Consider the following 57,671-nt stretch of genomic DNA (forward strand, 5'->3'; position numbering starts at 1 on the left):
TGTCATTAAAGCGGCGAAGCGCTATAAGCTGCTGCGAATGCTGCTTAAGCCGATTATTTGGTCGCAGCGCAACAAGATCGTCAAGCTTTTTAGCAAGATTAGAAAGCAGGAGAAGGACATTAAGTTCAGCGTAGTCGGACTTGGCCGCTCCTTCGCTTTCCCCGATTGGATTGATGATTGCCGTGTAAGCAAATTCAATCTGGAAGCGGAGCTGATGGCTTGCGAGATTTACGCCTCCAGCGCGGTCATTGTCGGGGTGCATGGCTCCAATATGCTGCTGCCCTCGGCGCTTGGCGGCATGGTTGTTAATTTAATGCCCGCGGACAAATGGGGGAATTTCGCTCAGGATATTTTGTTCACGGAAGAGAATAACCGCATTTCGGCTTATATGTATCGTTTTCTGCCATTGGAGACGAAAATTAAGGTGCTGGGCAAAATCATTTCCAGCCAAATTTCCGGCTTCACGCATTATCACGATCAAATGAAGGAAGACATTATGATGAGTAGGAATGGGTAGGCTTATGGGCAAAATAAAGCAAATCTTGCAAGCGAAGGACCACCCGTTCTGGGTCATTGTCCAGCAGTTCGTGACGAAGGTGCTGACGGGCGTCAAGTTTCTCATTATCGCTCGCATGCTCGGACCAGCCGAGATGGGGCTGGTCAGCATTGCGCTCGTGAGCCTGTCCATTATTGAGCTGCTCACGCAGCTTGGCGTCATGGAGGGCATCATTCAGAGAAAAGAAGACTTGAACAATGAGCAGAAAAATGCGCTTTGGACGATGATGCTGGCGAGAGGCGTAGGCATCAGCCTTATACTGCTCGTAACCGCGCCTTATATTGCGCAGCTGTTCGGCGAGGGACGGGCGACGTCCTTGCTGTTGCTGGCAGCGGGCGTTCCACTCGCAACCAATGCGGTCAGCATTAAGTGGTATGAGCGAATGCGCCATAAGGATTTTCGCTCGACGGGCATTTTGCAGCTGCTTACGATTATGCTCGATTTAAGCTTATCCGTCATGCTCGTCGTAGTGCTGAATTCGCCAATCGGCGTCATTGCCGGTCAGCTTATCGCTCAGTTATTCCGCTGCACGGCTTCCTTCGTCTGGTTCAAGGATAAGCCGAAGCTGAGCCGCGATATGGGCAGCATTGCCGATATTCGCCAATATGGGAAATGGATTTGGGCGAACAGCATTTCGACACTTGTGCTTTATCAATTGGATAAGGTCATTGCCTCCCGCTTTCTGGGAACGACGGTGCTCGGACTATATCAGACGTCGCAGAAGCTCAGCCAAATGAGCATCAGCGATGCGTCTTATGCGCTCGGGCAATATTTTTTCCCAGTGCTTTCCAAGCTTAATCGGGAGGATCATAGCCAGCTGAAGGTGCAGTTTATGCAAATGCTGCTTATTATCTTCTCGTTTTCAATTGTTACTTCGGGCTATGTGTTATTCAACGCAGAAACAATTATTGTTTTATTATTGGGTAATGAATGGATTGAGTTAAGTCCGTTGCTCGGTCTAATGCTGCTTAACGCAAGTATTGCTGGTATTATGAATGTTTTTGTTGTTGCCTTGCGTGCCATAGGTAAGCCACGGGTAGTAACCATTACTTCTTATGTTCAGTTGGGTATTTATTTGCCACTCGCTATAGCTGGCGTTTTCTATTATCAAGTTTATGGGCTGATTTACGCCAGTATTATAGGAGCAACCACCACCACGGTCTTATTGTTTATTTCCTGTTTTAAAAGAATGAATCTATGGGGTGAGCTCATTTATTTAAGAGGGGTTTTTGCTAACCTCTTATTTGTCATTATTATGTTTATGATTTCAATTACAGCTGGTAATCAACTGACCTTTATGATGTCAACACTCTTATATCTACTATTTGCATACAGGCTGGCAGCGAAGCTAAAAGAAAAAAAAGGGCAGGCGATTGATGAAATAAGCGTACCTGCAAAAATTTAATTGCGCAAAAGGAACGTGCTTATGGAGCCTAAATTAGCTGTGCATAAAAATATTTCAATTGATTATATGGTAGGGTTTTATTTCATTTTCTTTTGCTACACAGCTATTCTAATTCCTTTACTGGAGCTTTATAAAACGGTATTGCTAGCTGCGTCATTTAATTCTCTTAACCTCGGCTTGAGCTGGTTTATTATGTTTTATGCAATTGGAAGGCTTTCTTTGCTTATGATGAGCGATACAAGAAGATTAATTGAGCTTTTTTTCTGGATTTTTGTATACATTTGGATGGGGTATGTGCCTCTCCAACAAGTCCTTACGGAGCGTTTTGCTTTGTCGGGAGCTTACTCCAGTGATGATATTCGCTTTGCGTTGTTTCTTGTAATAGCGGGTATTCTTTCCTTCGACCTTGGTGGTTTTCTTCATAATAGCTTGAACAAGAGACGGGATAGAGCAGCCGATGATGATGCAGGATCCAATAAAAATTTGTTTGCAATCGACAAAATACAAGTAAACGAGAAAAAATTTATTATTTTTACGCTGATAGCGCTGTTTATATGTGCCATTATTATTTTGAAAATTGGTGGCGTAAGTGCATTATTTCTCAATAGGCAAATCTTTAATGCTCAGTTTGGTGGGAAAATTGAGTTTCTTGTGTTATCTAGTTTTTTAAAGGTATCCATATTCGTATGTCTTGTGCTTGGCATTATTTATTTTAAGCATTCAATAAAAAAGCTTTCCTTAGGAACAAAGCTATGGATCCTCTTTATTGGTATCGTTAATTTTATGATCAATAATCCTATTTCGGGAGCTAGATACTGGATAGGCTCCATGTTATTAACCCTATGCTTTTTATTATTGCCATGGGGGAAACGGTCCTTTTATAAATGGGTCATTACGCTTTTATGTTTATTGCTATTTATATTTCCTAAGTCAGATATGTTTAGGCATACAACAGATACGGAGAAAATTGTTCAAAGCCTTACTACCCAAAGTAATATGGCGACAGATGGGGATTATGATGCCTTTCAAATGACGCTCAACACCGTTAAATATGTTGATCTGTTTGGTCATACGCATGGGGAGCAGTTACTAGTTGCTTTTCTTTTCTGGGTGCCAAGATCTATTTGGGCAGATAAACCATTTGGCTCGGGAACGACAGTAGCGGATGCCCTCGGATACGACTTTACGAATTTATCATGTCCGCTGTGGGCAGAGTTTTACATTGACTTTGGTTTGCCTGGAGTTGTGCTTCTATTTATATTGTATGGTTATTTTACTCAGAAGGCACAGAAGGCTTATGAACGAGCGGTTACATCGAATGAAATTTCACTGGCGAGATTATGCGTGCCTTATTATGCTCCGTTTCAAATTTTTTTGCTAAGAGGAGAGCTGATGAGCGGAACCTCCTATTTAACGGCTTATCTTTTCTTTGCTTTAATCGGATATTGGTTTTTTAAGCAAAAGCAGGAGCCATTGAATCAGGCATATCCAGACTTCAAAAGTGTCTCGAGTTAAATGAATATTAAAATGATTGGAGCAAGCCTATGAATAAGGTACTTCTTCTAACCAATACAATTGCGCCCTATCGCATACCCGTATTAAATAAGCTGCACCGTGATGACAATACGAGCCTGACGGTCTGGTATTTGGAGGAGAAGGAGCAGAATCGCAAGTGGAATATTGATTATGGCGAAATCGAATATGCATACAAATGTCTGCCGGGCGTGCATGCTTTTATTCAAAAATTGGATATGGGCATTCATCTTAATCCCGGCATTTTTTTGCGGCTGATGAAGCATAATCCCGATGTGGTCATTACCTCAGGCTACGATTCACTTGGTTATTGGTCGGCGCTGCTGTACAGCAAGCTGTTTAGGAAAAAATTTATCATTTGGTGGGGCAGCACGCTGGAAAGCAGCCGGGTGCAAAATAAACTGGTGAACACGGTGCGCAGAGTGTTTTTCAAGCTAACCGATTCCTTTATTACATACGGTACACAGTCAGCGGAATGCCTGGAGCATTACGGCGTCAGCAAGGATAAAATCGTCATTGGCTATAATACGGTGGACATTCGATTTTTCCATAAAAAATATACCGAGCATAAGCAGAGCAAGCTGCGCAGCGATGAGGGGCCGATCAAGCTGCTTTTCATCGGACAGTTGATTGAACGCAAAGGGCTCGCGCAAATTATTGACGCCATCCAGCAAACGCATAGCGATGCGGCCTGGCAGCTGACCATTGTCGGCTCGGGCCCGGATGAGCAGAAGCTTAAGGCATGTGTGGAGCAATATGGACTAACGGGGCAGATCAGCTTCGAAGGCTATAAGCAGAAGGATGAGCTGATTGGTTATTTGGTGGAAGCCGATTGCCTGATTTTTCCCTCCCTAATCGAGGTGTGGGGGCTCGTCGTCAACGAGGCGTTAAGCACGAATACGTTTGTACTGGCGTCCAAATATGCCGGAGCAACGAAGGACATTATCGTCGATAAGCAAAATGGTCTCATTATTGATCCGCTTGATCCGCAAAACTTAAAGGAATCGATGGACTGGGTGTTCGCAAACAAACGGTATATTCAGTCGAGCTGGAAGCTGAAGTTTGGGCTGTGGCGCAAAATGCACCCGAATTATTATGCCAGAGCGGTATCATCAGCCGTAAACCGGGCTTTGTCAACGGAGGGATAGCAGGTGGAAAATATTCTTTATATTCAGCCGTATGCAAGCCATGTTGGCGGTGTGGATACGGTGCTGCTGCAGCTGGTTCAAGGTCTGGATCAGGCGAAATACAAGCCTTATGTGGTGCTGCCGGAATGGAGCCCTTATGTGGAAAAATATGAGGCGAGCGGAGCAACGGTGCTGTTCGCAGCCCTTGCCGTCTTTGGCAAGCCGACCGATGCGCTTTATTATTTTCGCAATACGGTTAAATTGGTCAAATCCATGCGGGCACTGCGGAAAATCGTCAAGCAATATCAAATTAAGCTCATTCATTCGCACAAAATGGAAGTCATTGGCGGCAATATTGTTGGTAAAATGCTCGGTATTCCGACGCTGCAAACCGTCCATGAGCTGCCGAGAAAGCCGCTGATCGCCTATAAATTTGTCGGCTATTTGGACCATCTGTTCAATGACCGCATTATCGTCTTATGCGAACGCAGCAAAATCATGTTTCAGTGGGGCGGCCATACGTCAAAGAAGCTAATTAAAATACATAATGGCATTGAGGTGGCCGCTCCCTCCGCGCCTAGTGAAACGGCCAGTAGCCTGCTGCGCCAGGAGCTGAATTTGGCCGAGACAGACCGCATTGTCATTACGGTGGCAAGGCTGTCGCCGATGAAAGGCATTGAATATTTGCTCAAGGCTGCACACTTGATGAAGAGGAAAAAAGTCGAGCAAAACCTGCATTTTGTCATTGTAGGCGATGTTGCCTTTGATACGGATCAGGAGTATAAGCAAGGCTTGCTCGTCATGGCTCAGCAATACAAGCTAGGCAATGTCCATTTCCTCGGCATGCGCAGGGATGTTGCCGATTTGCTGCAGCAGGCGGATTTGTTCGTGCTTCCTTCGGTCTATGATATTTTTCCAACGGTGCTGCTGGAAGCGATGGCGGCTTCGCTACCGATAGTAGCGACGGATGTAGGCGGCGTGCCAGAAATGCTGAATGGGGCTAACGGCCTGCTCGTTCCGCCGCAGGATGAGCTGGCGCTTCAAAAGGCGATAACGAGCATTTTTGAACAAAATTACAAGCTGATGGGGGAAGAAGGCTATTCGCTGCTCCAGCAATCCTTCACCCGGGAGCAATATGTGAAACGAACGACGGCGGTTTATGAGGAGTTGTTGAACATCGGATGAAAAATCTCATACGTTTGGACCAGTATGAGCAGGCTGGCTATTCAAGGGGCAGAAGCGGCGCGTATGTTCTGTTATGGTGGCTCATTCAAGGCACGCTGTTCCGGTTCTCCCTGCACAATATGTATACGTGGCGAAGCATTCTGCTTCGTCTGTTTGGCGCGAATATCGGCAAAGATGTATTAATTCGTTCAACGGCGAAGTTCACGTATCCTTGGAAGGTCAGCATTGGTGACTTCTCCTGGATCGGTGATCATGTCCAGTTTTATAGCTTGGATGAAATTGTAGTGGGCAGCCACTGCGTTATTTCCCAAAATGCTTATTTATGCACAGGCAGCCATAAAATCAATGATCCTGCTTTTTCGCTGGAGGTTCGGCCGATTGTCATTAAAGACGGCGCTTGGGTGGCGAGCGATGTATTCGTTTATCCCGGCGTCACCCTGCATGAAATGGCCGTTGCGGCAGCAAGAAGCACGGTGTTGAAAAGCATCCCGGCCAATGAAATTCATGCCGGTTATCCGGCGCAATATTTAAGAGAGCGATTCGCGAAAGAGGTCATGGCATGAAGCCTAATATCGTATTCGTAATAAATTATTTTTATCCTGATTTTGCTTCTACGGGGCAGCTGCTGACGGAGCTTTGCTTATATTTGCAGGATGATTTCAACATTACGGTCATCGCGGCACAGTCCGAGCAGGGCGAGAAGGAAGCGGAAGCAAAGGGAGATAAAAGTCGCATCGTTTATGATCGTTTGGAGGACATTCAAATTATCCGCATTCGCCTGCCCAAGGTGGATAAGCGGAGCAAAGCAAGTAGGCTGCGTTATATTGCATCCTACTTTTTTCATGCCAATATTCAGCTGCTAAAGCAGAAAAAGGTTCATTTCATATATACGATATCGCAGCCGCCAATTTTGGGCGGGTTGATTGGAACCATTGGCAAGACGCTTAAGCGCTCCAAGCATATTTACAATATTCAGGATTTCAATCCTGAGCAGGCCGCCGCCGCAGGCTATATGAACAATAAAGCGGTGCTGGGATTGGCGCGCTGGGTGGATACGCTGAATTGCAAATACGCCGATCATATTATTACCGTTGGTTATGACATGCAGGATACCCTTTTTAAGCGTTTTGCCAGCCGGAGAGTGACGGACAATACGGTCATTAACAACTGGACGAATGAAGAGGAAATAATTCCGCTGTCCAAGGAGCATCCGCAGGTTCAAGCGTTTCTTCGCAAGCAGGATTGGCAAAAAAAATTCGTCATTATGTATTCCGGAAATTTAGGTCTGTATTATGACTTGGAAAATCTGGTTGAGCTTGCGAGCCGATTTCGTGATTACCCGGATGTGATTTTCGCCTTCATCGGGGAAGGCGCTGTGAAGAAGCAGATGCAGGATTATGTGCAGCGGGAGGGGCTGGCGAACGTAGCCTTTCTACCTTTTCAGCCGAAGGAGCAGCTTCGTTATTCGCTTAATGCGGCGGATGTGCATCTTGTCGTGAACCAGAAGGGCATTAAGGGCGTGTCGGTGCCGAGCAAAATTTATGGTGTCATGGCTGCCGGCAAGCCGGTTCTAGGGGTATTGGAGCAGGGCAGCGAGGCATGCCGGATTATTGAAGAGAGCGGCTGCGGCATCGTGGCGGAGCCACAGCAGTATACGGAGATTGCGCGAAAGCTGAATGCGATGATTGAGCTTGGCGGCGCGGAGCTGGAGGAGCTGGGCCTCAGTGGCCGGGATTATTTGGAGGCGCATTTGCGCAAGGAAATATCGCTTAATAAGTATCGCAAGCTGCTGCTTTCCATATAAGAAGGGGAGGAATCCATGATGAAGCTGGTATTATTGTCCGGAGGTTCAGGCAAGCGGCTATGGCCGTTATCGAATGATGCGAGATCGAAGCAATTTCTGAAGGTGCTGGAAAATGAGAACCGGGAAATGGTTTCCATGGTGCAGCGTGTATGGGGGCAAATTAATGAAAATGGCCTAGGCGATTCCAGTTATATTGCCACGAGCCAGGCCCAGATCGAAATGATGCAGACCCAAATTTCACCGGAGGTTCCGCTCATTATTGAGCCGGATCGGCGGGATACGTTCGCGGCTATATCGCTTGCCGCCACCTATTTATATTCCCATGCGGGAGTAGGGCTGGATGAGGCAGTGGCTATTTTGCCCGTTGATCCTTATGTGGAAAGTCATTTTTTTGAAGCGGTTAAGCAGCTGGAGGATGTGCTGAACCGCTCTGATGCCGAGATTGCGCTCATAGGCGTGAAACCAACTTATCCATCGTCCAAATACGGCTATATTATACCGGAAAAGGCTGCTTCAGCAGCAGCGGGTACAGCGATGGCAAGTAAGACAGACAGGGAATATGTTGCGGTCAGCCACTTTCGGGAAAAACCGACGGAGGAAATCGCTGAGCGGCTTATTGCAGACAATGCCTACTGGAATTGCGGCGTTTTTGCCTTCAAGCTGGGTTATGTGATTGAGCTGCTGGCGAGCAGAGGGCTGCCGATTCAATATGAGGAGCTTTCAAAGCAATACCAGCTGCTGCCGAAAATCAGCTTTGATTATGAAGTAGTCGAAAAGGCGTCGAGCATCGTCGTTCTGCCTTATGAGGGCTGCTGGAAAGACCTTGGCACGTGGAATACGCTGACCGAAGAAATGAAGAACAAACAAATAGGCAGGGGCATCATCAGCGAGGATTGCATTAACACGCATCTCATTAATGAAATCGACATTCCCGTTTCTATTCTCGGCTTGTCGAATATCGTAGTTGCGCTAAGCCCCGATGGCATCTTGGTGACGGATAAAAGCGCGAGTCCGCGCATTAAGGATTTTATCAGCTCCGAACAGGGGCCAATGTATATCGAGCGCCAATGGGGCTGGATAAGAGTGCTTGACGATCGCACCTATGAGGATGGCCGCTGCGTATCCACGAAGCGCGTAGGCATTCAGCTCGGCAAAAACCTCAGCTATCGCCTGCATTCGGCGCGCGAGGAAGTGTGGACCATCGTCAAAGGCAGCGGAGAGTTTATTCAAAATGGCAATTTTATGCGCGTCGGAGCAGGCAATGTGCTGCATATACCGATGAAGATGCTGCACAGCATCCGTGCATTGACGGAGCTTGAAATTATAGTCGTGCAAAGCGGCATGGCCGAGGAGCGCAATCAGGTTGTGGAAATTTATCATACCTGGGACGAAGTGTCCGAGCATTGCATTAAGGTATAACCATGCTTGGTGCTCGGGATACGAACGGCCGTTTAACAACGATTGGATACTATATTTCAGATTATGGCTATGGCCATGCAACGCGCAGCATCGCGCTTATTCGAACGCTGCTGCTTTATTCGCCGTGGCGTTACCGGCTTATGATCTGCTCGGGCAAAACACTTCCCTTTATCCAGGCTTCATTAGCGGAATACAGCGCTGAATATAGCCCGGAACGGTTAGGGTTCCGCAGCTGCTCATCGGATCTTGGCTATGTGCTTGGCGGAGGCACAGGCTCGGTTGAGCCTGATCAGGAAAGGTTCAAGCTTGGTTATGAGCAATATATGGCGGGATTTTCAGCTGAGATAAGGCGAGAAGCTGATTTTATGATGAGTGAGCGGCTGGATATGGTCATTTCGGATATTTCTCCGATTCCGATAGCTGCAGCCGCGATCGCGGGAGTGAAATCGGTGGGCATATCCAACTTCACCTGGCATACCGCCTATGGGGCTTTTCTGCAGCAGGAGCAGTTGGCTCCGCTGCATCAGGCGTACGAACAACTGAATTATTTCCTTCCGCTGGCTGGATCGGATTTAGTGGAACGGAAATGGACAACGGGCAGCGAGCCAGAGACAGGCTTTTATTGCCGAACGCCGCAAGCTGCTGAAGTGCAGCGGATCGTGCAGGAGCTTAATCCGGACGGCAGCAAAACGATCATTTATTTTGCTCTAGGCATGGGAATGGAGTCAGAAGCGCTAGACTCGCTTTCGCTGTGGAACGATCATTCTTGTGTATTTATCGTATCGGAAAATATGCAGGTGAGCGGGCCAAATATTGCTCAAATTCCGCAAGGCTACACCGAGTCGCAAAATTATGCGGCAGCAGCTGATCTCATCATTTCGAAGCCGGGCTGGGGTGTAGTTGGGGAGGCGGTAACACTTGGCAAGCCTTTGATTGTGCTGGTCAGATCATCCATGACGGAGGATCGGAATACGCTTCAAGCATTGCAGGGCAAGCATCCGCATATGCTGGTAACTTGGCAGGCTTTAAGAGAGCTGGACGTGCAGCAAAGCTTATCGCAGCTAGCAATGGTAGGATGGAGCGAGCGCGCTTCTATCGCTAGGAATGAGCGGTGTAAATACCAAATTATCCAATGGATTGAGCGGATTGCCAATGAAACGAATGCCATTCGTTCCTATCGCTCCTCGGTTTAGCGTGTAGAGTTAGTTATAAAAGGCTTTGTATAAGGATGCAAAGGGTAAGTGGGAAGGTATATAAAGCAGCGGCCTGCGATCAGGCACCCTTGCTGCATATGGAGAGGAGTGGGCAGCATGAAGCTTGCTGTAATTGGAACGGGTTATGTGGGGCTGGTATCAGGCGTATGCTTCTCCGAGCTGGGCAACGATGTCATCTGCGTTGACCACCTGGAGGAGAAGATTGCCTTGCTGAATAAGGGCGAGGTGCCGATTTATGAGCCGGGCTTGAAAGAGCTTATAGCGAGCAATAAAGCGGAGGGACGCTTGCAATTTACTACGGATTTGCCAGAAGCGGTGAGGCAATCCGATATGATTATCATTGCGGTAGGGACGCCATCGCTGCCAAGCGGCAAAGCGAATTTGAGCTATATTGAACAGGCAGCCCGCGAAATCGGCTTGGCCATGAATGGCTTTAAAATTATTGCTACGAAAAGCACGGTGCCAGTTGGCACGAATGAACATATTCAAGCGATTATAGCTAGCCAGACGGCATATCCGTTTGAGGTCGCTTCCGTACCAGAATTTCTCCGGGAAGGCACAGCGGTTCAGGATACGCTGCACCCAGACCGCATTGTCATTGGCACATCGGGCGATACGGCGCGCAAGTGTTTGACGGAGCTGCATAGGCCGCTCACCAAGCATATCATGAGCACCGATATTCGCAGCGCCGAAATGATTAAATATGCCTCCAACGCTTTCCTTGCAGCCAAAATTTCCTTCATTAATGAAATAGCCAACATTTGCGAAAAGGTAGGCGCTGATGTGACGGAGGTAGCGGAAGGAATGGGCTATGATCAGCGAATCGGTTCATCTTTCTTAAAAGCGGGAATAGGTTATGGGGGCTCCTGCTTCCCGAAGGATACGCAGGCGCTTATTCAAATTGCCGGACAAATGGATTATGACTTCAAGCTGCTTAAATCGGTCGTCGATGTGAATCGCGACCAGCGCTTTAACGTCATTCGCAAGCTGGAAGCTTCGCTTGGCGATTTGGGGGGCCGGACCGTTGCCATTTGGGGGCTGGCCTTCAAGCCGGAAACAGATGATGTTCGCGATGCACCAGCCTTTGAAATTATTGAAGCGTTAGTAAAGCGAGGCGCAAAAGTCAAAGCCTATGATCCGATAGCGACGGCTAATTTTCGCCAGCAATTTGGCGAATCGGGTGTCGTATACTGTGAAGATCCGGAGGAAGCGGCAATTCAGGCGGATGCGCTGTGCATTTTGACCGAATGGAAGGAATTCCGCGATATTAAACCATTAAGTATTCAATCCTGGCTGCGAACGCCTAATCTCATTGATGGGCGCAACATTTATAGTGAGCATGAACTAGCCCATACACAGCTCATTTATTATTCGGTTGGCCGTCCCAATATGAACCATGGAGTAAAGGAACAAAAACCATTATTATCGCTATGAAAAATGGTGAAGCATAGGTTAAAACGAATAATTGTTTTGACAAAAATGATACAAATTGTATCTTTATGTGCTATAATAAATACAGTTAGTATCAAAAAGAAGAGGGGCAAAGCATGAGCGCAATCGCCGCTATTTATCAGAAGGATTCCGAAGCTCCCGTTTCCGTAGAAGCGGGGTTGCGCCTAATGCAAGCCTTGCAAAAATATCCAGCGGATGCCGTCGATACTTGGCATGACGGACGCGTTTTCCTAGGCTGCCATGCCCAGTGGATTACGCCTGAATCGGTCGGACAGCCGCAGCCCTTTCATGCAGCAGAGCTGGGACTAACGATTACGGCTGATGCCATGATCGACAATCGTCCATTTCTATGGGAGCAGCTGCTCATCGATCGCGAGCGGCGAGCCAGCATGCCGGATAGCGAGCTGATTATGCTGGCCTATGCCAAATGGGGAGAGGAGGCGCCGCGTTATTTAATTGGCGACTATGCCTTCATCATTTGGGATCAGCGCAAATCCGAGCTGTTCGGTACGACCGATTTGTTCGGCAGCCGTACGCTTTATATCCACTCTGATGCTCGGCAAAGCTCCTTTTGCACCACCATTGCGCCGCTGCTTGCCGCCCATCATGTGGAGAAAAAGCTAAATGAAAGCTGGCTCGCTGATTATTTGGCGGTTGCTATTGTTCATGAGTCGAGCGACCTGTTCGCAACGCCCTATGAGCATATTCGCCAGGTGCCGCCGGGGCATGCTTTTCGCATCAAGGACGGTAAGCTTGATTTTTGGCAGCACAGCAAGGTGGAGTCCCCCCAGCAGCTGAGGCTGAAGCGACGTGAGGAGTACACCGAAGCTTTCCAGGAGGTTTTTCAGGAAGCGGTCAATGCACGGATGAGGACGTTTCGGAAGGTAGGCGCAACGCTTAGCGGCGGCCTCGATTCTGGCTCGGTCGTCAGCTTCGCGGCAAAATCGCTGCAGGCGCAGCAAAAGCAGCTGCATACCTTCAGCTATGTGCCAGAACCGAATTTTCAGGATTGGACGTCTAGGCGGCATATGGCGGATGAACGTCCCTTTATAAAGAAGACCGTAGAGTTTGTCGGCAATATTACCGATCAATATTTGGATTTGCAGGGCCGCAGCCCGCTGTCGGAAGCGGATGAATGGCTGGAAATGCTGGAGATCCCCTTTAAATTTGCAGAAAATTCATTTTGGATTAAAGGGGTTTACGAGCAGTCGCAGCAGCAGGGAATGGGCATTCTGCTTACGGGAGCAATGGGAAACCATTCAATCTCGTGGGGGCCTGCCATCGATTATTATTCGTTGCTCCTCAAGCGGCTGCAATGGCTGCGGCTGTACCGGGAAGTGACGATGTTTGGCAAGCGCAAGGCAGTCGGGCGAAAACGGCTTATGTATTATGTTGGGAAAAACGCCTATCCGAAGCTGTTTCCTCGGGACCAGGCTCATGGGCAGCAGGAGATGCCGCTCATGATCAATCCGGCATTTGCCAAGCGGATGAACGTCTTTGCCAGATTGAAGGAGCGGCAGGCAGGGGCAGGCAGCGTTTTTGAAAAAGATGCGATTAAAGCGCAGCCGGGGCCTTTTCAGGATATGGCGATGACCAATATGAGCGGTACGCAGCGCACGAAGCTATCGCTGAGCTATGCGCTGTGGGAACGAGACCCGACCAGTGATCCGCGGGTTGTGAAGTTTTGCTTGTCTGTTCCGATTGAGCAATACGTTCATGACGGTTACGACCGTGCTTTAATCCGCGAGTCAACGGCGAGCTATTTGCCTGATCAAATTCGGCTAAACCAGCGGGTGCGCGGCATTCAAGCAGCGGATTGGGTTCACCGCATGACGCCGGTTTGGTCTGCATTTGTAGAGGAACTGCGGCAATATTGCAACGATTCGTATCTTGCACAGTTTTTCAATGTAGAGCAGATGAGGGCTTCACTGGAACAGGTCGGCTTAGTGCCGAAGCCGGAATACGCGGTTGATTTAAACAGCCGTTATTTATTGCATTGCCTCGTAGCATGCCGATTTGTCCGGCAGTTTAATTTGAAGGGAGGTGAATAAGCATGGAGAAACAACAATGGCAAGCTCCGGTTCTCGAAACGCTGCAAGTGAGCGAGACGATGGCTGGCGTAGGTACACGTTACATTGATTTTGTAAAAGCGGGGGACTTTGACGTCACTGATGACCCAACTCCGTTCCCTATCGATCCAGGCACTTCCTTTTCCTAGAAATAAATCCATTATACTTATGCAGTAAAAGTGATCAACAAGGTCCTTATACAGCAGGATATCCTTGTACAAGGACTTTGTTGATTTTGTTCAAATATAGGAAAGTACAGGTTTCACCGCGAAACGATTACTTTTGATGGCTTGAAGCAACGCGATTTTATTCATATAAGGGTGAACGCGATGATAGTAACTGGGAAAAAAGCAATCTACGACGCTTTCGGCTTATGTATCAGCAGTGAAATAGAGCTGCCTGAGCTGCTTGAGGCGGAAAATTCGAAAGCGTTTGCAGATGTTGAAATAGAGCTGGCTAAGCCAGAATTTACGTGGCCGATTTTGGAGCAAACGCAGGATCATTACGTTGTTCACGGCGCAAAATTGTTTTTTTATATTCACGAGGTCGCAAGCTTCTGCATTCAAGAGGGCAAACGGATTATTGTGGCGCCATGCGAAAACATGGATGAGGGCAGGCTCCGACTTTACCTGCTTGGAACATGCATAGGCGCGCTGCTCCTGCAGAGAAAGCAGCTGCCGCTGCATGGGAGCGCTGTAGCCATAGACGGCAAGGCCTATGCTTTCGTAGGGGACTCTGGGGCAGGAAAGTCGACGCTGGCCGCAGCTTTTATAGACCGTGGCTATGCCCTGCTTAGTGATGATGTAATTGCCTTAAAGGAACCGGAGGCTGGCGCAAATGGCGCGTCAATTGTCATGCCCTCCTATCCGCAGCAAAAGCTGTGGCAGCAAAGTGTCGAGCAGCTCGGAAGAACGAGTCAGCTTTACAAGCCGCTTGCCTATTCCGTATCCAAATTCGCTGTTCCGTTATCTGCCAGCTTTCTAGCCTCTCCACTTCCACTCGCCGCCGTATTTGAGCTTTCGCGCACAGAAGCAAATGCGGTATCGCTATCACAGCTGCATTCACTAGCGAAGCTGCCTGTATTGCTGAACCACACCTTCCGACATTTTCTAATTGCGCCTTTAAAGCTGCAAAATTGGCATTTTTCTGCTGCTGTTCGGCTTGCAGCAAGCGTGCAGGCTTATCAATTGCAGCGTCCCGCAGAAGGAGCATTTTCCGCTTATGAAATGGTTGATCTAATACTAGCAGCGACTCAGAAAGGACGTGAGGCAAATGTCTAAACAAGCTAGACCGCTTCTGCAGCCTGAACAGATTATCCAGCGGACAGAAGGTCATTTGGCTACTGATATGGATGGCGATAAAGTGCTGTTAAGCCTGTCTTCGGGCAAATATTACAACATGGGCAAGCTGGGCGGCATCATTTGGGAGCGGACGGCGTCGCCCGTGACACGCCGTGACATTGTGGCCCAGTTGCTCAAAGAGTATGAAGTGGAGCCAGCGGCATGCGACCAGCAGGTGGCAGATTTTTTACAGGATCTGTACGCGGAAGGGCTGCTTGAGCCTGTCTCGAATGCGGGCGCACAGAATGGCGGAGCAGGAGATACGGCAGGTTAGTGAATAGTTCAAGGAAAGGGCGGTTCAATTGTCTTGCTTAAAAAATGGAGCCATTTCACCTTGCTGCCGCTTCGCAGCAAGCTTCTTCTGTTCGAAGCCTATATGATGCTCGCCTGGGCGCGTCTTCTCAAACTGATTCCTTTCGCTAAAGTTGCCCCTACTCTAGGTGTTCCGATGAAGGAGACGCCCTATGAGCGGGTAGCGGAGCATGAGCAGATGCTCGGTGAGGTGGCGAAAGCGATACGGCAGATGAGCCGCTATACTTGGTGGGAAAGCGAATGTCTCGTTAAGGGAATCGCTGCGATGAAGCTGCTGAAACGCAGAAAAATAGCGAGCACGCTCTATTTGGGCACAGCCAAGGACGAATCAGGCAAACTGATTGCCCATGCCTGGCTTCGCAGCGGTCCCTACTACATAACAGGTGTCGAAGAAATGGGTCGTTTCACCGTCGTTGGCTTGTTCGGTAATCAGATTAAGCGGAAGAAGGAGCATCGCTATGGATAAAACGTATGAATGGGAAGTGGCTAACCTTCCGCTTGAATTGCAATTTATTCTCGAGTGCCTGCGGCCAAATGCCGATCCGGCAGTCATTGGCCGCCGCTGGGCCGGCAGCAGGCTGAACGGGGAGAAGCTTATCGAATTGGCACGCCATCACCGTGTATATCCAAGCCTCTATTTGAAGCTGAAGCAGCTTGTGAAGCCGGTGCTGCCGAAGTCGGTGCTGCTGACGCTCCAGCAGGATTATTACGCCAATACATTGATGATGCTGAGGCTCAGCGCCGAGATGCAGCGGATTGTAGCGGCTTTGGCAGAGCGCGGCATACGCTCCTTGCAATTGAAAGGGCCCGTTATTGCACATGAGCTTTACGGCGATATTTCCCAGCGCACGAGCAAGGACCTGGATATTTTAGTGCCAATAGAGGATGTTGACCGGGCCGAGGCGGTGCTTGAAGAGCTTGGTTATTACGATCGGGACCCAGCGCCGCGTTTGTTTAATGATTTAAAGTGGAAAACGCATCATAGCTGCTTCGAGCATACGATCAATCAGACGCAAATTGAGCTGCACTGGCGACTCAGCCCTGATGCGGTGAAGGAAGTGTCCTTCGAGCAATTATGGGCGCAGCGCAGAATCTATGAGCAGACGGGAAGTCCGATCCCTTATTTAGGGCCGGAGCATCTGTTTCATTATCTCGCCAGCCATGGCGCAAGACATGGCTGGTTCCGGCTGCGCTGGCTGCATGATATTGCCCAGCTTGCTTCTGCCTGCGAGGACGGCGGCGAATCGCTGATAGAGGAAACACGTAGAAACGGAGGAGCGGCGGCCATAGGGCAGGCGCTTGTTTTGGCGCGGGAGCTATTCGGTGTTGTGAAGCTTCCCGAGAAACTGCTGCCGTTGACCGACAGCCCCCTCGTGCATAGGCTTGTTCGCTGCATTTTTCCATTTATTCAGGAGACGGTTACGATTAGCCCGATTCCAGAGGAGAAGAAGATGGCGCTGCTTTATAAGCGTTATTCCTTTATGCTGCTGACAAGCAGGGAGAAGCTGACCCATTTCATCGGCAAGCTTTATCCAAGCGCCTGGGATGCGCAGATTTTACCTTTGCCTAAGGGCCTGCATTTTCTATATTTTCCGCTGCGGCCGTTTCTGTATTTTTATCGAAGGCTCAAGCAGCCTCGCAAAAGGGTGAGTATATGAAACCGATTTTGCTATATATGAAAAAGCTGCATCAGTTTGCAGGAAAGAAGCTGTACCTGAACATGCTGGGTATTATGATTGTCAGCTCGCTTGAGGGCGTAGGGCTACTCGTCTTAATACCGCTGCTGGGCATCATCGGTTTATTTGATGTGCAAAGCGCAAGCTTGCCGGTCGTACCGCAGGTCAGCGTCTGGCTTGGCGAGCTTCCGCAGGAGCTGCTGCTTGCAGCTGTACTGGCTCTCTTCATCGGCATTAATGTTGGGCAGGGCCTGCTGCAAAGACAACAGACGAATCAGGGCTTTGCCCTGCTTCAAAGCTTTGTAACGAAATTGCGGATGGATATTTATCAGGCGCTGCTGCAATCGAACTGGGCTTTTTTTCTCGGCAAGCGCAAGTCGGACTTCAATCATATTCTGTCTTCCGAGCTATCTCGGGTTAATCAGGGTGTGCAGCTCTCACTTCGTTTAGTTACGACGGGAATATTTACGCTTGTACAAATCGGTCTAGCCTTCTATCTGTCCTATCAACTGACGCTGCTTATTTTAATTTGCGGTGGCCTACTCAGCTTGTTCTCACGTAAATACACGCGAGGAGCAAGGTCGCTTGGCACCCGGCTGACAGAGCTGTCGCAGAGCTATGTAGCGGGCATAACCGATCATTTCAATGGCATTAAGGAGATCAAAAGCAATCGGCTGGAGGAAAGCCATCTGTCCTGGTTCAGCAAGCTGACGCAGCAAATGGAGCACAATAATGTGCAGTTTGTGAAGCTGCAATCCAATAGTCAGCTCCTATTTAAAAGTATCTCAGCGTTGATGATTGCGGGCTGCGTATTTTTATCGGTGCAGGTTCTGCAGGTTGGGGTAGCGCAGCTCACATTAATTGTGCTGATTTTTACAAGGCTGTGGCCGAAGCTGACGCTCATTCAAACCTCTATGGAGCAAATCGTGCTGACGCTCCCGGCATTCAAGAGCTTGAATGACTTGATGAAGGAATGTGGCGTTGCTGAGGAAATGCAGCTGAATAAGCCTGCTGAGCGAACAAAGCGGGCAGAGCAGGAAGAGCCTGCTGCGCTGAAGCTTGTGCATGAGCTGGTCTGCCAAGATGTGTATTATCGCTACCGGGAGAAAGATGAGACGTATGCGCTGAAGCATATTAATTTGCGCATTCCGGCGAACAGCATGACGGCAATTGTCGGCAAGTCCGGGGCGGGAAAAAGTACGCTGATCGATACGTTAATCGGGCTAATCGTACCCCAGCACGGAGCGGTGCTGCTCGATGGTGCCCCGCTGGACGATAGCAATCGCTTTGCTTACCGCAGCGCGGTGAGTTATGTCTCACAGGACCCATTTCTTTTTAATGCCAGCATTCGTGAAAATTTAAAGCTCGTATTGCCGGGAGCGACGGAGGAGCAATTGTGGGAGGCGCTCGCTTTTTCAGCGTCTGATGCCTTCGTTCGCGCGCTGCCGCAGGGACTGGATACGATCGTGGGCGATCGCGGGGTAAGGCTGTCTGGCGGTGAACGGCAGCGCATTGTATTGGCGCGAGCGATGCTCAGGAAGCCGTCGATCCTTGTACTGGATGAGGCGACCAGCTCACTCGACAGCGAAAATGAGCTGAAAATTCAGCAGGCACTTGAGCAGCTGAAGGGCAAACTAACGATTATTGTCATTGCCCACCGACTGTCAACGATTCGTGACGCCGATCAGGTTATCGTTTTGGAAGAGGGCAGAATCATCCAGCAAGGCGGCTATAATCAGCTGTATCGCGAGTCCAAGGGGACGTTCAGCAAGCTGCTGGAGTATCAGGCGGGCGGGCCGGGATAAGTACCGGTATAAGCAACGGGAAAGTGGAAAAAGCAAGAGAGTGCAGCAGAATTGCCTGTGCTCTCTTGCTTTTTTTTAGTTTATAGAGATTATTTATGTACTAAAGCAGGAATCTATTATCATTGCAAAAGCTTACACACACAATGGAGCCAAGCAGAATATTTTACTTGTATCAAAGCTTTTATCCTCCATTGATTGAAAATCTTAATCATCTGTAAGCAGCTTAATGAAATGAATTTTCAAATAATACGTTATTTAGATAATGAGAAGCAGTGAAAATTTATAATCAATAGGAGGAGAGGTATGTGGCATCTAATGAGACAGATAATCTCAAAATGAGTGTTAATGCTGGAGATGAAAGCTTGAAAATTAATGAAATAAAAAATAATTTTCAGAAAATTGATAAGGAGTTTGAAAGTCGTGGTTCCAATATTGAATGGTTTAGTGCTGATAAAACCGGAATGACCAATTCGACTCAGGCATTTATTGATCTTGAAGCCTTTATTCAATCGCGAATTACTAATAATGTAAGTGAAATAACGAATCCACAAGGAAATACGGTCATTGATTTGCCTGCTGGTACCTATGTCGTTTCAAGCAGTAATCCGAAAATTTTAGGGAATTCCAATACAAAGAGGGCTCGTGGCTTAGCTTTCCGAGGCTCTGGAAGAGGAATTACAAGGATTTTATTTAAACCAAATTCAGGTACGAACGGTTATTTGTTTTACAATAATGACAAATGGCTGCACATTCATTTTGAAGGAATTACATTTGTCGGTGATTACGAAAAACAAACCAATTTTATGTATTCGTATTCGAAAGGCGGAGCTCAAAACTATACGTTTGATAAATGTGATTTTATTAATTTTAATTATGGTTGGAAGCTAGAAGGGTTAAATACAAATAGTGAATTCACGTGGTTTCACTGTGGTTTTTATGGGAAATGGAATAAAACGATATTTTCGGAAAGTACAACAGCAAATGACCAATTCCTAAATTATAATTTTTTTGCTTGTCAATATGAGGCTTCTAGAGGGGACTTTCTGCATTTCGAAAAAGGTGGAAATATCAATATTTGGGGCGGAAGCTTCATAAATACGGATAGTAATGGTGGCAACACTACTTTTTTTAAATTGCTTGGAGCTTCACATGTAAGCGGTGTACAAAGATTTTTATGTATAGGGGCTAGATTTGAGACAAAATATGGTTTAGCGAAGCTAATTGAATGTGAATGGGCGGATGGTGCTGTTTCATTCATAAGCTGCGATTGTGATTCTCAGCAATACAATAATGGGAGCCATCAGTGGGTTACCGCCTTATTTAAATCAACGAATGTGAAAATGCCCATTATTAAATTTGATGGCTGTACGCTTATGGGGCAACATCAATATTATTACACGGGTAATTCATGGGCATTCCCTCATAATATCATTTATGAGAATTGCCAGATTGCCAAGCATACTAGACCGAAGGATTTTATTTCGTATGTAAGTACAAATTCGCTTGGGAATCTTGGAGGGCAGCCCCAAATTAAATTTAGAAATTGTCGTGGTTTAAATGACAGCCCTAAAAATATATGGGAATGTACGCTCGGATACGAGAGGGCAAATGTTGGAATTGTGCAAAAGAAGATTATATCTGTAAAGGGACCGAACGGGAGATTTCCTTATTTGGGCAATCAAAATTCAGAAATTATATTACCTATTAATTCGATTATTACGCAAGTAAGGCTCTATTCCCCTGCCAACGCTGTAACGGAAGATACCCCTGCAACATTCACGCTTAAAACCGCGGAAGCCAATCCAACTATATTAGCAGTAGCAGATGTAGCTCGTCATAAATATGGTTTTAATGTTACGGCCGAGCTTTTTTTCGTATGTGATACCGATGACAAATGCAATATTATCATTTCATCAAGTAATGGTGTTAAACAGTCGAATCCGTCTGCCCTATGTTTAATTGAATATATCGGGTAATTGTAGGTTTGATAAATACTAATTTTGCTTGTATCTACTGACAAAAAACCGTAAAAGGTCATATTTAAATATGGCCTTTTACGGTGCAATTGTTTTTACAATTAGATCAGTGAATGGAGGAGGGCTAAGGGGAATAGGAACAAGCGGCATATTTCTATTTTATGAAAAATAAATATAATTAAATCTTATCCTATTTTAAGTCTAAAACTAGAAATGAACTCGCAAAAGAAAAAAAGCAGTTGACAGGATACATATCGTCGTGATAAATTTTTCTCAATCTTAAATTGGATGACTACGGAAGCACCGTAAAGGACCGCAGGTAAACTGCGCCTTTACGGTGCTTTTTTGCGTTGTCTGAACTCAGATTGTTGGTTGCAGCTTTGCTTCGAAAGGAGGGTGAATGGTGCGTTATCAATTAGCTGTTGCAGTAAGTGAGCTGGAGTATGCAAGAAGACTTGCAGAATACGTGAGGGATAGTTCCTTCGGTGAGCAGTGGCAGCTCACAGCTTTTACGAACCCGGCCTCTCTCATCCAGTTTCTCAAGGGTGGCTATGCCGTTGATTTAATCGCGGCCCAGCCTGCTATGCTGGCTGCTGCAGCTCCACACCTGCCCGCTGGTGTGCCAGTGGCGGCATTCGTAGCTGCCAAGGGGCAATATGCTCAGTATGATGCGGAGCTGCTGCAATATCAGCCGCTCCCGGAATTATTGCAGAGCTTGGCGGCTCTGCATGGGGCAGTCCGGTCGAGCGCAGTTCATGCAGACAGTGAGGGCGGAGCGTCAGTTATTGCTATCGGCTCGGCCTCTGGCGGAGTTGGCAAGACAGCACTTGCGCTCAAGCTGGCGAATACAGCTGCCAAGCATGGCTGCCGCGTCTTTTATTTGACGCTGGAGCACTGGAGCGCCCTTGAGGTGTGGCTGGGAGCGGGAGATCAGCGCGTGCTGCCCGAGGGAGAAGGCATGTCACAGCTGCTTTATCACCTGAAGGCTGAGCCAGATAAGGCAGGAGCATGGCTTTCGCAGCATCGCAAGCGCCACCCGGCGCTGAAGGCCGATTTTATTTTGCCCTGCGACAATGAGGAGGATCGTTACAGCCTATTGCCAGCGGATGCAGCGGCGATGGTGGAACTGCTCCGAGCTACAAGGCAATATGATCTCATTTTAATCGATTTGCAGGATGGGATGGGCGAGCTCGAGCTGTCGATTTTGAGGAAAAGCAGCTTGGTTTTGTGGCTAGTTACCGATGACCCATCCATTCAGCGGAAGGCAGAGCTGGCGTTTGGCTGTGCCGAACGCAGGTGGAAAGAAGATTTTCAGTCACTTAGCCGCCGCATCCGACTTGTTGTTAATCGCCGTAATACGCCAGCCGGAGGTGATGAAGCAGAGGGGAGGCCTCCAGATATGTTTACGATTAAGCTGCGAAATGGAAGCCGTTCGATTGCCGCAGCGCTGCCTGAAGCTGCTGAAGGGAGTCCATCACCGGTTGTAGTTGCTGCATCGCCATTGTATAAAGCAGCCGTAGAGCGGTTGTTTCAGCAATTGGTAAGCGAGGGAGGTATTCGGATTGCTAACCGATGAGCTGGTGCTTGCATTAAGAAACCAGATTAGGTCGCAGCTTGATTTCAGCGGCGCTGTAACGGATGAAGAGCTGACGCGAAACGTGGAGCAGTCGGTATTTGACTATTGCAATAGTGGAAGTCCGCTTACGGCGGCAGAGAAGGTCCAGTTGGTGCGGAGGCTGTTTCATTCCTTTCGGGGTTTGGATATTTTACAGCCGCTGATGGATGATCAGGCAGTTACTGAAATTATGATCAATCATCACGGCGAAATTTTTATTGAACGAAGCGGAACGATGACACAGCTGCCAGCTGCCTTTGAAAGCAAGGAGCGGCTGGAAGACTTGATCCAAGCTGTCGTTGCAGGTGTCAATCGTGTCGTGAACGAGTCTTCGCCTATTGTTGATGCCCGTCTTAAGGATGGCTCTCGCGTCCACGTTGTACTGCCACCTGTAGCCTTGCGCGGACCAGCGATGACGATTCGTAAATTTCCTGAGCGCCCGATGACGATGGAGCTGCTCGTTGCGGCGGGAGCTTTAACCGCAGAGGCAGCAGGCTTTCTGCAGCAGCTGACCGCAGCACAATACAATATTTTCATTAGCGGAGGGACAGGGACGGGCAAGACAACTTTTCTGAATGCGTTGTCCCAGTTTATTCCTGCTGATGAGAGAGTTGTAACCATTGAAGATTCTGCTGAACTGCAAATTCGCAGCGTTGCCAATCTAGTATCGCTGGAGACGCGCAATGCCAACACCGAGGGCAAAGGTGAAATTACGGTTCGCGATCTTATTCGCGCATCGCTGCGGATGCGTCCTAATCGAATCATCGTCGGCGAGGTAAGGGGAGCGGAAACGCTGGATATGCTGCAAGCTATGAATACCGGGCATTCAGGCAGCATGTCCACTGGTCATAGCAACGGTGCGCGCGACATGATGGCAAGGCTCGAGACGATGGCACTTGGGGCAGCTGATTTGCCCGTTCAGGTCATTCGGCAGCAAATCGTCTCCGCATTGGACATTGTCATTCATCTATCGCGGTTTCGCGACCGTACGCGCCGTGTAACGGAAATAGCTGAAATTACCGGCATAGATGGTGGGGAAATCGAGCTTCGCCCCTTGTTCCGTTTTGAAGAGAAGGGGGAGAAGAACGGCAAGGTATTAGGAGCTTTAAAGCGTACCGTTCATTCACTTCTTCACCGGGACAAGCTGCAAATGGCAGGTCTAACACTGGAGGAGGAGCGTTTTGAAGATATTGGGGAATGCCATGAAAGCGGAGAAAGCCGAGAAAGTGGATAAAGCTAAGAAAGCCAAGGATAGAGGGATAGACGGGCAATCGCTGCTCACTAGAGTACTTTTCTGGTGCGGGCTTGAGCACGAAGGTCGCAGAAGTGAAGGTGAAGACGGGAACGGGAGTAATGCCAGCTGGCAGCCAGCCAAGACCGGATATTTAACGAATTATGATAGGTATGTGCTGTCTTATCGCGAGTTCGGAGTGGCAGCGATTATCGGTTATGCAGCTGTTTTTACTGCTCTGTATACGGTGTACCATTCCCTTCTGGTTTGTCTTATCGCAGCCGGATTGGGATTATGCGCACCACGTTATTACAAGGCTTCATTAATTTCGCGTCGCAAGGAGCGGTTGAAGCTGCAATTCAAGGAGGCGCTTTATTCGCTGACATCCTGTCTTGCGGCAGGAAGATCGGTGGAAAATGCCTTTATTGCGACGTTGGATGATTTAAAGCTGCTTTATCCTGACCCAAGAACGGAGCTGCTGCTGGAGTTTCAAATCGTTAAGCACCGTCTTGAGCATGCGGAGCCGCTGGAGCATGCGCTGCGAAGCCTAGCAGCCCGCGCTCATGTAGAGGATATCGAACAATTCGTTGATGTGTTTGCTGCCTGCAAGCGCACCGGAGGCGATTTGGTAGAGGTGATGAAGCGTACGGCGCAGACGATTGGCGAAAAGCTGGAAATCCAGCAGGATATTATGGTGCTGCTGGCACAAAAACGCTTTGAGGCACGCATTATGATGGCGATTCCCTTTATATTTCTTGGCTTTTTGAATCTAATGGCTCCGGATTACATGGCTCCTCTATATGGAGGAATGGGCTATTTGCTGCTATCGATTGGCCTTGGGGCATTGTTAGTATGCTTTTGGTTTATCCATAAAATAATGAGCATTCGTGTATAGGAGCGAGCGCAAATGATAGCAATTCCGATTGTGCTCATGGCGTCATGGCTGTTCATTATCGGTGGAAAGCGTCTTCGAATAATCTTGGCTGTATCCCGCCAAAAACAACGCAAGCAGGATGCTTTGAAGCATTTGCTTTTCATTGAGCCGTTCAGCGATCTATTGGAAAGAAGCCGCTTGTATGAGTACATGGCACTTTCACTTAGCAGCTATCACGCTAAGCTCGTTATTTTACGGGGAATCCGGTGGCAGCTGCAGCAGACGAAAGAGCAGCTTGGCGGTGCTGCTGGTTACGGATATGGCGCACTGCTTGGCTGCGCCTTACTGGCTTGTGCAGCAGGCGAACCGCTGCTGCTGGCAATGGGGGCACTGCTTGGCTTGCTGCTGCCTGTTCGCCAGCTGCTGGAAGCAGGGAAGCTGATTAAGAAGCGGAAGCAGGAAATGATTTTGGAGCTGCCGGAAATGATCAGCAAGCTAATGCTTCTGGTCGGAGCGGGCGAAACCGTCTTGCAGGCGCTGGGGCGCTGCCTTGAAGGCAAGGATATTACGCAGCATCCGCTGTATAAAGAATGGAACAAAGTCGTATATTCGCTGCACAATGGCGAGTCGTTTAGTACAGCAGCGGAGAAATTCAATCGCAGCTGCGCGGTGCAGGAGGTTTCGATCTTTACGACAGTGCTGCTGCTGAATTATCGCCGAGGCGGGGAGCATTTTGTGCTGGCGCTGCGGGAGCTGTCTTATACGTTGTGGGAGAAGCGCAAGGCTGTTGCGCGGGCGCGCGGCGAGGAGGCATCCTCGAAGCTTGTTTTCCCGCTGGTTGGCATTTTGCTCGTGTTGATGGTTTTTATCGCTGCTCCTGCCATGCTGTTAATGTCTTAAGCCTTAACGGGGCAATTGAAAATAGAGAGGAAGCTGGAACGATGACAACAGTAAAAAAAGCATGGAAAAGATTTTGGAAATCGGAGAGCGGCTTAGGTACGCTGGAAATTATTTTAATCATTGCCGTCGTTATCATTATTGCATTGCTGTTCAAGGATTGGATTATAGAACTCATTGAGCGTTTAATGGGCAAGGCCGATGACCAAGCAGACAAAATTTTCTCTTAGGTCGCTGGTTCGCAAGTGGCTGCACGGGGAGCAGGGCAGCTTTACGCTGGAATCAACGCTCGTTTTCCCGCTGCTGCTCACTGTTATTTTGTTGTTTCTCCTGCTTGGGATGTACATGTACCAGAAGACAGTGCTTTATTATTCGGCTTCCGTTACGACGGAGCGTACGGCCTTCGGTTGGGATAACAGCTTCCGTAATCCGCGGACAGGCCTATTGCCGGAAGGTGAATACGATAGCCTATACTGGCGAATGAATGAGGATCGGATGCTCAGCTCTTTGTTCGGCTTCGGCGCCGAATCAGCGGATCTGCAGTTAGTTTTGCCTTTGCAAGGGGCTGCTGGGGATAGCTTGCCTGAACAAAAAATGGCAGCGGCTGCAGGGTGGATGGATGCTGAGCGAGGGCTTTCTTTTGAGGGGAGCATTGGTTACCATCGTACGGTCCTTCAGCGCCATATTGAGACAAAGCTTTTACAGCCTGTGTCGCTTCAGCCGCTTGAGCGTATCTTAGGCATTCGGGAGCCTAAGACGGTTGCTTCCAGCCCGGTTACCGATCCTGTCGATTTTATTCGCGGCGTTGATTTGGTTAGATATTATACGGCTAAATTTGCTGGCAGCCCTCAGGGCGGCGGGAAGGAACAGGCTAGTCAGGTGCTATCCACCTATAGCAAACAAGACAGTAAGAATAACGCCAAAGGATCATGAAATGGAGGTGGAAAATGAAAGCAGGCCGATCTGAAAGGCTGAGTCAGCATTTAGCCAGAAAAAGCTGCTTACGCAAATGGCTGTGGCGGCGTGAAGGTGCAGTTACTATATTTTCCGCTATGGTGCTATCGTCGCTTTTGCTGTTCATGTCCATCCTTATTGATTACGCCAGAATAGCAGCTCTCCATAAAATAACCGAGGATGCAGCTAGAGCAGGTATACGATCCGTATTATCTGCCTTCGATAGTCAGCTTTATGAGCAATACGGATTATTTGGGCGAGGCGGGACAAGTGCAGATACGATTTATAGCGAGGTTGTAAAAGCGAATGTGGAGCGTAGTGCATCATCCGCTGCTTTTTCTCGGCCAATTAATGCCAATGTAGTCCATTCACATACGGATCAGGCAGCGGTATTGGGCAGCCATAAGGTGTTTGAAAGACAGGTGCTGGAAGAGATGAAATATAAAGCACCGATTGATTTTACACTGGAGCTGGCTTCAAAGTTTGCTCCCATGTCGGAGGCGATGAAGGAGTCGGCTGTGACAGTTGACCTGCTGGAGCAGCTGCGCAAGCTGTATGACAAACGTCAAGCAAGCCTCACTCGTATATTAGCCTTGCAAAAGCAGGCTGCTGATGCAATGGGAACAAGCGGCTTGAAGGCGCTGCTGCCGTATGGGGGGCTGGATATCTCAAGTGCAGGAGATGGGACAGCAGCATCGCTTAGTCGGCGTTATGAGGAATATGCCAGCTGGGTCATCGTTGACGAGCAATTAATAGCCGCAGGCAAAGCACCAAAATATACGCAGGAAAGAGCGGAATATAAATCAGAAGCAATTACGCTGATTAATGAGCTCAAGAAACTGAGCGCTAAGGTGATGCGTGAACATATAGAGCTGCAAAGCACGGCGAAGGACGAGCTGGAGCAAGCAAGGCTGTTGAATGAGGAAATGCGGCGGGTTGAAAGCAAGGCGAAACAGTCTCCCGCCTATAGCGGATATGACCGCGTATCTGGCAAACAAGTCGTAGGCTCGGATTTGCATTCTTTGCCGTCCGGAGCGGTCTCTGAACTGCAGGATATACAAAAGACAGCGGACCAGCTAATTTTATCTGACGCTTGGTTCACTGAATATGGAGCTGAACTGGATGATCAGGCTCAGTCATATACCGCTTTTCATAACGAAGCAAGTGGATTCACCTCAGCATTTACGGTGCTGCTTGATCTAGTAGATCGCTACACAACCATACTCCATACTGGATTAGCGAAAATGACTATGCAGTCTGGACAATATGCAGGTCTGTATGTTCAGCCAGGTACTATTATTGCCAAGCGTCAGCAGGAGCTAGCAGATGAAGGACTCGAAAAGCAGCGCAAAGAGCAAGAAAAGCAGCTAGGCTCGTTATGGAAAAAGGCAGGCAACATGCTGGAGGGTTTTCAAAGCGTTGCTGGTTCAGAAGAACAGCAGGCAATATTTAATCAGCTGGAAGAGCGCTACAATGGAAATTTACAATTTAATGCAGCCGCTGCGCAAGGCTCAAATGTTGAAACAAAAACGTTTGGCGATGATGCCCATGCTCAGGCCGAAGCTTCTGCGGAGCTTTCAAATGGCTTGTTCGGCGGGGTAGCCGATATGCTGGAGCAGGCTAGAGATACTGTATATTTTGGCGAGTATGTATTGCAGCGATATTCGTTTTTTGCCCCGCAGCAATTGAAGATGATGCTTGAAAATGGGGATACCGCTGAGCTCACGCAGGCGCTGACCTTTCATAATCAAGAAGCCGAATATGTGATTTATGGTTTTCATAATCGCATAGGCAATGTGGCTGCAGCTTATGGCGAGCTGTTTAGCGTACGCATGGCAATTCGCACTATGGAAGGGTTGTCTACTTGCCGACCTGCTGGCCATCCCCTCTTGATTTTATCTTGCTCGCTTATTTATGGCTTGGAGAAGACGCTGGAAGACATGCTCGCATTTGCCAATCGGGGATCGGCCCCGTTATCTAAATATGCCAATGTAGAAATTTCGTATATCGATTATTTGCGGCTTTTTATGCTTCTGCATGGCGGGGCTAACAAAGAAGCAGTTGTGTCTAGAATGATCGCGGTTATTGAGCAAAATAGCGGGGTTACTCTGTCTGGTGTTTCCACAGCTGTAACAGGAGAGGTGCGGACAACTGCACAGCTGTGGTTTTTGCCTGGTGTCATGCAGCTGCTAGGAAGCTATGGATTATTGCAGGGAAGGGTGACGAACGGCCGTTATGAAACGACGCAGACGATTGGCTGGTCATACTGATCGCCGTAAGGGGGAGCGCGGCAGCATCGTTATGGAAGCAGCGTTAGTTATGCCGATGCTCCTGCTTGTGCTGATGGTATTCATTATTTTTATACGTGTGTGCGCACTTCAAATGGCGCTTCAAGCAGCAGCCTCGCATTCCGCCAGGCAAATTGCCGCTCATATATATCCTGTAGAGTTAACCTATCAGAAATTTTCTGCATCTATCTCGGAATTTAGTGCTGCACAGCTGCCGCTCGCTGATTGGAGCGCTGCGGCAGCTGATGCCGCCAAGTGGCTGCCTGATCCAGCAGGAACACTAGCTTCCTCTGCATTTAGCGGCGATTGGACACCGTTTATAGATATGGCAGCAACGGAACTCGGACGAGGAGCGATAGAACCGCTGCTCCGTCAACATGCAGACGAGGCTGTACTGGAGAAAGATAGAATCAGGCTTTCAAGGCTGGCACTGCCGGATTTGAAAAATAAGCAGCAGCCTTATCTGATTATCGAAGCGGAATATGAATTTCCAATGCAGCTGCCTTTCATGAGGCAAAAGCTGGTTTTAAGGGAGCAGGCTTCAGAGCGGGTATGGATAAGCGACGCTGTAGCGGCGCAAGATTCAGCAGCGCAAAATGATCCCGACCATATTCCACTGCAAATTATATCGATATCACCTGTGCCGCTCAGACCGGGTCACAAAGCTACGGCTATTGTACTAACAAAACCGGGAGCAACTGCTTCATTAAAAGTAATGTACAAAAGTGGGCAAAGCCAGGCCAAGCATCTTGGCGAGGCGACAGCGGGCAGCGACGGATTTGTACAGTGGACATGGCTTGTATCTGGTAATACGACACCAGGCATGTGGGAGCTGACAGCTGGAGTGGGCAATCAGCAAGCATCCATGCATTTTCAGGTTGAGAAAAAATCAAATTAGAAATGTGCGAGCCTACAAGCATACAAGGAGAAAGGGGCAGAGTGTAATGCTCACCATACCGTTTGCAGCGGCAGCCGTGCTGCTCATCGCTGCGTTACTGACAGATTTGCGTTCCATGCTTATCCCAAATCGTTTGACCGTATCTTTTTTTGCAGCAGGCTGCTTATATCAGACTATCGTTGGCGGCTGGAGTGGATTATGGATAGGGTTAATTGGTGCTGCCGCAGGCTTTGTACCGCTGTTTATATTGCATATGGCGAGAGGAATTGGCGCAGGGGATGTTAAGCTGTTCGCTGCCCTTGGTGTATGGGTTGGCACAAGTACGGTGCTGCAAATGATGATGTATGCCATTTTATATGCAGGCTTAATTGGCGTACTGCTTGTCCTGTTTAATAGGCCTTTTAGCAGAAGGGTTTTTAGCGGCTTGCTGCTGCTGTTGCACAGAGGCGCAGAGCCCAGACGCAAGGAGCTTGGAGGCTGGGCAGCGGGAGGGACTACCTTTCCATTTATGCTTGCAGTAGTACCCGGGGCATTAACTGCGTGGCTTATGCTTACATAACACTAACAGCGTGTTAGCTTTACTTAGTTGAGCTGTTCATAAAGAATCGAGCTGCAAGTAAAGGGGGAGAACCGATGGGGAACTTTATTGTAGATTATGCGATGAATCGTGGTCATGAGCTAATTATGGATCGTGAGGGAGGCATACGCAGACAGGAGCTCGACGATGTAGAGCTGCAAATGCTGCAAGGCGGCTCGATTCCACATATGCTGCCAGTGGAATGGTTTGAGCTTGATGGGCTCATTACGTTCAGATATCGAATAAGCGGCAAAAAATTGCTGCTTCATCGCTTGCAGATTCAATCACTGACAATGGAGAAGTTTTATGCCGTGCTGCTTGGTATTATAGAAGCGCTGGATGAGTGTCGCCATTATATGCTTCGCCCTGAAGGCTGCCTGCTGGAAGAGTCACATATATTTGTCGGCGAGCAGCTAAGCGATATTTTTCTCGTTTATATGCCTTTAAAACCGAGTAATTCAGGCCAGGCTGCTCCAAGCTGTACGAACTCCCTGCTAGCTCTGGCAGTACGCTGGTCCTCTTATATAGAAGAAATAAATGGCGAGGAGTTTCAGCATATATTGCGTTTTTTAAGCAGAGAAGATGCTACGGTTAGCATGATCCGTTCGCAATTGCTGGAGCGCATCAGTAAAATGTATGAGGGTTCGTATCGCCGTCCTGCGTCCGCGTCCAGCACAAGCGGGCCAGATTATGCTGGCAGTACTAGTATTGCTAGCAATACTAATGTTGCTGGCATTATGAGGCCAGACAAGCCTTCCGATGATAGCAGTTCTAAGCATCACGCAGAAGCTGGAGAGTTTGGCCACGATAGCGATGCGATCAAAAAAAGCGAAACGACTATGGATGATTCGCCAAATGAGCGTTTTTTTGCCGCAGGCAATTGGGAGATAGAAGCCGAGCCTCTGCCTCCATATAGTTTTAGTGAGGAGGAGCCTGCGCCAGCTCGAAAAGGAAAGTGGCTATTAAGCGCTTTAATCATTGTAATAGTGGCTTGTATATGGCGCTATATTTATTTGACGTCTCCTTCTAGCAGCAAGCTGTTTATATGTCTGGGTTTATCGCTTGGCGGTGTGGCCGGACTGCTAGCCATATGGCTCAAAAAAAGCGTTATTGCTGAATCGGAATTAGTAGAAGATGAGAGGATGAAGGAAGAGAATATAGTAGAATCGTTTAGCCACTCACGACATAAAGGAATAAATCAAAGATGGGAAGAGCTGGTTCATCTCCCTAAATCGGCTGTTGATAGGGAGGGAGCTGTACCCGCGTTTAAAAAGACAGTTTCCTCGCAATCTGCATCAACTAGAAGAGAGGAAGCGACCGTGCTGCTAGGACAGCATAACAAAAAGCCTGCTGCCAATAGCGGACTCTCACTCCAGAGGGAGTGGGAAGGGCAAGGGCAGAGGCTCGATTGGGAGAAAGGCCGATTTACAATTGGCCGTATAGGCGAACAGGTCAGCTATGGTGACGAAGCGCAGGGAATATCTCGGCTGCACCTCGAATGTTATAGAGACGACAAAGGCTGCTTCATCAAAGATCTTGGCTCCCGAAATGGGAGCATGCTGAACGGACAAACGATGATTGCTTACAAAGCCTATCCATTTTCAGTAGGAGATATTGTCCAGCTAGCTGGAGTAAATGGTCCTAAATATGAATTGAAGCAAGGCAACTGATGGAAGGAGCAGGCTTAGGACTTTTTGTACATATGCTCCATTGCGCTCTCGACAGTCGGATATAGGAAAGTAAATCCATTGTCCAAGGCGACACGCGGAAGCGCCCGCTGTCCATCGAGCAGCAGCGTTGCAAGCTCGCCGACCGCAGCTTTCATCACAAAAGCGGGAACTGGGAACCAGTGTGGCCGATGCATTGCTTTGCCGATCGCTCTCCCAAAGCTGTCATTCGTAACAGGCTCTGGAGCAGAAGCGTTAACAGGACCATTCACATTTGGCTGATCCACGCAAAATATGATGAGGCGGACAATGTCCTCCAGATGAATCCAAGATATCCATTGCTGTCCGCTGCCCATCCGTCCACCGCCAAATAGCTTATAGGGAAGCGCCATTAATGGGAAAGCGCCGCCTGTTTTGTTCAAGACGACGCCTACTCTTAGCTTGATCAGACGTTCTACCTTAATCGCGTCAGCAGCTTTTTCCCATTGCTTGACCACCTCTGACAAAAAGTCTGTTACGGCAGTCGGGCTGTACTCATCAAAGGTTTCGGTAGTTGACAGCCCGTAGGCTGAAATGCCTGAAGCATTAACGACAACCTTTGGTTTGCCTTTTAGAGCTTGGACGATTTGGGCGATGCGTGCGGTTGCAGTCAGCCTGGAGTTAAGAATTCGCTGCTTGGCCTCGTTGCTCCATCTTTGATTGATGGATTCGCCAGCCAGGTTAATGATGGCGTCAATTCCCTCCAGCTTTTGAGGATGCTCGGCAAGCTCGCTCCATGTTATATAATGGAGGCCTTTTCCTACAGGCGAGTTTTGGCTCCGTCCAGAGCGCGAAATAATCCATACTTCATCACGCCGCTCCAGAAGAGCCTTGACCAATGCTTGTCCGACAAAACCAGTACCTCCTGCTACCGCGATCCGCATGCATCCACCAGCTTTCCATTATTGTTTCTCGATTTTCTCCGCCCACATTTGCGTGAAGCCGTCTAAATCCTTTTCAACATACTGGTATTTAATCTTACTTTTCTCTGGCAGTGTATTAATGACATCAAGCAGCTTATCATCTATTTGCAAAACAATGGTGCCGCTTGGCGTGTCTACTTCAATGGAGTGGGTGTCGATAATGCCATTGAATACACCTTCACCATTTTTTAGATCCGGGTTAGCAGTCGGCGTGTCTGTACCTGGGCTGCTTTCTGGCGACGCTTCGCCAGGCTCTGTTACGCTTCCGCCATCACTCGGTGATGGCGCAGGGCTTTCCTCTGGCGTTGGCGATACGGTAGCTGGCTGCTCGTCTGTGGCAACCGGGCTGCTGGATGCAGCGGGAGCATTATTGCTATTGCTTGAGCAAGCGGCGGTTGCGAGCATAATTGCTACTAATAGGGAGCTCGTCACCATCAAGCTGCTTTTTTTGGTTTTATTATTTTTTGTCATTGTGAAGCACCTCCTGGCAGTATAAACGAAATCTGATCGCAATAGGTTCCAAAAAAAAGAGATCAGAGCGAGCCATCGCCGTGCTCGTACATGTTCTTACACGGACGGAAGACTCATTAAACAGCCAGCGCCAGGCTAATCGTAAATGGTAAAACTAAGAAACGCTATTTGTTGAGCAGATGCTTGAAAGGGCTGTAATCAATGCCTTGCTTCTCGAGAAAGGTAACGAGTACTTTGTAGTCTCTTTTGGGTGTAGCCCGTATGTATCCTTCTACACAGTGTGCTCGTGTGACCTCTTTGGCTTCATATTCAATAGCTACTTGACCGATCTTGGCAGCTATGGAGTGCTTCGCTATATCTCGGAATGCAGATGGGACAGGCGCAACCAGCTCATCGAGAAAAAGCTTCGATTCCTGGGTCCACATGCTGCGGCTTCTGTCCACCCAATAATTTTGCCAATCGAGCTTGGACTTGCCATCCCGCTGAGGGAGCACCTTCAAAAACTTGCGGAACATAAAGAAACCGCCGATTGCCATGAATACGACCATGACGATTGCCCAGAAAATGATGAAATACATAAACCAATCAGGAGCTGATTTCATATCCAATTTTCACCTCATGGATGAATTATAGCGTATTCCTAGATTTATTTCGACATTCCTTGTAAAATAGGTGTGATAAACCGAAAGGGGCGTTATATAACGATGTTGAAAATCGGTTCCCATGTTTCATTTTCGGACAAAGGGCTGCAGACAGCAGCAACGGAGGCTATTTCTTATGGCTCCAGCACATTCATGATTTATACCGGCGCACCGCAGAATACGCGAAGAAAGCCGATTGACACGCTATATATTGAAGAAGGCAAAGCTTTAATGCAAACAGCAGGTATTGATGAGATCGTTGTTCATGCTCCGTACATTGTCAATCTCGGCTCCTACAAGGACAGCACCTATAACCTGGCTGTTGAATTTTTGCAGGAGGAAATCCGCCGTACCGCTGCTATTGGTGTGCAGAACATTGTGCTGCACCCAGGCGCTTACACTGACAAGGATGCTGAATATGGCATCGGCCGTATTGCCGAAGGGCTGAATGCAGTGCTGGAAGGCACGAAGGAAACAAATGTCAATATTGCGCTTGAGACGATGGCTGGCAAAGGCACGGAAATCGGCCGCAGCTTTGAAGAGCTGGCAGCAATTATTGATAAGGTTCAAAGCAACAACCGCCTGACGATTTGTATGGATACTTGCCATATGCATGATGCAGGCTACGATCTTGTTGATGATTTGGACGGCGTGCTGGACAAGTTTGACAAGCTCGTAGGACTTAACCGAGTTGCAGTAGTCCACGTGAATGACAGCAAAAATCCGCGTGGAGCGGCAAAGGACCGCCATACGCCGATAGGCTCGGGATATTTGGGTTATGATGCTATCCAAGCCATTGTCCATCATGAGGGACTTAAAGGTCGTCCATTTGTTTTGGAGACGCCATGGATCGGCAAGGATGCCAAAACCGAGCGTCCGATGTACGAAGTAGAAATCGCCTTGCTTCGCGGCGAAGTTCAGCAGCGGTTTGGCGACAGCTTCCTGGAGGATGTTGCGAAGCTCCAGCAGTTTTTTGCACCGCAAGGCATTGACCGTGCATTTGTACTGTCGACATGGGAGCTGCTTAAGGCGGATGCCAAAGCGAGAAAGGCTGATCCTCGCGAGCCAATGGAGCGGATTTATGACCTCGTTATTGAAGGCGGCGTATTGCCGGCGGCACTGACGGAAGAGCAAATTAATCAACGGATTACAGCATGGTTTGCAGGCAAAGCTGTGCTCTAAATATAAAGATTTATAAATGATGAATAGAATGAAGATAATAATTGAAGGAAGGAAGTTTGAAATACATGTCATCACCATCTATATCGCAGCAGCCGTCCGCCAAGAGCGGACGGGCTCGCATGCTTATTTCCTGCCCGGACCGTTCTGGAATCGTGGCGGCCGTTTCCCATTTTCTATATGAGCATGGGGCAAATATTGTGCAGTCCGACCAGTACACAATGAACCCGGAGGGCGGAATGTTTTTTATCCGCTTTGAGTTCGATTTGACTGACCTCGACAAGGAACTGCCTGTATTAGTGGAGGATTTTGCCCGCGTTGCCGACCGTTTCGATATGAAATGGCATACGTTCCGTGCAAGCCGCAAGAAGCGTCTGGCGATTTTCGTTTCCAAAGAAGATCATTGCCTGATGGAACTGCTGTGGCAGTGGAAAGCCGGCGATCTTGATGCCGATATTGCCATGGTCGTCAGCAATCATCCGGATATGCGCGAAATGGTGGAAGGCTTCGGTATTCCTTATCACCACATTCCGGTCACTGCGGATACGAAAGCGGAAGCGGAGCGCAAGCAGATGGAGGTTGTTGCGGATAAAGCAGACATTATCGTGCTTGCCCGTTACATGCAAATTATTTCGCCGAAATTTATCGAGCAATTCCCGAATCGCATCATTAATATCCACCATTCCTTTTTGCCTGCTTTCGTTGGCGGCAAGCCGTATGCGCAGGCTTACCAGCGCGGCGTGAAAATCATCGGCGCTACAGCGCATTATGTAACAGAGGAGCTGGACGGCGGTCCAATTATCGAGCAGGACGTGCAGCGGGTCAGCCACAGGGATAATGTGGACGACTTGAAGCGGATTGGCCGCACGATTGAGCGTGTCGTTCTTGCCCGTGCAGTTAAATGGCATATTGAGGACCGGATTATCGTTCATCATAACAAGACGGTCGTATTTAATTAGGTTTTTCGCGGTTATTTATCAATATTTTTTAATAGGCAAACTGCTCTGGCGGGTGTTACAATGTTCAAAGCCATTGTGTTCATTTGCGCACGACCTATAAGCATGTTGAAAAATGCAGGCTTTCCGCCTTATATTTCATCGCAAAACGGAAGCTTTGCCATGCTTCTAAAGAGAGAGAGAGCAACACTTAAAACAAGAAGACCAGAATGGATTTTTAGGAGGAAACAAGCTAATGACAGTTACTCAAAAATCAGTTGACCAGCTTTCGATTGATACGATCCGCACACTTGCGATCGATGCGATTGAGAAAGCAAAATCTGGACACCCAGGTATGCCAATGGGTGCAGCTCCAATGGGTTATCAGCTTTTCGCTAAAAGCATGGTTCACAACCCGTCTAACCCGACTTGGGTAAACCGCGACCGTTTCGTACTTTCCGCAGGACATGGCTCCATGCTGCTATACAGCCTGCTGCACCTCTCTGGCTACGATCTTCCAATTGAGGAACTGAAAAACTTCCGTCAATGGGGCTCCCTGACTCCGGGTCACCCTGAGTTTGGCCACACAGCTGGCGTTGACGCAACGACTGGTCCACTGGGACAAGGCGTGGCTATGGGCGTTGGTATGGCGCTTGCAGAAGCACAGCTTGCTGCTACTTATAATAAAGAAGGCTTTAACGTAATCGACCATTATACTTATGCGATTTGTGGCGACGGCGATTTGATGGAAGGTATTTCGCATGAAGCGGCTTCCATGGCTGGTCACATGCAGCTGGGTAAACTGGTTGTACTATATGATTCAAACGATATATCCCTCGATGGCGAACTGAGCCTGTCCTTCTCGGAGAGTGTTCAGAAGCGTTTTGAAGGATACGGCTGGCAAGTGCTGCGCGTAGAAGACGGCAACGATCTGGATGCATTGTCCAAAGCCGTTGCTGAAGCGCAAACAGACCATGCTAAACCGACTTTGATCGAAGTGAAGACCGTTATCGGTTACGGCAGCCCGAACAAAGGCGGCAAAGGCGGACATGCAGGTCCTCACGGATCGCCGCTGGGCGCTGAAGAAACGAAGCTGACTAAGCAGTTTTACGGATGGGAAGAAGACAATCAGTTCTTCGTGCCAGACGAAGTTCGCGCACACTTCGCAGAAGTGAAGAAGCAAGGCGAAGAGTCCAATGCGCAATGGGATGCTTTGTTTGCTGAATACAAAAAAGCAAATCCTGAGCTTGCTGCTCAATTCGAAATCGCAACTTCCGGTTCATTGCCAGCTGGCTGGGATGCAGACCTTCCTGTTTACACAACAGAAGACAAGCCTGTATCGACTCGCGTAGCTTCCGGTAATGCCCTGAACGGCCTAGCTAAAAATGTTCCTAGCCTTGTTGGCGGCTCCGCTGACCTTGAAAGCTCGACGATGACTCACCTGAAAGGCTTGCCAGTGTTCAAGCCAGGCAGCTACGATGGCCGCAATATTTATTTCGGCGTTCGCGAGTTCGGTATGGCTGCTGCAATGAACGGTATTGCTCTTCATACAGGTCTGAAAGTATTCGGCGGTACGTTCTTCGTATTTACCGACTACCTGCGTCCAGCTATTCGTCTGGCAGCGCTGATGAAGCTTCCTGTTGTATACGTACTTACGCATGACAGTATTGCAGTCGGCGAAGATGGTCCTACACATGAGCCAATCGAGCAGCTTGCTTCGATTCGCATCATCCCTGATCTGACGGTTATTCGTCCAGCTGATGGCAATGAAACTTCCGCAGCATGGGCTTATGCGCTGGAGAACACAAGCAATCCAGTAGCGCTTGTTCTGACTCGCCAAAACCTTCCGATTCTTGAAGGTTCTGTAGATAACGCACGCGAAGGCATCCGCCGCGGCGGATACGTTGTATCCGATGCGAAAGACGGCAAGCCGCAAGCGCAAATCATTGCTACAGGCTCCGAGGTTCAACTGGCTGTTGCTGCTCAGAAAGCTCTTGCAGAAGAAGGTATTCAAGTTCGCGTTGTCAGCCTTCCGAGCTGGGATCTGTTCGAGAAGCAAGACAAAGCTTACAGAGATTCTGTATTGCTTCCTGAAGTTAAAGCACGCGTTGCTATCGAAATGGCTTCCCCATTCGGTTGGGAGCGTTATGTTGGCGATCAAGGCACGATTATCGGTATCGACCGTTTCGGCGCTTCGGCTCCTGGCGACCGCGTCATCGCTGAATATGGCTTTACGGTTGAGAACGTTGTAAGCAAAGTGAAATCCGTACTTTAATTTTCGAAATAGAAGGAGATTATACCGCCATGTCTCAATTTGAAAATGTAACGGTCGTCAAAGAAGCTAACGTTTATTTTGACGGTAAAGTAACAAGCCGCGCTGTATTGTTCGCGGACGGCACGAAAAAAACGCTCGGCATTATGCTGCCAGGCGACTACGAGTTCGGTACAGACTGCGTAGAAATTATGGAAATTCTTGCTGGTGATTTGAAAGTGCTGCTTCCTGGCGAGACGGAGTGGCTGCACATTCAAGGCAAAGGCGAGTTCACTGTGCCTGCCAACACGAAATTCAAGCTTCAGGTTGCGACGGTAGCAGATTACTGCTGCTCGTACATTTACGAATAAGATTCCAAAATCAAAGGAAGGGCTGCTTCGCATATGCGAAGCAGCCCTTTTCGTCGTTCATCGACTAACCGATGTTTCCTTAACCAAACAACATAAATCCTAAAACATTGTTATATCTCCCCATGGCTTCGGAAAGCTACAATAGCTTCTGTAACCGCTAACAATAAATAAGAAGAAGGTTAAATGGAGGGGGATTTATTGAAACAAAGAGCGATGCGGAGGTGGAATTTCAAGCTCACTTGGCCGTTGCACGCCATGCTCATTCCGGGTATAGTTCTTGTTCTGATCTTTTCATATTTGCCCATGCTGGGACTCGTGATGGCCTTTCAGGATTACAAGCCCCAGCTTGGGTTTTTGGATTCCGAATGGATCGGGCTGGAAAATTTCAAGCTGATGTTTGAATATCCGGATGCAAGGCAAGTCATATGGAATACGCTGCTGATCGCGGGCATCAAAATTGCAGCGCATCTCATTGTTCCATTCGTTTTTGCGCTGCTGCTCAATGAAGTGCGTAAAATGCTGTTTAAACGGTTTGTGCAAACGCTCGTCTATTTGCCCCATTTTTTGTCCTGGGTCATCCTAGGAGGCATTTTACTCGATATGCTCTCTACAGATGGCGGACTAGTCAATCAACTGCTTGGGGTATTTGGAATCGAGCCGATTTTTTTCCTTGGCAATGGGAATTGGTTTAGATTTACGATTATTGTCAGCGATGTATGGAAGGATTTCGGATTCTCGACCATTATTTTTCTAGCGGCGCTTGCGGGCGTTAATCCCGAATATTATGAAGCGGCGCTTATTGATGGGGCGAATCGCTGGCGTCAGACGCTTTCGATAACGATCCCGTCTATTTTGCCCATTACGATTGTGGTTGCGATCTTATCGCTTGGCAACGTGCTCAATGCCGGGTTCGACCAGATTTTTAATCTATACAACCCGCTTGTTTATGAAAAAGGAGATATCATCGACACCTATGTTTACAGAGTAGGCTTGCTGGGTGGCGATTTTGGCTTCGGTACAGCCGTAGGCGTGTTCAAATCGCTAGTCAGCTTTATCTTGATTGTTATTTCATACAGGCTTGCCTACAAGCTGGCCAATTATCGCATTTTTTAAGGGGGGAGCGGCATGCATTATCGTTCAATTTCTTATCGTGTTTTCTCTACATTCAACGTTGCTTTTCTAGCCCTGTTGTCCTTCATGTGTATAGCACCGCTCCTTCATGTGCTTGCGGTATCGTTCAGTACTTCGGCAGCAGCCGATGCCAATTTGGTAAAGCTGTGGCCGGTTGGTTTTTCTCTAGACGCCTATAAATCTACATTGTCGAATGTATTTTTTATCGGCTCCTTTGGAAATTCAATCATTCGAACGGCGCTTGGCACAGCGATTGCGCTTTCCTTGTCGATTCTGATTGGCTACGCCTTGTCCAAAGAGAGCTCTGAATTCAAGGGCAGAAATATATATGCCTGGTTTTTCGTGTTTACGATGCTGTTCAGCGGCGGGCTGATTCCCGGTTATATCGTTGTACAAAAGCTGGGGCTGCTGAATTCGGTATGGGCACTCGTTCTTCCGGGAGCAGTTAGCGTTTATAATACGATTTTATTGATGAATTTTTTTCGTACATCGGTGCCGAAAGCGCTGGAGGAAGCGGCGTTTATAGATGGAGCGGGCCACTTTCGCGCATTATGGCAAATTTATTTACCGATATCACTCCCATCGCTGGCAACAATCGGCCTCTTTACAATGGTTGGTCACTGGAACGCTTGGTTTGATGGACTGATTTATATGACTCATGCCGAAAAATATCCTATGTCTACGCTTTTGCAGACGATTGTAGTCCAGCGGGACTTAAGCAGCATGAGCGTCAATGCAGATGAAATGAAGGAGTTGTCGAACCGGACGGTGAAAACGGCACAGATTTTTATTGCTACCCTGCCGATTATTATCGTGTATCCGTTTCTGCAACGATTTTTCGTTAAAGGGATTGTACTTGGCTCCGTAAAGGAATAGCACAATCGTCCGCTACACAGAAAGTGCGATAGCTGAGCCATTAAATAGGGGGAGTGTCTACGATGAATAAAAGCTGGATAAAAACGACCGCATTATGGAGCGCTTTAATGCTGGGTATGACAGCTGTGACGGCCTGCTCATCGCCAGGAAATGAGGAAGCGTCAAGCAATGCCCCGCAGCCGCAAGCTGTAGCCATCGCAGATGAAGCGATCAAAGCGGGCAAATACGAGGAGCCGCTAAAAATCAATATTGTTCGCCAGATGACCACTGATGTGAAGTTTCGCGCCGGGGAGGACATCAACAATAATCCTCATGTCCAATGGGCCAAGGATACGTTCAATATCGATCTCAATTATTTATGGACGGCCGACAGCAGCGCGATTGATACGAAAATCCGCTTGATTTTGTCCGCGAACGAGGATCTTCCTGATATTATTCAGTATCGGGGCTCTCAGGATGTTATCGACGCATTAATCGATTCAGGCAAGTTCGCAGACGTTGGCGACCTGTTCGACAAGTATGCGGGCGATGCCTACAAAGCAGCGATGGCGGAGGACGAAACAGTCTGGTATCCTTATGTTCGTGATGGAAAAAAGTACGCGATTCCGATTCTCGATTACTCTAACAATAATGACACCGTTTTATGGATCAGAGATGATTGGATGAAAAAGCTGAATTTGAAAGCGCCGCAAACAATTGAAGAGCTGGAAAAGATGATGGAGCTGTTCACGAACGGTGATCCAGACGGCAATGGCAAGAAGGACACCGTAGGGCTGGCAGTTGGCTTGAAAAATGGCATGAACACATGGGGACTCGCGGATGCCGACTTCCTGTTCGGCGCTTACGGCGCAATGCCGGGGCAGTGGAATGTGGATGCCGCGACAGGCAAGCTTATTTACGGCTCGATTGCGCCGGAGGTGAAGACGGTGCTTGCGAAGCTGAAGGAGTGGATGGAGAAGGGCTACATTCACAAGGAAGCGGGATTGCATGATGAAGGCAAGGCTGCTGAATTATTTTCATCAGGCAAGGCGGGAATCGTAGCTGCTCCTTATTGGGCAGGAGGCTGGCCGCTGCCAGCGGTTAAAGAGGTAGATAAAAATGCTGACTACAGCGCATATCCTCTGCCTACGGGACCAGATGGGAAAATTGGCCGCAGCAAATCGGGAACGGGCAATGGAGTCATTTTAATCAATAAAGACTTCAAGCATCCGGAAGCTTTTTTTATGTATGCCAACCTTTTATATGAGCAGCAGGGTAATCCGCAGGCTGGAAGTCCGTTTGAATACGGCTTTAAAGAAGGCTATGATTTTATGCTTCAAGATGGGCAGCCAGTCTGGGATGAAGCTAAGTTTCCGGCAGACAAGCCGCTAATGAATGTTGAAAAGTATACCCTGCTGTTTGATGGCGCCCGCATCCCTTCCCTCGTTATGCAGACGATGAACGATTTGGCAAGTGGCAAGGAGCCGGCTACGGCGTTCGAGCAGAAGCAGTCCAGAGGGTTGGATAAAAATATTACAGCTGGTGCAGTCAACTACAGCCAGCGGGAATATGCGATGCCAAATTTATATATTGGCTCTCCGACCAAAACCTACAAGAAGCGCTGGGATTTCCTCAGCAAAAGCGAAAAGGAAACGTTTAATAAAATCATTTACGGCGGCAGTCCGATTGACGCCTTTGACGCGTTCGTCACACAGTGGAAAGCTTCTGCTGGGGACACCATTACCGAAGAGGTTAATGAATGGTATGCTGCTGTTCAAAAATAAGTAATCGGGCAACCTAACATCGGATAAACAATAGAAGCGCCCAATCCCTTAGGAGGGGAATACGGCGCTTTTTTTGCTCAGGAAGGAAGGCTCCGTAATGGAGAAATCAAATATTTTCAAAAAAATATTAGCCATTATGGGGCTGCTGCTCATCCCTGTTATCGGTTTGTATTCCTATTCAAATCAAATAAGCATTCATGTCGTAGAGGACCAAATCAGGCAAAACAGCGGGGACAAGCTTTCTTTCTTTGTTCAACAGATTGATGCTGAATTTGATCAATATATGATTTCAGTTAATAATTTAGCCATTGAGCCGCTAGTACGCGCTTTTACAACACTGCCCTCCTCCAGCACGAATTCCGAGCTGTTTGAGACGAAGCTGAGACTGCAGGATGATTTGGACATCAAAGGGAAGGCCGGTATTCTGGAGCGTGCTTATACGTTATATGCGCCGCTTTCAGGGGAAGTAGTCAGCACACACGGTTCTATATCCTATAAGCAAATGTTCATCGATACGGTGCATAAAGGCGAGCTTAAGCCGTTCATATGGACCTACTCGGTAGAGGACAATAGCCGAATACCGAACGCTTTCGTTTATCGGATTGTGGAGCCGCTGTTCGTTTACGAGGATCTGGAGCAGGCTGATCTGGTGGGCGAGATTCGGGTCGATACGAGAGATATTACGGATATGCTGACCCGGTTTAAGGCGGACAGTCCCGGCGACCCTTTTTTATATCATGAAAATGCTGCCCCCATCGTTGCGCGTACAGCAGATATGCAGCGAATTAATGAACTGCTGCCTTTGTTTGAGAAATACAAGGAAGATGTAAAGCAAGGGACGTTCCTGGCATCGCTGCAAAATGAAGAATATATGATCCTTTATGCCAAGTCGGAGGCTACAGGCTGGTATTTAATCGAATATATGCCGCTTGAAAGCATTCTTTCTCCGATAACCTCCAGCCGCAATTGGTTCTGGATATCACTTTGTCTAATTTTGCTCATAAGCGTGTTATCCGCATTTTTGCTTTATCGCAATGTCCAGGTCCCGATTCGGGAGCTGTATTTGGCCGCCAAGCGGCTGCGCAGGGGCGATTATACCGTACGTGTTGGCAGCCGCAAGCATGACGAATTCGGTTATTTATTTGAACAGTTCAATTTGATGAGCGAGCAAATCCAGCATTTAATCAATAGTATCTATGCGGAGAAGCTGCATGCCAGAGAAGCCACGCTGAAGCAGCTGCAATCGCAGATTAATCCACACTTTCTGTACAATTGCTTATTTTTCATTAAAAATATGACGCGCATTGGCGAGCGGGACGCCGTAATGGCGATGGCGGTCAAGCTGGGGGACTATTATCGCTATACGACCCATGTAGATCAGCAGGAAACGACGCTGCGCGAGGAAATCAAGCTGACCCACAACTATTTGTCGATTCAAAATATGAGGATGGACCGCATTCACTTTCAAATTATAATTCCGGATGCCATGCTGGAGCTCAAGCTGCCGAGGCTGATCGTGCAGCCAATTATTGAGAATGCCATTATTCATGGCTTGGAGCCAAGAGAAGGGACAGGCATGATTAAAGTTACGGGCTTTATCGGCGAGCATGGATATGAAATAGTATGTGAAGATGATGGTGTGGGCCTCAGTGATCAGGAGCTGCTGCGGCTGCGGCAGAAAATCAGCGCTAATGCAGGGCTGGACGAGAGCTGCGGCCTGCGCAATGTCCATCAGCGGCTTGTTCATAAATACGGCGGAGCGTCTGGCCTCACGCTGGAGCATTCGTCTAAAGGTGGCCTTCGCGCAACGATACGGTGGAGGGCACTCTCAAGCGGACGTGAGAGTGAGTGAGTGAGTGCGTGAGTGCGTGCATAAGTGCATGCGTGCGCGAAGGCTGCACGGAGCGCTGCAATCATGTCAGGAAAAAAGGAGACTTGGCCATGTACCAGCTCATGATCGTTGATGATGAACGTTCGGTAGTTGAAGGGGTTGCGGCGACGCTGCTTGAATATGGAATGGCTGACGTTGAAATTCATAAAGCTTTTTCCGCTTCGGATGCGCTGGCGATTATGCGCAAATGCCCTATGGATCTAATCATTACGGATATCCGGATGCCGGGCATTTCCGGTATAGAGCTCATGGAGCGCGTGCGAAAATCATCAGATTCGACCGCTATTATTTTGCTCACAGGCTATGCCGAATTTGAATATGCCAAGCAGGCGCTGACTAGCGGCGCCTCTGATTATTTGCTCAAGCCGGTCAATGACGAGGACCTGATTAGCGCGGTAAATAAGGCGCTGCAAGCTGTACAGAAGGAATGGGAAGCAGCCGTTTCACGTGATAACACACAGCGAGCAATGCGGGAAAACTTGCCGCTGCTGCAGCAAGACTTGCTGATTGATTTGCTTCAAGATCGGGAGATCTCACCCGCTGCATTAGAACAGAGGCTTCAGCAGCTCTCGCTTCCTTTTTCACCGAAGCATTCTGTAAGTCTGCTGCTGATTCGGCTGGAGGAGCCTTTTTTTCAATATGGGCACAATGATCGGGCTTTGCTTGAATATGCGGTCGGTAATATTGCCGAGGAGGTGCTCAGCGATTTTTATCAATTGTGGATGTGCAAGGATTCCCGTGATTATTTGGCCGTAGTGGTCCGCGCATTGGATGGGAAGGGCGGCATGACAGATGAATTGGCGGAGCAGGAGCTTGCGCGTCGGTGCCTCTATTTGCAGCAGCAGGTGCAGCGGTATTTGAATGGGTCGATATCGGTTGTCATCAGTGCTTGGGGGCGGTTTCCCGAGCATTTGGCCGCCTCCTATCGTCAGGCGCTTACGGCATATCTCAAGCATGTCGGCTCAGGAAGGGGGTTGCTGCTTCCGCTCGGCGAGCAGTTGAGGATGAATTCCATCCGTACATTCAAGCATTTGTATGAGCCGCCGCTGCTGTCTGATCTGCTGGAGTCGGGGAGATGGGATTCCTTTATGGAAAAGCTGAGCTTGATTTTCGATGAGCTTGAGACCGATTTTGACGGCTCCGCCGAGCATTCATTGGAGGTCTATTGTGCCGTAACAGGTACACTTAGCTTTATTGCCCATAAAAGCGGGTACGGCTTGTTTGATTTTTTGGAATTAGGTGACCAGCAAATGATGACATTCGAGTCTTTAAGGCAGCAGCGGCTGCTGCGAGATAAGCTGGTTCGATTGGCGGAGAACATACGCAGCCAGCTTGAGACCGAGGCAATGGGCAGCCAATCTAGGCTAATCAAGAAGGTGCAGCGCTTCATTGACGAGCAACTTGCTCATACGATTTCCCTGACGATGATTGCCGAGCATGTTTTCCTTCATCCCGTGTATCTCTCCCAGATGTATAAAGCGGCAACCGATGAAAGCTTGAGCGACTATATGCAGCGAATGCGGATGGAGAAATCGGCCTATTGGCTTCGAAACTCAAAGTTGAAAATTTATGAAATCGGCAGTAAAGTCGGCTACCACAATGCGCCTTATTTTATCAAAGTATTCAAGAAGGTGTATGGCATGACACCGCAGGACTATCGGGAGCTTCATTCGGTATAAGCTGATGCGGGCCCGGCTGGCGCTTCATTTGTGTCAACTTTTCTAATTCATGCTTAGAATTCGATTTTTTGTGACATAAACGTCTGAAATAGGCGTCTTTGGCATGGCATAATCGGGAAGGAAGCTTTTGTTTTCTGCTTGAAATATAGAGAAAGTATATGATTTCGCCAACCTTTCTCTATATTTCTCGGACTTAGAGAAGCATATTTGTAGGAGGAAGAAGCGATGAGTAAAAGGGAACAGGAGCAGAGCCTTAAGCTGCTGCCGGACAAAAACTATACGCCGCTGATTGCGATTTTGACCGTTGTGATCGTAGGGCTAGTGACGGTGCTGTTTTTTCTGCCGGCCTATGACGGGGAGCTTGGCTTCAATGTGAAATTGCTGCCGCTGCTCAATGCGGTATTTAACTGCTTTACGTTTATTGCTCTGGTCGTAGCTTTAGTTGCGATTATCAAAAAGAACATCAAGCTGCATCGCCGTTTTATTGGAGCGGCATTCGTCTCGACGACCTTATTTCTCGTGTCCTATGTGACCTATCACTATTTGACGGAATCGACGAAATATGGCGGCGAAGGGGCATTGAAGAGCATTTATTTCTTCGTGCTGATTACGCATATTTTGCTGGCAATCGTCGTTGTGCCGCTGGCGCTGCTATCTGTGGCAAGAGGCCTCTCCATGCAGGTCGAACGCCACCGCAAAATCGCGAGATGGACGATGCCGATCTGGCTCTATGTCAGCTTCACGGGCGTTGTCGTCTACTTGATGATTTCGCCGTACTATTAAGGAGGAGCGGATTTCCGCTTCGCCATGCAAAAATAAAACCGGGTACAGCCTGTCACTTTAAAGGACAAGCTGTACCCGGTTTTATAATCAGAGGAGCATTCGAATGGCCTTCGCTATCTATGCTCTTCCATTCCTATCGTGTCACGCTTAAACATTGCTTCTTAGCAAGGCAGGTCTAGCACGTACGGCAAGCCTAGCACACAAGGCAAGCTTAGCGCACTTACCGCAAGCCTACAAGCTTCCACCGCCGAGCTTGCGCCCGATATACTGCTCGTAAGCTTGGGCTACGGCGCACATATCCAGCTCGCTTAGTCCCATTGACTCCCCAACCTGGAACATGCTCTTCGCCGACTCTAGCAGCGGTGTGGGCACGCGCAGGCTGTCTGACAGTACGGAGGACAGCTTAAGGTCCTTGAGCATCAGCTCTAGCGAAAACTGCACATCATAATTGGCATTGATCAGCTTAGGGCCCTTCAGCTCAGCCGATTTGCTCGATGCGCTGCCGGCCTGCACCAGCTCTAGAAAGGCGCTGCTGTCGAGCCCGCCGCTTGCGGCAATCGCCATGCCTTCCGTCAGCGCAACAACGTTGATGCCGACGATTGTATTATGCGCCAGCTTGGCAATGGAGCCGCTGCCGTTTTGGCCCATATAGATGAGCTTGCCGCCCATTGCTAGCAAAATGTCGTCATTGGCGTCGAGCACCGCCTTGCTGCCGCCAATCATAAATACAAGCGTTCCGGCATCGGCTGCCGGTTTGCTGCCTGTAACCGGGGCATCGAGGAACGAGGCACCCTTCTGCTCGGCGGTTGCCGCTAGCTCGCGCGCCAGACTTGGCGAGATGGTGCTGCTGTCAATAAGCACAGTGCCGGAACGGACGGCGCCGAAAATCCCATTTTCACCATAATAAACGTCCCGTATTGCTTGATCATTGCTGATCATTGTAATCACGACATCGCTGCCAGCGGCCGCTTCGGCCGGAGTTAATGCTTCAGTCGCTCCAAGCTCGATTAGCGCTGCCGCTTTTCCGGGCGTGCGGTTGTACACCGTGACGCTATAGCCTTTGCGCAGCAGGTTCGCCGCCATTCCCATACCCATTACACCAAGTCCGATAAATGCTGCTGTTTTCATCAAAAGCTTCCTCCCATGGCTAGCGTTTTCCTTTCATTATACGGCTTCTTCATCAAGATTTCATTGTTATAAGCTTGTTTTTATAGTTTAAATCCGATATTGTAGATTTGACGCTATACATGATGTTGATTATCAGTGGGGGGAAGCTTGAGCCCCGCCGTTAATCGTACGATATTTTAAAAACGGCAGCGATGCCGTTTATATTCCTAAGGAGGCTTATTTGTTTATGAGTAAAACGGTACATTTCGATTACAGCAAAGCACTAACGTTTATTGGGCAAAATGAGATCGACAACTTGACACAGCAAGTTCGTCTTGCGCATGATCAACTACATAACGGCACGGGTACAGGCTCTGACTACCTGGGCTGGATTGACCTTCCTGAAAACTATGACAAAGAAGAATTCGCCCGCATCAAGCAAGCGGCTGAAAAAATTAAATCGGACTCCGAGGTGCTGATCGTAATCGGCATCGGCGGTTCTTACCTGGGTGCGCGCGCAGCGATCGAAATGCTGTCGCATTCCTTCTATAACCTGCTGCCGCATGAGCAGCGCAAGACGCCGCAAGTACTTTTTGCCGGCAACAACATCAGCTCCACTTACGTGACGCATTTGACGCAGCTGCTTGAAGGCCGCGACTGGTCGATCAACGTTATTTCCAAATCCGGCACAACGACTGAGCCAGCGATCGCTTTCCGTCTGTTCCGTGAACTGCTGGAGAAAAAATACGGCAAGGAAGCTGCACGCAAGCGTATTTATGCAACGACGGACAAACAGCAAGGCGCGCTCAAAAAGCTGGCATCCGAAGAAGGCTACGAGTCGTTCATCATCCCTGATGACGTTGGCGGCCGTTATTCCGTATTGACAGCTGTAGGCTTGCTGCCAATCGCAGCAGCTGGCGTTGATATTGATGCCATTATGAAAGGCGCGGCTGACGCTGCCAAAGAATACAGCAATCCGAATCTGGCTGAAAATGAAGCCTACCAATATGCGGCTGCCCGCAACTCGTTGTACCGCAAAGGCAAAACAACTGAAATTCTCGTTAACTACGAGCCTTCGCTTCACTTCGTATCGGAGTGGTGGAAGCAGCTGTTTGGCGAGAGCGAAGGCAAGGACTACAAAGGGATCTATCCTTCCTCCGTTGATTTCTCGACAGACCTTCACTCGATGGGCCAGTTCATCCAAGAGGGCAACCGCAACATTTTCGAAACCGTTATTCAAGTGAAGGAAGTGTCCGAGCACATTTCCATCGGTCATGACGATGCGGATTTGGATGGTCTGAACTTCCTGACGGGCAAAACGATGGACTTCGTCAACAAAAAAGCATTTGAAGGCACTTTGCTTGCGCATACAGACGGCCAAGTTCCTAACTTTATCGTCAACATTGCGGATTTCTCGCCATACACCTTCGGCTACCTCGTGTATTTCTTCGAGAAGGCTTGCGGCATCAGCGGCTACTTGCTCGGCGTAAATCCATTTGACCAACCGGGCGTAGAAGCATACAAGAAAAACATGTTCGCGCTGCTTGGCAAACCGGGCTACGAGAAGGAGAAAGCGGAGCTGGAAGCGCGCCTGTAGGCGTCGTTTCCGACTTCCTTCCTGATGAAGCTTGAACGTTACCGAACGGTTAGGCAGCAGGCCCATGCCGAAATCGTCATCAAGCGCTCCCGATTTATTGGCTATGCAAAGCCAGTAGAGACCGAGGAGGAAGCGGTGCAGTTTATTGACGAGATCAAGCGGCTGCACAAAACCGCGACGCATAACTGCTCCGCCTATATGGTGGGGGAGCGCGACCAATTCCAGAAGCAGTCTGACGACGGCGAGCCAAGCGGCACGGCGGGCAAGCCGATTTTGGAGGTCATTAAGCACAAGGGTCTCAAAAATATCGCCGTCGTCGTCACCCGCTATTTTGGCGGCACGATGCTGGGCGCCGGAGGACTCGTCCGGGCCTACACAGACGGCGCGGTAGCCGGAATCGAAGCGGCAGGCGAGATTGTCAACGTCCTGCACCGTGAGGTGCGGGTTTCCGTTGACTATACTTGGTATGGCAAGCTGGAGAACGAGCTGCACGGCCGTGGCATACGCGTAGGCGGCACGGAGTTTACGGACCGCGTCATCGTCAGCTGTTTGCCGGCGGAGCCGGAGGCGGAAGCTTTTATCGCGTGGATGACGGATTTCACGCAGGGCCAAGCCGAGATAGAAGCAGGCGAGAGCGTCTATTATATTGAGGGCGAATAAAAAGCCCAATATGTGCTATTAAAAATTGCAAAAAAGCGCCTTATTCATAAACCCATTGGGGATAATGAATAAGGCGTTTTTTGTCATGGTTGATATCTTTTATCTTTTTTCCTGAGCGGTTTTGGCGATTTTGTTCTGTGGTTTTTCAATAGTAGCTGGAAAAGGGTCGGAGCGGAGTGAAAGGTTTGGGGGTGAGAAGCGGAGCGTTCGCCTTTGCCTTTGGAATTCTACCTTAGATAGAATAAATTCAAAGAATTCCAAAGGCAACAGCGATCGAACTCCCAACCTTTCACGCAGCGCAGACTCCATTTCCAGCAATCAGTTGAACTCCACAAATAAAAGGCCAATTTAGCATTGACTTGGACTAATATGATCTGCTAAATTGATAATACCAAGTTTGTTAATAGGGATTATCTTTTTTGCTTTATCTTTTCGTATTTGTACTTTTCTATTTTCGTCTGTGGTTTCACCTACGACACGAGTCGATGGTCTGGAGGGTAACGTCAACGTGAATGCTATGTTTCGAAACAAATGGTGGAGCTTCGGCTTCCGAAGTACGGTTATGCTTTATTTTATTATCCTGATTATTATTCCGATTTTCGGCATTTACACGCAATCGCTGTCGCTTGGCTGGCAGCCGTTCTGGGAAAGCGTAAGCGATCCTCTCGCGTGGAAAGCGGTGCTGCTCACCGTCAGGCTTGCCGTTATTGCGACGATAATCAACATTTTTCTTGGAACGATGATTGGCTGGGTGCTTATTCGCTACAAATTTCCCGGGAAAAGATTTCTCAACTCGCTCGTCGATTTGCCTTTTGCTTTGCCGACAGCGGTTGCTGGGCTGATGATTTTGCTGCTGCTGGGCCCACGCAGCTTTGTTGGCGGTTTGGCGACGAAGCTTGGCTTCGATATCGTATTCCATGAACCGGCGATTATTATCGCGATGGTGTTCGTCACCTTCCCATTCGTTATCCGCGCTGTACAGCCTTTGCTGGAGGAGCTGGATCGCTCGGAGGAAGAAGCGGCGTATACGATGGGTGCTTCAAGAGCGCTGACGTTTTTTCGCATTATTTTACCGTCGATGCTTCCAGGTATTATAAGCGGAGCGATGCTGGCATTCTCGCGCGGCATAGCCGAGTTTGGTGCAGTTGTGCTAGTAGCGGGCAACATTCCTGGCAAAACGCTCATTGCATCGGTTTATATTTTTGGGGAAATCGAAAGCGATAATCCGCAGGGAGCAGCGGCGGTTTCCGTTATTTTGCTCACCTTATCCTTCGTCATCTTGTGGACGGTTAACCTGATTCAATCCAGGAGGCCGGGCCAATGAGAAAACTATGGATTACGCTCACTTACGTCGTATTTATCCTTCTACTTATCATACCGCTTGTCGAAATCGTGCGCGGGTCCTGGGCAGAAGGCTGGAGTGGTTTTACTGAAGGGCTGCTCAGGCAGCAATCGCTTCATGCCCTCAAGATGACCGCATTAATCGTCGTTATTGTAACCGCATTAAACACACTTTTTGGGGTCATGCTTGCGCTTTATCTGGTACGGGCAAAATGGATCGGGCCGCGTATCAAGCGCCTGCTGAACAGCTTGGTAGACCTGCCGTTTGCGGTCTCTCCGGTTATCGGCGGTTTGATGATTGTTCTTATTCTTGGACCAAGTACCGTTATTGGAACCTTTTTCGAAGCGTCGGGCTTTAAAATCGTCTACGCCTTGCCAGGCATGGTGCTTGCAACGCTATTCGTCACTTTCCCGCTCATGGTGCGCGAGGTACTGCCCGTATTGCAGGAAATCGGGGCCCAGCAGGAGGAAGCGGCGTCTACGCTTGGCGCATACTCGTGGTATACGTTCTGGCAGGTGACATGGCCGTCGATTCGTTGGGGTGTCATTTACGGTGTTGTGCTGACGGTTGCCCGCTCGCTTGGCGAGTTTGGCGCTGTGCTCGTCGTATCCGGCAATATTATGAATAAGACGCAGACGGCAACGACGCTCGTGTATCAGGATGTGGAAAATTTTAATGTTGTGGCTGCGAACGGGGTTGCGCTCGTGCTTGCGGCGTTCTCCGTAGGATTGCTGCTATTAATGGAATGGGCCAAGAAACGAAAGGAAGTGCATTAAGCCATGCATATTGAAGTCCGTAATTTAAACAAAAGCTTCGGGGATTTTCATGCGGTGCAGGATGTCAGCTTCGATATTAAGAAAGGCCAGCTTATTGGCCTGCTAGGGCCGAGCGGCGGCGGCAAAACGTCAATTCTCCGCATGCTGGCAGGGCTTGAATCGCCTTCCTCTGGCGATATCGTATTCCATGGCAAGCGCGTCAATGATTTGCCGCCGCAGGAGCGTGGAATCGGTTTTGTATTCCAGAACTATGCGCTGTTCAAGCATATGACCGTTTATGATAATATCGCTTTTGGACTTAAGGTGAAAAAGCAAACCAAAGAACAAATCCGCGAGCGTGTTATGACGCTTGTTGAGCTTACAGGGCTGAAAGGCTTTGAGCATCGTTATGCCCACCAGCTATCGGGAGGCCAGCGTCAGCGTGTCGCCTTCGCTAGAGCACTCGCTCCTGAGCCGCAGCTGCTGCTGCTCGATGAGCCATTTGCGGCGATTGATGCGAAAATCCGCACGGAGCTGCGCACTTGGCTCAAGGAAATGATTGAGCGCGTTGGCATTACGTCGATTTTCGTCACGCATGACCAGGATGAGGCCATTGAGGTTGCTGATGAAATTATGATTATCAGCAAGGGCAGGCTGGAGCAGAAGGGCTCGCCATGGGCGATTTACAAGGACCCGCAGACGCCGTTCGTAGCGAGCTTTATCGGGGAATCGACAATTGTCGAGGATGTTGGCGCATTGAAAGGCTTTGACTCTGCTGCTGGCAAACCGGGAACGAAGGCGCTCATCCGCCCCGAGTATATTGAAATCGGCAAGCCGGGGGAAATTCGCCTTGCATCTGCGACGCTTGCAGCAAACGTTAAGCATATTCATTTCCGCGGCAGCGAGTGGCTGGTTGAGCTTGAGGTAGGTTCGGTTAAGCTTGTCACCTACCGTTCGCTGGAGAAGGATGTGCTGCAGCCGGGAGACCGCGTTCAAGTGCTGGTGCACCGGGCATATTTGTTTAATGATCAAGAGAGCTGGATTCAGGAAAACAGCCTGAAGGAAGATCCAATGCCAATTCATATCTAATAGCTTGGGTTTGAAAACATCGAGCAGAAAGAGTTGTATGCCATTATGAATGCTATTCAGACAACAAGCCGCTGTATACTTGCCCTGCTGCTTGCGACCGCCCTGCTGCTTGTTGCAGCGGGCTGTGGCGAAGCGCGAGACAATGACCCGGCGGTGGAATCTTCCGTTCCAAACGGCGATGTCACGCTTGTCATTGGTGCATACTCCATAGTGAAGGATGCTTTCGCCGAAATTTTGCCGCAGTTCCAGACGTACTGGCTGCAGCAAACGGGACAAAAGGTTGTATTTCAGGAATCCTATGAAGCCTCTGGGACACAAGCGCGGGCCATTATAGGCGGATTTAATGCCGACGTTGCCGTGCTGGCGATGGAGGGCGACGTCAACAAAATTGCCGATGCGGGACTTATCAACCCGAATTGGAAGGAGCAAGCGGACGGAGAATTCGTGACCAAGTCGATTGTTGTGCTTGGCACACGTGAAGGCAATCCGCTGAACATTCAAGATTGGTCCGATCTTACTCGCAGCGGAGTGAAGGTCGTCTATCCGAATCCAAAAACATCTGGCGGCGCCCAGTGGGATATTAATGCAATTTACGGCGCGGGATTGAAGCAGTCGGAGGAAGAGACAGGTGCCAAGGACCCGGCATTTGCGAAAAACTTCCTCAAGGCGGTCCATGCCAACGTGGAATCGCTTGATAAAAGCGGCCGTGCTTCTATGGCGGCGTTCGAATACGGTGTCGGCGACGTGATCGTGACGTATGAGAACGAACTGCTCGCCCGCATTAAGCAGGGCAAGGACTATCATATCGTCGTGCCGAAAAGCACGATTCTGATTGAAAACCCGGCGACGGTAGTAGACAAAAATGCAGACAAGCACGGCACCCGCGAGGTGGCCGAAGCGTTCATCCATTATTTGCACAGCGATGAAGCGCAGCGTGTGCTTGTCGATTATGGTTTCCGTTCTGTCAATGAGACGGTAGCCAAGGAATCGGCGAGCAAATACACCGTGCCCGAGCAGCTGTTCGACATCAGTTATCTCGGCGGCTGGCCCGAGGTAAAGAAGACGCTCTATTCCAAAAAGGGCATCTGGTACCAAGTGCTTGCGGGTATTTAATTCCAATCAAATGTGCAGTTGCACTTAATAATGGAATTAGACATTGTAATAAATCTTGCAACAACAAACAAACCGTGGATCTGGCTATTAAATGAGCCAGATCCACGGTTTGTTTTATTGCCCCAAAAAAATGGGTAAACGCTTTAAGGTTGTATAGGTGAGCGGGTCGTAGCGGAGTGAAAAGGTGGGGGTGGAGAAACGAAGTGCTCGCTTTTGCTGTGGAATTTCAGCCGTTCACGGCTAATTCGAGGAAATTCAACAGCAATGGCGATCGTAACCCCCACCTTTTCGCGCAGCGCAGAATCCCATCTCACCTAAACCTATCCCTTACGAGTTTAAAACGAATTTTTCAAATACGTGACGAACGCCCTCATCATTATTGCTAAGCGTCACATAATTAGCAACCTCTTTCAGCGCTGGAATTGCATTAGCCATTGCTACGCCAAGTCCAGCCGCTTCGATCATCTCGTGATCATTCCAGGCATCGCCGATTGCAATCGTTTGGTCCATTGTGCAGCCAAGATGCTCAGCCATAAAGCGCAGCGCATGTCCTTTTGTTCCTTCTTTATGCATAAACTCTAAATAATGAGCTTTGGATTTCGTAATATGCACACGGTCGCCGATAAGCGCCTTGAGCTGCTCAGCAATTTCATCGAGATAGTCCGGCTCATCGATAATCAGCATTTTCGTATTCGGCTGCTCCAGCAGCTCCTCGAAATCTGGTGCTACCGTGTAAGGGATTTTGGATAGGCGCGAATACATAAGTGCCTTATCATTCGCTTCCTTCACAAACAGCTGGTCATCGACATAAAGCTGCAAATGCAGGCCATGTTTTTCTGTAAAAGCATACAGCTCCTTGGCCGCATCGGTAGGCACGCTGCGCTCATACAGCACCTTACCGTCCAGCAGCGTTTTTACTAGCGAGCCCTGATACGTAATGATGGGCACATTGAGCTGGATTTGCTCAGCGATTTGTCTGGCCGAAGCGTACATTCTTCCGGTAGCCAGCGTCACCGTTACGCCTTTCGCGATCGCTTCCTCCATGGCGCGTTTCGTTCCTTCAGTCACAACGAGTTCATCGTTCAACAGTGTATCGTCAACATCAATTGCAATTAGTTTATACATAATGACAATATGTTCCCCTCTCCAAGCATCTTTATCGTGTGCATAAGCTAGGTTGATTGTAGCGAAAAATCGGCGTTCGTACAAGCGATCATCCGCTTTTCCTGTATAATAGAAAAGGCTGTTAAAGAATGGACAGAGAGAGGATGGGCAAGGATGAAGCTAAGATGGGGGATTTTAAGCGGTGCGAGCATTGCTATACATACGATGATTCCAGCCATTCAGCAGGCAGAGCGGGGCGAGGCGGTTGCAATTGCGAGCCGCAGCATCGAACGTGCTGTTGAAGCAGCAGAGCGGTTAGGTATTGAAAAAGCGTACGGCTCCTACGAGGAGCTTCTAGCTGATCCAGATATTGATGCGGTCTATATTCCGCTGCCGAATCATTTACATAAGGAATGGGCGATTAAAGCGGCTGAGGCTGGCAAGCATGTGCTTTGCGAGAAGCCATTTGCAATCACGGCAGCGGATGCGGGGGAAATGGCAAAGGCGGCACAGACGGCAGGCATCGTCATGGCGGAAGCTTTCATGTATCGCCATCATCCACGCTTTGAGCAGATAAAGGCGATTATCGCGTCTGGCGAAATTGGCGAGCTTCGCGTCATAACAGGCTCGTTTACGTTCAATAACGCAGCGGATGCGGGCAATGTTCGCTACAACGCGGAATGGGGCGGCGGCTCCTTGTATGACATCGGCTGCTACCTCATAAGTGCAGCACGGCTTATATTGGGCGGGGAGCCGGTGGCAGCGAGCGTCCATGGTTTATTTTCCAAGGAGCATGGCGGGGTAGACATGATGGCTTCTGGCATTCTGGAGTTCGCAAATGATGTATGCCTCGTATTCGACTGCGGCATGTGGGCAGCTTACCGCAACCGCATGGAAATTCTCGGGACGAAGGGGCGGATTGAGCTGCCGAACGCTTTTGGCCCGGGCGAAGAGGATTATTTTATTGTACATACGGAGGATGGCCAGCGTAAGGAAGGGCCTTTCAACCTGAACACTTATGTGATGCAAATCAACCGAATTGCACAGATTGCCGCTGGTGAGGAACAGCCGCTGTTTGGTCCTGAGGATGCGATAGCGGGGACTGCGGTAATTGAGGCCTGTCTCACCTCGGCACGAGAGCAGCGGCGGGTTCTTTTGTGAAAATTTGCTCCATCCCCCTTCAATAAGATACAGTAAAGAAAGCGGATGAGAGTTGAACCTGGGGAGATGACGAGTTGAGGTATTTTACACATGCTGCTGCACGGCGCAGAGTGCTGTTAATTGGCCTGGTTGGGGCTATATTATTTATGGTTGCCGGGTTCGCAGTGGGGTGGCTCTGGATGGGGCATCGTTATCCGATGCTGAAAGAGCCTGCATTCCAGAACTTTGCGGTATCCTACAATACCATTATGGATAAATATTTAAATGGAGCGGATGGCGAGGATTTGATCAATGGCGCCTCCGAGGGAATGGTAGCATCGCTGGAAGATCCGTATTCCCGCTATTTAATCGAGGAACAGGGCGATGCCTATACGCAAGGCTATGAGGGCGAGTTTTCTGGAGTTGGGGCGGAGGTGCGTGAGCAGGATGGGCAGTTCATCATTCATGCGCTGACCCCCAAAGCGCCGGCAGAACGCGGAGGCGTGCAATCCGGCGATATTATTGCGGCGGTTGACGGCCAGGATACGAAGGCGATTAAGTTTCAGGATCTGATTGCACTTATGCGCGGCAAGTCCGGTACCGAGGTGACGCTGACGCTGCAGCGCTTGGGAGAAACGGAGCCAATCGAGATCACGCTTAAGCGTGAGGCGATTCCAGTGTATACCGTAACCTCAGAGATGCTGGAGGATGGCATCGGACATATTACAATTAGCCGTTTCGCCCAGAAGACGGCTACAGAATTTGATGAAGCGGTAGCGAAAATGAAGGAGCAGGGCATGACGAAGCTGCTGCTGGATCTTCGCTCTAATCCAGGCGGACTGTTGCAGCCGACGATTGCGATTGGCAGCAAGCTGATTCCGAAGGGAAAAGTGATTCTGGAGGTCGTCTATAAAGAAGAAAGCAACCCGATTGTTTATAAATCGACCCAAAAGGAAG

Annotated in this window: 51 protein-coding genes (2 of these 51 running past the window's edge); 46 read left to right on the plus strand and 5 right to left on the minus strand. The window is 48.8% G+C overall.

Annotated elements, in window-relative coordinates; all coding sequences use genetic code 11:
• The 28 genes from AC50YG_RS15560 to AC50YG_RS15695 form a co-directional block, all read left to right on the plus strand.
• Positions 1-517: the 3' portion of a hypothetical protein gene (locus tag AC50YG_RS15560; RefSeq protein WP_494827950.1), read on the plus strand. Its footprint begins 722 nt before the window's first position; only the last 517 of its 1,239 coding nucleotides appear in the window; its start codon lies off the left edge, out of view; the stop codon is at positions 515-517.
• A 4-nt stretch (positions 518-521) separates the two neighbouring features.
• Positions 522-1,961, plus strand: a complete 1,440-nt coding sequence (locus tag AC50YG_RS15565) for an oligosaccharide flippase family protein (protein ID WP_494827951.1) — start codon at positions 522-524, stop codon at positions 1,959-1,961.
• 21 nt (positions 1,962-1,982) lie between these two features.
• A complete protein-coding gene (locus AC50YG_RS15570) occupies positions 1,983-3,476 on the plus strand; it encodes an O-antigen polymerase (protein WP_494827952.1) in 1,494 nt (497 codons plus the stop codon).
• A 29-nt stretch (positions 3,477-3,505) separates the two neighbouring features.
• Positions 3,506-4,642 carry a glycosyltransferase family 4 protein gene (locus AC50YG_RS15575; protein ID WP_494827953.1) on the plus strand — a complete coding sequence of 379 codons (1,137 nt, stop codon included), beginning with the start codon at positions 3,506-3,508 and terminating at the stop codon, positions 4,640-4,642.
• Between the two features lie 3 nt (positions 4,643-4,645).
• Positions 4,646-5,806: a glycosyltransferase family 4 protein gene (locus AC50YG_RS15580; RefSeq protein WP_494827954.1), complete on the plus strand. Its 1,161-nt coding sequence runs from the start codon at positions 4,646-4,648 to the stop codon at positions 5,804-5,806.
• Positions 5,803-6,369: a WcaF family extracellular polysaccharide biosynthesis acetyltransferase gene (locus AC50YG_RS15585; protein ID WP_494827955.1), complete on the plus strand. Its 567-nt coding sequence runs from the start codon at positions 5,803-5,805 to the stop codon at positions 6,367-6,369. Before AC50YG_RS15580 ends, AC50YG_RS15585 begins: the two co-directional genes overlap by 4 nt.
• Positions 6,366-7,610, plus strand: a complete 1,245-nt coding sequence (locus AC50YG_RS15590) for a glycosyltransferase family 4 protein (protein WP_494827956.1) — start codon at positions 6,366-6,368, stop codon at positions 7,608-7,610. The genes AC50YG_RS15585 and AC50YG_RS15590 overlap by 4 nt, the downstream gene beginning before the upstream one ends.
• An 18-nt stretch (positions 7,611-7,628) precedes the next feature.
• Positions 7,629-9,029, plus strand: coding sequence for a sugar phosphate nucleotidyltransferase (locus AC50YG_RS15595; protein WP_494827957.1), 1,401 nt, complete (start codon positions 7,629-7,631; stop codon positions 9,027-9,029).
• 2 nt (positions 9,030-9,031) lie between these two features.
• Positions 9,032-10,222 (plus strand): glycosyltransferase, encoded by a 1,191-nt coding sequence (locus tag AC50YG_RS15600; RefSeq protein ID WP_494827958.1) that lies wholly within the window; start codon positions 9,032-9,034, stop codon positions 10,220-10,222.
• 117 nt (positions 10,223-10,339) lie between these two features.
• Positions 10,340-11,677 (plus strand): UDP-glucose dehydrogenase family protein, encoded by a 1,338-nt coding sequence (locus tag AC50YG_RS15605; protein WP_494827959.1) that lies wholly within the window; start codon positions 10,340-10,342, stop codon positions 11,675-11,677.
• Between the two features lie 113 nt (positions 11,678-11,790).
• Complete coding sequence (locus AC50YG_RS15610) at positions 11,791-13,746, plus strand: asparagine synthase-related protein (RefSeq protein ID WP_494827960.1); 1,956 nt, start codon at positions 11,791-11,793, stop codon at positions 13,744-13,746.
• Positions 13,747-13,748: 2 nt separating this feature from the next.
• Positions 13,749-13,913, plus strand: a complete 165-nt coding sequence (locus AC50YG_RS15615) for a paeninodin family lasso peptide (protein ID WP_143088617.1) — start codon at positions 13,749-13,751, stop codon at positions 13,911-13,913.
• Positions 13,914-14,093: 180 nt separating this feature from the next.
• Positions 14,094-15,044, plus strand: coding sequence for an HPr kinase/phosphorylase (locus AC50YG_RS15620; RefSeq protein ID WP_494827961.1), 951 nt, complete (start codon positions 14,094-14,096; stop codon positions 15,042-15,044).
• Positions 15,037-15,378 carry a lasso peptide biosynthesis PqqD family chaperone gene (locus AC50YG_RS15625; protein ID WP_494827962.1) on the plus strand — a complete coding sequence of 114 codons (342 nt, stop codon included), beginning with the start codon at positions 15,037-15,039 and terminating at the stop codon, positions 15,376-15,378. The genes AC50YG_RS15620 and AC50YG_RS15625 overlap by 8 nt, the downstream gene beginning before the upstream one ends.
• A gap of 27 nt (positions 15,379-15,405) precedes the next feature.
• Complete coding sequence (locus AC50YG_RS15630; protein ID WP_494828190.1) at positions 15,406-15,882, plus strand: lasso peptide biosynthesis B2 protein; 477 nt, start codon at positions 15,406-15,408, stop codon at positions 15,880-15,882.
• A complete protein-coding gene (locus AC50YG_RS15635; protein ID WP_494827963.1) occupies positions 15,875-17,074 on the plus strand; it encodes a nucleotidyltransferase domain-containing protein in 1,200 nt (399 codons plus the stop codon). Before AC50YG_RS15630 ends, AC50YG_RS15635 begins: the two co-directional genes overlap by 8 nt.
• Entirely contained in the window at positions 17,071-18,897 is a 1,827-nt protein-coding gene (locus tag AC50YG_RS15640) for an ABC transporter ATP-binding protein (RefSeq protein WP_494827964.1), read from the plus strand. Before AC50YG_RS15635 ends, AC50YG_RS15640 begins: the two co-directional genes overlap by 4 nt.
• A 305-nt stretch (positions 18,898-19,202) precedes the next feature.
• A complete protein-coding gene (locus AC50YG_RS15645) occupies positions 19,203-20,873 on the plus strand; it encodes a hypothetical protein (RefSeq protein WP_473760875.1) in 1,671 nt (556 codons plus the stop codon).
• A 403-nt stretch (positions 20,874-21,276) separates the two neighbouring features.
• The gene (locus AC50YG_RS15650; protein ID WP_494827965.1) at positions 21,277-22,449 is read left to right on the plus strand and encodes a P-loop NTPase family protein; all 1,173 of its coding nucleotides are present in this window, start codon (positions 21,277-21,279) and stop codon (positions 22,447-22,449) included.
• On the plus strand, positions 22,436-23,722 hold the full coding sequence (locus AC50YG_RS15655) for a TadA family conjugal transfer-associated ATPase (protein ID WP_494827966.1): 1,287 nt from the start codon (positions 22,436-22,438) through the stop codon (positions 23,720-23,722). Before AC50YG_RS15650 ends, AC50YG_RS15655 begins: the two co-directional genes overlap by 14 nt.
• Positions 23,670-24,614 carry a type II secretion system F family protein gene (locus tag AC50YG_RS15660; RefSeq protein WP_494827967.1) on the plus strand — a complete coding sequence of 315 codons (945 nt, stop codon included), beginning with the start codon at positions 23,670-23,672 and terminating at the stop codon, positions 24,612-24,614. Before AC50YG_RS15655 ends, AC50YG_RS15660 begins: the two co-directional genes overlap by 53 nt.
• A gap of 12 nt (positions 24,615-24,626) precedes the next feature.
• Complete coding sequence (locus AC50YG_RS15665; RefSeq protein WP_494827968.1) at positions 24,627-25,493, plus strand: type II secretion system F family protein; 867 nt, start codon at positions 24,627-24,629, stop codon at positions 25,491-25,493.
• A 41-nt stretch (positions 25,494-25,534) separates the two neighbouring features.
• Complete coding sequence (locus AC50YG_RS15670) at positions 25,535-25,720, plus strand: Flp1 family type IVb pilin (protein ID WP_341279067.1); 186 nt, start codon at positions 25,535-25,537, stop codon at positions 25,718-25,720.
• Positions 25,692-26,423, plus strand: a complete 732-nt coding sequence (locus AC50YG_RS15675) for a pilus assembly protein (RefSeq protein WP_494827969.1) — start codon at positions 25,692-25,694, stop codon at positions 26,421-26,423. Before AC50YG_RS15670 ends, AC50YG_RS15675 begins: the two co-directional genes overlap by 29 nt.
• 14 nt (positions 26,424-26,437) lie before the next feature.
• A complete protein-coding gene (locus AC50YG_RS15680) occupies positions 26,438-28,714 on the plus strand; it encodes a TadE/TadG family type IV pilus assembly protein (RefSeq protein WP_494827970.1) in 2,277 nt (758 codons plus the stop codon).
• Positions 28,680-29,630 carry a TadE/TadG family type IV pilus assembly protein gene (locus AC50YG_RS15685; RefSeq protein ID WP_494827971.1) on the plus strand — a complete coding sequence of 317 codons (951 nt, stop codon included), beginning with the start codon at positions 28,680-28,682 and terminating at the stop codon, positions 29,628-29,630. Before AC50YG_RS15680 ends, AC50YG_RS15685 begins: the two co-directional genes overlap by 35 nt.
• A gap of 46 nt (positions 29,631-29,676) precedes the next feature.
• Positions 29,677-30,189 (plus strand): A24 family peptidase, encoded by a 513-nt coding sequence (locus AC50YG_RS15690; RefSeq protein WP_494827972.1) that lies wholly within the window; start codon positions 29,677-29,679, stop codon positions 30,187-30,189.
• Between the two features lie 74 nt (positions 30,190-30,263).
• Positions 30,264-31,877, plus strand: coding sequence for a DUF6382 and FHA domain-containing protein (locus AC50YG_RS15695; protein ID WP_494827973.1), 1,614 nt, complete (start codon positions 30,264-30,266; stop codon positions 31,875-31,877).
• A 14-nt stretch (positions 31,878-31,891) separates the two neighbouring features.
• Here AC50YG_RS15695 and AC50YG_RS15700 read toward each other — a convergent pair whose 3' ends face one another.
• From AC50YG_RS15700 to AC50YG_RS15710, 3 genes are all read right to left on the minus strand, one after another.
• Positions 31,892-32,797, minus strand: coding sequence for a TIGR01777 family oxidoreductase (locus tag AC50YG_RS15700; RefSeq protein WP_473760849.1), 906 nt, complete (start codon positions 32,795-32,797; stop codon positions 31,892-31,894).
• Between the two features lie 18 nt (positions 32,798-32,815).
• Positions 32,816-33,307 carry a LytA/YqiH family protein gene (locus AC50YG_RS15705; protein WP_473760847.1) on the minus strand — a complete coding sequence of 164 codons (492 nt, stop codon included), beginning with the start codon at positions 33,305-33,307 and terminating at the stop codon, positions 32,816-32,818.
• Between the two features lie 164 nt (positions 33,308-33,471).
• Positions 33,472-33,909, minus strand: coding sequence for a DUF2621 family protein (locus AC50YG_RS15710; RefSeq protein ID WP_056041344.1), 438 nt, complete (start codon positions 33,907-33,909; stop codon positions 33,472-33,474).
• Between the two features lie 102 nt (positions 33,910-34,011).
• Here AC50YG_RS15710 and AC50YG_RS15715 point away from each other — a divergent pair, with 102 nt between their 5' ends.
• From AC50YG_RS15715 to AC50YG_RS15760, 10 genes are all read left to right on the plus strand, one after another.
• Entirely contained in the window at positions 34,012-35,130 is a 1,119-nt protein-coding gene (locus AC50YG_RS15715; RefSeq protein ID WP_473760845.1) for a deoxyribonuclease IV, read from the plus strand.
• Between the two features lie 65 nt (positions 35,131-35,195).
• A complete protein-coding gene (purU, locus tag AC50YG_RS15720; RefSeq protein WP_341279058.1) occupies positions 35,196-36,086 on the plus strand; it encodes a formyltetrahydrofolate deformylase in 891 nt (296 codons plus the stop codon).
• Between the two features lie 232 nt (positions 36,087-36,318).
• A complete protein-coding gene (gene tkt, locus AC50YG_RS15725) occupies positions 36,319-38,337 on the plus strand; it encodes a transketolase (RefSeq protein ID WP_473760842.1) in 2,019 nt (672 codons plus the stop codon).
• A 29-nt stretch (positions 38,338-38,366) separates the two neighbouring features.
• Positions 38,367-38,684 carry a pyrimidine/purine nucleoside phosphorylase gene (gene ppnP, locus AC50YG_RS15730; protein ID WP_046233271.1) on the plus strand — a complete coding sequence of 106 codons (318 nt, stop codon included), beginning with the start codon at positions 38,367-38,369 and terminating at the stop codon, positions 38,682-38,684.
• A gap of 183 nt (positions 38,685-38,867) precedes the next feature.
• Positions 38,868-39,797: an ABC transporter permease gene (locus AC50YG_RS15735; RefSeq protein WP_494827974.1), complete on the plus strand. Its 930-nt coding sequence runs from the start codon at positions 38,868-38,870 to the stop codon at positions 39,795-39,797.
• A 12-nt stretch (positions 39,798-39,809) separates the two neighbouring features.
• Positions 39,810-40,691, plus strand: a complete 882-nt coding sequence (locus AC50YG_RS15740; protein WP_473760836.1) for a carbohydrate ABC transporter permease — start codon at positions 39,810-39,812, stop codon at positions 40,689-40,691.
• Positions 40,692-40,753: 62 nt separating this feature from the next.
• On the plus strand, positions 40,754-42,454 hold the full coding sequence (locus AC50YG_RS15745) for an extracellular solute-binding protein (RefSeq protein ID WP_494827975.1): 1,701 nt from the start codon (positions 40,754-40,756) through the stop codon (positions 42,452-42,454).
• A gap of 97 nt (positions 42,455-42,551) precedes the next feature.
• Positions 42,552-44,306 carry a sensor histidine kinase gene (locus AC50YG_RS15750; RefSeq protein ID WP_494827976.1) on the plus strand — a complete coding sequence of 585 codons (1,755 nt, stop codon included), beginning with the start codon at positions 42,552-42,554 and terminating at the stop codon, positions 44,304-44,306.
• An 89-nt stretch (positions 44,307-44,395) separates the two neighbouring features.
• A complete protein-coding gene (locus tag AC50YG_RS15755; RefSeq protein WP_494827977.1) occupies positions 44,396-46,024 on the plus strand; it encodes a response regulator in 1,629 nt (542 codons plus the stop codon).
• 225 nt (positions 46,025-46,249) lie between these two features.
• Positions 46,250-46,807 (plus strand): DUF420 domain-containing protein, encoded by a 558-nt coding sequence (locus tag AC50YG_RS15760; RefSeq protein ID WP_341279055.1) that lies wholly within the window; start codon positions 46,250-46,252, stop codon positions 46,805-46,807.
• A gap of 231 nt (positions 46,808-47,038) precedes the next feature.
• Here the strand turns inward: AC50YG_RS15760 and AC50YG_RS15765 are convergent, their stop codons facing one another.
• Positions 47,039-47,935, minus strand: coding sequence for an NAD(P)-dependent oxidoreductase (locus tag AC50YG_RS15765; RefSeq protein ID WP_473760827.1), 897 nt, complete (start codon positions 47,933-47,935; stop codon positions 47,039-47,041).
• Between the two features lie 226 nt (positions 47,936-48,161).
• Here AC50YG_RS15765 and AC50YG_RS15770 point away from each other — a divergent pair, with 226 nt between their 5' ends.
• The 6 genes from AC50YG_RS15770 (at position 48,162) to AC50YG_RS15795 (ending at position 54,470) form a co-directional block, all read left to right on the plus strand.
• The gene (locus tag AC50YG_RS15770; protein WP_430161594.1) at positions 48,162-49,511 is read left to right on the plus strand and encodes a glucose-6-phosphate isomerase; all 1,350 of its coding nucleotides are present in this window, start codon (positions 48,162-48,164) and stop codon (positions 49,509-49,511) included.
• Positions 49,512-49,535: 24 nt separating this feature from the next.
• Positions 49,536-50,171 carry a YigZ family protein gene (locus AC50YG_RS15775; protein WP_494827978.1) on the plus strand — a complete coding sequence of 212 codons (636 nt, stop codon included), beginning with the start codon at positions 49,536-49,538 and terminating at the stop codon, positions 50,169-50,171.
• A 508-nt stretch (positions 50,172-50,679) separates the two neighbouring features.
• Complete coding sequence (cysT, locus tag AC50YG_RS15780; protein WP_473760821.1) at positions 50,680-51,495, plus strand: sulfate ABC transporter permease subunit CysT; 816 nt, start codon at positions 50,680-50,682, stop codon at positions 51,493-51,495.
• On the plus strand, positions 51,492-52,289 hold the full coding sequence (locus tag AC50YG_RS15785) for a sulfate ABC transporter permease subunit (protein ID WP_056041368.1): 798 nt from the start codon (positions 51,492-51,494) through the stop codon (positions 52,287-52,289). The genes cysT and AC50YG_RS15785 overlap by 4 nt, the downstream gene beginning before the upstream one ends.
• Before the next feature lie 3 nt (positions 52,290-52,292).
• Positions 52,293-53,357: a sulfate/molybdate ABC transporter ATP-binding protein gene (locus AC50YG_RS15790; protein WP_341279050.1), complete on the plus strand. Its 1,065-nt coding sequence runs from the start codon at positions 52,293-52,295 to the stop codon at positions 53,355-53,357.
• Positions 53,358-53,402: 45 nt separating this feature from the next.
• Positions 53,403-54,470, plus strand: coding sequence for a sulfate ABC transporter substrate-binding protein (locus AC50YG_RS15795; protein ID WP_494827979.1), 1,068 nt, complete (start codon positions 53,403-53,405; stop codon positions 54,468-54,470).
• Between the two features lie 327 nt (positions 54,471-54,797).
• On the opposite strand, the gene AC50YG_RS15800 is transcribed toward AC50YG_RS15795, so the two are convergent.
• Positions 54,798-55,595: a Cof-type HAD-IIB family hydrolase gene (locus AC50YG_RS15800; RefSeq protein WP_494827980.1), complete on the minus strand. Its 798-nt coding sequence runs from the start codon at positions 55,593-55,595 to the stop codon at positions 54,798-54,800.
• Positions 55,596-55,748: 153 nt separating this feature from the next.
• Here AC50YG_RS15800 and AC50YG_RS15805 point away from each other — a divergent pair, with 153 nt between their 5' ends.
• Together AC50YG_RS15805 and AC50YG_RS15810 are read left to right on the plus strand one after the other, a co-directional pair.
• On the plus strand, positions 55,749-56,735 hold the full coding sequence (locus AC50YG_RS15805; RefSeq protein WP_494827981.1) for a Gfo/Idh/MocA family protein: 987 nt from the start codon (positions 55,749-55,751) through the stop codon (positions 56,733-56,735).
• A 74-nt stretch (positions 56,736-56,809) separates the two neighbouring features.
• Positions 56,810-57,671 carry the 5' portion of a S41 family peptidase gene (locus tag AC50YG_RS15810; RefSeq protein ID WP_494827982.1) on the plus strand. The gene runs 554 nt beyond the window's last position, so 862 of the gene's 1,416 nt are visible here — the first part of the coding sequence; it begins with the start codon at positions 56,810-56,812; its stop codon lies off the right edge, out of view.

The sequence above is a fragment of the Paenibacillus sp. J31R34 genome (assembly GCF_059383715.1).

What these genes read in the sequence shown, in the direction of transcription:
- AC50YG_RS15775 (WP_494827978.1), top strand. Translation starts at nt 49,536, where the DNA reads ATGAAGCTTGAACGTTACCGAACGGTTAGGCAGCAGGCCCATGCCGAA.
- AC50YG_RS15785 (WP_056041368.1), top strand. Translation starts at nt 51,492, where the DNA reads ATGAGAAAACTATGGATTACGCTCACTTACGTCGTATTTATCCTTCTA.
- AC50YG_RS15695 (WP_494827973.1), top strand. Translation starts at nt 30,264, where the DNA reads ATGGGGAACTTTATTGTAGATTATGCGATGAATCGTGGTCATGAGCTA.
- AC50YG_RS15600 (WP_494827958.1), top strand. Translation starts at nt 9,032, where the DNA reads ATGCTTGGTGCTCGGGATACGAACGGCCGTTTAACAACGATTGGATAC.
- AC50YG_RS15585 (WP_494827955.1), top strand. Translation starts at nt 5,803, where the DNA reads ATGAAAAATCTCATACGTTTGGACCAGTATGAGCAGGCTGGCTATTCA.
- AC50YG_RS15690 (WP_494827972.1), top strand. Translation starts at nt 29,677, where the DNA reads ATGCTCACCATACCGTTTGCAGCGGCAGCCGTGCTGCTCATCGCTGCG.
- AC50YG_RS15710 (WP_056041344.1), bottom strand. Translation starts at nt 33,909, where the DNA reads ATGAAATCAGCTCCTGATTGGTTTATGTATTTCATCATTTTCTGGGCA.
- AC50YG_RS15800 (WP_494827980.1), bottom strand. Translation starts at nt 55,595, where the DNA reads ATGTATAAACTAATTGCAATTGATGTTGACGATACACTGTTGAACGAT.
- tkt (WP_473760842.1), top strand. Translation starts at nt 36,319, where the DNA reads ATGACAGTTACTCAAAAATCAGTTGACCAGCTTTCGATTGATACGATC.
- AC50YG_RS15590 (WP_494827956.1), top strand. Translation starts at nt 6,366, where the DNA reads ATGAAGCCTAATATCGTATTCGTAATAAATTATTTTTATCCTGATTTT.
- AC50YG_RS15790 (WP_341279050.1), top strand. Translation starts at nt 52,293, where the DNA reads ATGCATATTGAAGTCCGTAATTTAAACAAAAGCTTCGGGGATTTTCAT.
- AC50YG_RS15700 (WP_473760849.1), bottom strand. Translation starts at nt 32,797, where the DNA reads ATGCGGATCGCGGTAGCAGGAGGTACTGGTTTTGTCGGACAAGCATTG.
- AC50YG_RS15705 (WP_473760847.1), bottom strand. Translation starts at nt 33,307, where the DNA reads ATGACAAAAAATAATAAAACCAAAAAAAGCAGCTTGATGGTGACGAGC.
- AC50YG_RS15620 (WP_494827961.1), top strand. Translation starts at nt 14,094, where the DNA reads ATGATAGTAACTGGGAAAAAAGCAATCTACGACGCTTTCGGCTTATGT.
- AC50YG_RS15570 (WP_494827952.1), top strand. Translation starts at nt 1,983, where the DNA reads ATGGAGCCTAAATTAGCTGTGCATAAAAATATTTCAATTGATTATATG.
- AC50YG_RS15750 (WP_494827976.1), top strand. Translation starts at nt 42,552, where the DNA reads ATGGAGAAATCAAATATTTTCAAAAAAATATTAGCCATTATGGGGCTG.
- AC50YG_RS15675 (WP_494827969.1), top strand. Translation starts at nt 25,692, where the DNA reads ATGACCAAGCAGACAAAATTTTCTCTTAGGTCGCTGGTTCGCAAGTGG.
- AC50YG_RS15755 (WP_494827977.1), top strand. Translation starts at nt 44,396, where the DNA reads ATGTACCAGCTCATGATCGTTGATGATGAACGTTCGGTAGTTGAAGGG.
- AC50YG_RS15625 (WP_494827962.1), top strand. Translation starts at nt 15,037, where the DNA reads ATGTCTAAACAAGCTAGACCGCTTCTGCAGCCTGAACAGATTATCCAG.
- AC50YG_RS15805 (WP_494827981.1), top strand. Translation starts at nt 55,749, where the DNA reads ATGAAGCTAAGATGGGGGATTTTAAGCGGTGCGAGCATTGCTATACAT.
- AC50YG_RS15665 (WP_494827968.1), top strand. Translation starts at nt 24,627, where the DNA reads ATGATAGCAATTCCGATTGTGCTCATGGCGTCATGGCTGTTCATTATC.
- AC50YG_RS15735 (WP_494827974.1), top strand. Translation starts at nt 38,868, where the DNA reads ATGGAGGGGGATTTATTGAAACAAAGAGCGATGCGGAGGTGGAATTTC.
- AC50YG_RS15615 (WP_143088617.1), top strand. Translation starts at nt 13,749, where the DNA reads ATGGAGAAACAACAATGGCAAGCTCCGGTTCTCGAAACGCTGCAAGTG.
- AC50YG_RS15685 (WP_494827971.1), top strand. Translation starts at nt 28,680, where the DNA reads ATGAAACGACGCAGACGATTGGCTGGTCATACTGATCGCCGTAAGGGG.
- AC50YG_RS15715 (WP_473760845.1), top strand. Translation starts at nt 34,012, where the DNA reads ATGTTGAAAATCGGTTCCCATGTTTCATTTTCGGACAAAGGGCTGCAG.
- AC50YG_RS15605 (WP_494827959.1), top strand. Translation starts at nt 10,340, where the DNA reads ATGAAGCTTGCTGTAATTGGAACGGGTTATGTGGGGCTGGTATCAGGC.
- purU (WP_341279058.1), top strand. Translation starts at nt 35,196, where the DNA reads ATGTCATCACCATCTATATCGCAGCAGCCGTCCGCCAAGAGCGGACGG.
- AC50YG_RS15745 (WP_494827975.1), top strand. Translation starts at nt 40,754, where the DNA reads ATGAATAAAAGCTGGATAAAAACGACCGCATTATGGAGCGCTTTAATG.
- AC50YG_RS15610 (WP_494827960.1), top strand. Translation starts at nt 11,791, where the DNA reads ATGAGCGCAATCGCCGCTATTTATCAGAAGGATTCCGAAGCTCCCGTT.
- AC50YG_RS15565 (WP_494827951.1), top strand. Translation starts at nt 522, where the DNA reads ATGGGCAAAATAAAGCAAATCTTGCAAGCGAAGGACCACCCGTTCTGG.
- AC50YG_RS15765 (WP_473760827.1), bottom strand. Translation starts at nt 47,935, where the DNA reads ATGAAAACAGCAGCATTTATCGGACTTGGTGTAATGGGTATGGGAATG.
- AC50YG_RS15640 (WP_494827964.1), top strand. Translation starts at nt 17,071, where the DNA reads ATGAAACCGATTTTGCTATATATGAAAAAGCTGCATCAGTTTGCAGGA.
- AC50YG_RS15670 (WP_341279067.1), top strand. Translation starts at nt 25,535, where the DNA reads ATGACAACAGTAAAAAAAGCATGGAAAAGATTTTGGAAATCGGAGAGC.
- AC50YG_RS15635 (WP_494827963.1), top strand. Translation starts at nt 15,875, where the DNA reads ATGGATAAAACGTATGAATGGGAAGTGGCTAACCTTCCGCTTGAATTG.
- AC50YG_RS15680 (WP_494827970.1), top strand. Translation starts at nt 26,438, where the DNA reads ATGAAAGCAGGCCGATCTGAAAGGCTGAGTCAGCATTTAGCCAGAAAA.
- ppnP (WP_046233271.1), top strand. Translation starts at nt 38,367, where the DNA reads ATGTCTCAATTTGAAAATGTAACGGTCGTCAAAGAAGCTAACGTTTAT.
- AC50YG_RS15575 (WP_494827953.1), top strand. Translation starts at nt 3,506, where the DNA reads ATGAATAAGGTACTTCTTCTAACCAATACAATTGCGCCCTATCGCATA.
- AC50YG_RS15795 (WP_494827979.1), top strand. Translation starts at nt 53,403, where the DNA reads ATGAATGCTATTCAGACAACAAGCCGCTGTATACTTGCCCTGCTGCTT.
- AC50YG_RS15740 (WP_473760836.1), top strand. Translation starts at nt 39,810, where the DNA reads ATGCATTATCGTTCAATTTCTTATCGTGTTTTCTCTACATTCAACGTT.
- AC50YG_RS15595 (WP_494827957.1), top strand. Translation starts at nt 7,629, where the DNA reads ATGAAGCTGGTATTATTGTCCGGAGGTTCAGGCAAGCGGCTATGGCCG.
- AC50YG_RS15770 (WP_430161594.1), top strand. Translation starts at nt 48,162, where the DNA reads ATGAGTAAAACGGTACATTTCGATTACAGCAAAGCACTAACGTTTATT.
- AC50YG_RS15760 (WP_341279055.1), top strand. Translation starts at nt 46,250, where the DNA reads ATGAGTAAAAGGGAACAGGAGCAGAGCCTTAAGCTGCTGCCGGACAAA.